Origin of the sequence: Hymenobacter sp. B81, from assembly GCF_044628455.1 — a bacterium.
Taxonomy (GTDB): Bacteria; Bacteroidota; Bacteroidia; order Cytophagales; family Hymenobacteraceae; genus Solirubrum.
The window spans coordinates 1739666-1796088 of record NZ_JBIYZW010000001.1 but is presented as its reverse complement, the minus strand read 5'-3'; the positions used below and the strand labels follow the sequence as shown (position 1 = coordinate 1796088).

The 56423-nt window shown below is 66.0% G+C and carries 46 protein-coding genes and 2 tRNA genes (2 of these 48 running past the window's edge); 17 read left to right on the top strand and 31 right to left on the bottom strand.

The window, feature by feature from the left end:
* From ACE191_RS07925 to ACE191_RS07900, 6 genes are all read right to left on the bottom strand, one after another.
* Positions 1-541, bottom strand: partial view of a LytR/AlgR family response regulator transcription factor gene (locus ACE191_RS07925; RefSeq protein WP_400191654.1) — the 5' portion only. 191 nt of this gene lie to the left of the window's left edge; only the first 541 of its 732 coding nucleotides appear in the window; it begins with the start codon at positions 539-541; its stop codon lies off the left edge, out of view.
* A 67-nt stretch (positions 542-608) separates the two neighbouring features.
* The gene (locus ACE191_RS07920; RefSeq protein ID WP_400191653.1) at positions 609-1700 is read right to left on the bottom strand and encodes a sensor histidine kinase; all 1092 of its coding nucleotides are present in this window, start codon (positions 1698-1700) and stop codon (positions 609-611) included.
* A 29-nt stretch (positions 1701-1729) separates the two neighbouring features.
* Positions 1730-2314 carry a DUF7010 family protein gene (locus ACE191_RS07915; protein ID WP_400191652.1) on the bottom strand — a complete coding sequence of 195 codons (585 nt, stop codon included), beginning with the start codon at positions 2312-2314 and terminating at the stop codon, positions 1730-1732.
* 95 nt (positions 2315-2409) lie between these two features.
* A complete protein-coding gene (locus ACE191_RS07910; RefSeq protein ID WP_400191651.1) occupies positions 2410-3345 on the bottom strand; it encodes an alpha/beta fold hydrolase in 936 nt (311 codons plus the stop codon).
* A gap of 197 nt (positions 3346-3542) precedes the next feature.
* The gene (locus ACE191_RS07905; protein WP_400191650.1) at positions 3543-3872 is read right to left on the bottom strand and encodes an outer membrane protein assembly factor BamE; all 330 of its coding nucleotides are present in this window, start codon (positions 3870-3872) and stop codon (positions 3543-3545) included.
* Between the two features lie 3 nt (positions 3873-3875).
* Entirely contained in the window at positions 3876-4172 is a 297-nt protein-coding gene (locus ACE191_RS07900) for a hypothetical protein (protein ID WP_400191649.1), read from the bottom strand.
* A 224-nt stretch (positions 4173-4396) separates the two neighbouring features.
* Here ACE191_RS07900 and ACE191_RS07895 point away from each other — a divergent pair, with 224 nt between their 5' ends.
* The gene (locus tag ACE191_RS07895; RefSeq protein ID WP_400191648.1) at positions 4397-4840 is read left to right on the top strand and encodes an energy transducer TonB; all 444 of its coding nucleotides are present in this window, start codon (positions 4397-4399) and stop codon (positions 4838-4840) included.
* Positions 4841-4968: 128 nt separating this feature from the next.
* Here ACE191_RS07895 and ACE191_RS07890 read toward each other — a convergent pair whose 3' ends face one another.
* From ACE191_RS07890 to ACE191_RS07865, 6 genes are all read right to left on the bottom strand, one after another.
* Positions 4969-5529 (bottom strand): hypothetical protein, encoded by a 561-nt coding sequence (locus ACE191_RS07890; RefSeq protein WP_400191647.1) that lies wholly within the window; start codon positions 5527-5529, stop codon positions 4969-4971.
* A 466-nt stretch (positions 5530-5995) separates the two neighbouring features.
* Complete coding sequence (locus tag ACE191_RS07885; protein WP_400191646.1) at positions 5996-6256, bottom strand: hypothetical protein; 261 nt, start codon at positions 6254-6256, stop codon at positions 5996-5998.
* Between the two features lie 153 nt (positions 6257-6409).
* Complete coding sequence (locus ACE191_RS07880; protein WP_400191645.1) at positions 6410-7693, bottom strand: dicarboxylate/amino acid:cation symporter; 1284 nt, start codon at positions 7691-7693, stop codon at positions 6410-6412.
* Between the two features lie 54 nt (positions 7694-7747).
* A complete protein-coding gene (locus ACE191_RS07875; RefSeq protein ID WP_400191644.1) occupies positions 7748-8485 on the bottom strand; it encodes a hypothetical protein in 738 nt (245 codons plus the stop codon).
* A gap of 76 nt (positions 8486-8561) precedes the next feature.
* Positions 8562-9299, bottom strand: coding sequence for a hypothetical protein (locus tag ACE191_RS07870; RefSeq protein ID WP_400191643.1), 738 nt, complete (start codon positions 9297-9299; stop codon positions 8562-8564).
* A gap of 225 nt (positions 9300-9524) precedes the next feature.
* Positions 9525-10772, bottom strand: a complete 1248-nt coding sequence (locus ACE191_RS07865; RefSeq protein WP_400191642.1) for a PQQ-dependent sugar dehydrogenase — start codon at positions 10770-10772, stop codon at positions 9525-9527.
* A gap of 138 nt (positions 10773-10910) precedes the next feature.
* Between ACE191_RS07865 and ACE191_RS07860 the strand changes: the two genes are divergently transcribed.
* The 5 genes from ACE191_RS07860 to ACE191_RS07840 all read left to right on the top strand — a co-directional run bounded on the left by ACE191_RS07860 (position 10911) and on the right by ACE191_RS07840 (position 17425).
* A complete protein-coding gene (locus ACE191_RS07860) occupies positions 10911-12635 on the top strand; it encodes a histidine kinase (protein WP_400191641.1) in 1725 nt (574 codons plus the stop codon).
* 12 nt (positions 12636-12647) lie between these two features.
* The gene (locus ACE191_RS07855) at positions 12648-13349 is read left to right on the top strand and encodes a LytR/AlgR family response regulator transcription factor (protein ID WP_400191640.1); all 702 of its coding nucleotides are present in this window, start codon (positions 12648-12650) and stop codon (positions 13347-13349) included.
* A 106-nt stretch (positions 13350-13455) separates the two neighbouring features.
* Positions 13456-14595 carry a pyridoxal phosphate-dependent aminotransferase gene (locus ACE191_RS07850; protein WP_400191639.1) on the top strand — a complete coding sequence of 380 codons (1140 nt, stop codon included), beginning with the start codon at positions 13456-13458 and terminating at the stop codon, positions 14593-14595.
* A gap of 35 nt (positions 14596-14630) precedes the next feature.
* Positions 14631-15083: a nuclear transport factor 2 family protein gene (locus ACE191_RS07845; RefSeq protein WP_400191638.1), complete on the top strand. Its 453-nt coding sequence runs from the start codon at positions 14631-14633 to the stop codon at positions 15081-15083.
* Positions 15084-15265: 182 nt separating this feature from the next.
* The gene (locus tag ACE191_RS07840) at positions 15266-17425 is read left to right on the top strand and encodes a TonB-dependent receptor family protein (protein WP_400191637.1); all 2160 of its coding nucleotides are present in this window, start codon (positions 15266-15268) and stop codon (positions 17423-17425) included.
* Positions 17426-17770: 345 nt separating this feature from the next.
* Here the strand turns inward: ACE191_RS07840 and ACE191_RS07835 are convergent, their stop codons facing one another.
* The 5 genes from ACE191_RS07835 to ACE191_RS07815 form a co-directional block, all read right to left on the bottom strand.
* Positions 17771-18913: a Gfo/Idh/MocA family protein gene (locus tag ACE191_RS07835; protein ID WP_400191636.1), complete on the bottom strand. Its 1143-nt coding sequence runs from the start codon at positions 18911-18913 to the stop codon at positions 17771-17773.
* 197 nt (positions 18914-19110) lie between these two features.
* Positions 19111-19932 (bottom strand): phosphatase PAP2 family protein, encoded by an 822-nt coding sequence (locus tag ACE191_RS07830; protein WP_400191635.1) that lies wholly within the window; start codon positions 19930-19932, stop codon positions 19111-19113.
* A 40-nt stretch (positions 19933-19972) separates the two neighbouring features.
* Entirely contained in the window at positions 19973-20773 is an 801-nt protein-coding gene (locus tag ACE191_RS07825; protein ID WP_400191634.1) for a universal stress protein, read from the bottom strand.
* A gap of 205 nt (positions 20774-20978) precedes the next feature.
* Positions 20979-21248 (bottom strand): hypothetical protein, encoded by a 270-nt coding sequence (locus tag ACE191_RS07820; protein WP_400191633.1) that lies wholly within the window; start codon positions 21246-21248, stop codon positions 20979-20981.
* 31 nt (positions 21249-21279) lie between these two features.
* Positions 21280-21474, bottom strand: a complete 195-nt coding sequence (locus tag ACE191_RS07815; protein WP_400191632.1) for a hypothetical protein — start codon at positions 21472-21474, stop codon at positions 21280-21282.
* Between the two features lie 155 nt (positions 21475-21629).
* Here ACE191_RS07815 and ACE191_RS07810 point away from each other — a divergent pair, with 155 nt between their 5' ends.
* The gene (locus tag ACE191_RS07810) at positions 21630-21917 is read left to right on the top strand and encodes a GNAT family N-acetyltransferase (RefSeq protein WP_400191631.1); all 288 of its coding nucleotides are present in this window, start codon (positions 21630-21632) and stop codon (positions 21915-21917) included.
* Positions 21918-21938: 21 nt separating this feature from the next.
* Here ACE191_RS07810 and ACE191_RS07805 read toward each other — a convergent pair whose 3' ends face one another.
* The 5 genes from ACE191_RS07805 to ACE191_RS07785 all read right to left on the bottom strand — a co-directional run bounded on the left by ACE191_RS07805 (position 21939) and on the right by ACE191_RS07785 (position 30004).
* Positions 21939-25562, bottom strand: a complete 3624-nt coding sequence (locus ACE191_RS07805; RefSeq protein WP_400191630.1) for an alpha-amylase family glycosyl hydrolase — start codon at positions 25560-25562, stop codon at positions 21939-21941.
* 311 nt (positions 25563-25873) lie between these two features.
* Positions 25874-28198, bottom strand: coding sequence for an endonuclease (locus tag ACE191_RS07800; RefSeq protein ID WP_400191629.1), 2325 nt, complete (start codon positions 28196-28198; stop codon positions 25874-25876).
* Between the two features lie 157 nt (positions 28199-28355).
* Positions 28356-28928 (bottom strand): hypothetical protein, encoded by a 573-nt coding sequence (locus tag ACE191_RS07795; protein WP_400191628.1) that lies wholly within the window; start codon positions 28926-28928, stop codon positions 28356-28358.
* A 183-nt stretch (positions 28929-29111) separates the two neighbouring features.
* On the bottom strand, positions 29112-29621 hold the full coding sequence (locus ACE191_RS07790) for a fasciclin domain-containing protein (protein ID WP_400192301.1): 510 nt from the start codon (positions 29619-29621) through the stop codon (positions 29112-29114).
* Positions 29622-29929: 308 nt separating this feature from the next.
* Positions 29930-30004 (bottom strand) — tRNA-Arg (locus ACE191_RS07785).
* A 231-nt stretch (positions 30005-30235) separates the two neighbouring features.
* On the opposite strand from ACE191_RS07785, the gene ACE191_RS07780 reads away from it, so the two are divergent.
* Entirely contained in the window at positions 30236-30709 is a 474-nt protein-coding gene (locus ACE191_RS07780) for an organic hydroperoxide resistance protein (protein ID WP_400191627.1), read from the top strand.
* 50 nt (positions 30710-30759) lie between these two features.
* On the opposite strand, the gene ACE191_RS07775 is transcribed toward ACE191_RS07780, so the two are convergent.
* The 3 genes from ACE191_RS07775 to ACE191_RS07765 all read right to left on the bottom strand — a co-directional run bounded on the left by ACE191_RS07775 (position 30760) and on the right by ACE191_RS07765 (position 34332).
* Entirely contained in the window at positions 30760-31635 is an 876-nt protein-coding gene (locus ACE191_RS07775) for a transglutaminase family protein (protein ID WP_400191626.1), read from the bottom strand.
* 280 nt (positions 31636-31915) lie between these two features.
* Positions 31916-33124 (bottom strand): ADP-forming succinate--CoA ligase subunit beta, encoded by a 1209-nt coding sequence (gene sucC / locus ACE191_RS07770; RefSeq protein WP_400191625.1) that lies wholly within the window; start codon positions 33122-33124, stop codon positions 31916-31918.
* Between the two features lie 128 nt (positions 33125-33252).
* Complete coding sequence (locus ACE191_RS07765) at positions 33253-34332, bottom strand: glycoside hydrolase family 113 (protein WP_400191624.1); 1080 nt, start codon at positions 34330-34332, stop codon at positions 33253-33255.
* Between the two features lie 88 nt (positions 34333-34420).
* On the opposite strand from ACE191_RS07765, the gene ACE191_RS07760 reads away from it, so the two are divergent.
* From ACE191_RS07760 to ACE191_RS07750, 3 genes are all read left to right on the top strand, one after another.
* Positions 34421-35074, top strand: a complete 654-nt coding sequence (locus tag ACE191_RS07760; RefSeq protein ID WP_400191623.1) for an ABC transporter ATP-binding protein — start codon at positions 34421-34423, stop codon at positions 35072-35074.
* Between the two features lie 306 nt (positions 35075-35380).
* Positions 35381-36166 (top strand): hypothetical protein, encoded by a 786-nt coding sequence (locus ACE191_RS07755; RefSeq protein ID WP_400191622.1) that lies wholly within the window; start codon positions 35381-35383, stop codon positions 36164-36166.
* 418 nt (positions 36167-36584) lie between these two features.
* Positions 36585-38510: an ATP-dependent DNA helicase RecQ gene (locus tag ACE191_RS07750; RefSeq protein ID WP_400191621.1), complete on the top strand. Its 1926-nt coding sequence runs from the start codon at positions 36585-36587 to the stop codon at positions 38508-38510.
* Between the two features lie 73 nt (positions 38511-38583).
* Here the strand turns inward: ACE191_RS07750 and ACE191_RS07745 are convergent, their stop codons facing one another.
* The 4 genes from ACE191_RS07745 to ACE191_RS07730 all read right to left on the bottom strand — a co-directional run bounded on the left by ACE191_RS07745 (position 38584) and on the right by ACE191_RS07730 (position 44639).
* Positions 38584-38883: a rhodanese-like domain-containing protein gene (locus ACE191_RS07745; RefSeq protein ID WP_400191620.1), complete on the bottom strand. Its 300-nt coding sequence runs from the start codon at positions 38881-38883 to the stop codon at positions 38584-38586.
* Between the two features lie 87 nt (positions 38884-38970).
* Entirely contained in the window at positions 38971-40824 is a 1854-nt protein-coding gene (locus tag ACE191_RS07740; RefSeq protein ID WP_400191619.1) for a T9SS type A sorting domain-containing protein, read from the bottom strand.
* A gap of 144 nt (positions 40825-40968) precedes the next feature.
* On the bottom strand, positions 40969-41754 hold the full coding sequence (locus ACE191_RS07735) for a PASTA domain-containing protein (RefSeq protein ID WP_400191618.1): 786 nt from the start codon (positions 41752-41754) through the stop codon (positions 40969-40971).
* An 83-nt stretch (positions 41755-41837) separates the two neighbouring features.
* Positions 41838-44639, bottom strand: a complete 2802-nt coding sequence (locus ACE191_RS07730) for a D-alanine--D-alanine ligase (RefSeq protein WP_400191617.1) — start codon at positions 44637-44639, stop codon at positions 41838-41840.
* A gap of 597 nt (positions 44640-45236) precedes the next feature.
* Here ACE191_RS07730 and ACE191_RS07725 point away from each other — a divergent pair.
* Entirely contained in the window at positions 45237-46424 is a 1188-nt protein-coding gene (locus tag ACE191_RS07725) for a phosphoglycerate kinase (protein ID WP_400191616.1), read from the top strand.
* Positions 46425-46526: 102 nt separating this feature from the next.
* Here ACE191_RS07725 and ACE191_RS07720 read toward each other — a convergent pair whose 3' ends face one another.
* Both ACE191_RS07720 and ACE191_RS07715 read right to left on the bottom strand, forming a co-directional pair.
* Positions 46527-47738 carry a site-2 protease family protein gene (locus ACE191_RS07720; protein WP_400191615.1) on the bottom strand — a complete coding sequence of 404 codons (1212 nt, stop codon included), beginning with the start codon at positions 47736-47738 and terminating at the stop codon, positions 46527-46529.
* Entirely contained in the window at positions 47713-48384 is a 672-nt protein-coding gene (locus ACE191_RS07715) for an HAD family hydrolase (protein WP_400191614.1), read from the bottom strand. Before ACE191_RS07715 ends, ACE191_RS07720 begins: the two co-directional genes overlap by 26 nt.
* 89 nt (positions 48385-48473) lie before the next feature.
* Between ACE191_RS07715 and ACE191_RS07710 the strand changes: the two genes are divergently transcribed.
* The 5 genes from ACE191_RS07710 to ACE191_RS07690 form a co-directional block, all read left to right on the top strand.
* Positions 48474-48547, top strand: a tRNA-Ile gene (locus ACE191_RS07710).
* A 345-nt stretch (positions 48548-48892) separates the two neighbouring features.
* Complete coding sequence (locus tag ACE191_RS07705) at positions 48893-52645, top strand: PAS domain-containing protein (RefSeq protein WP_400191613.1); 3753 nt, start codon at positions 48893-48895, stop codon at positions 52643-52645.
* Positions 52646-52749: 104 nt separating this feature from the next.
* Entirely contained in the window at positions 52750-55665 is a 2916-nt protein-coding gene (locus ACE191_RS07700) for a PAS domain-containing protein (RefSeq protein WP_400191612.1), read from the top strand.
* A gap of 30 nt (positions 55666-55695) precedes the next feature.
* Entirely contained in the window at positions 55696-56106 is a 411-nt protein-coding gene (locus ACE191_RS07695) for a response regulator (protein WP_400191611.1), read from the top strand.
* Positions 56107-56201: 95 nt separating this feature from the next.
* Positions 56202-56423, top strand: the beginning of a protein-coding gene (locus ACE191_RS07690) for a TlpA family protein disulfide reductase (protein WP_400191610.1). Its footprint extends 384 nt past the window's final position; only the first 222 of its 606 coding nucleotides appear in the window; the start codon lies at positions 56202-56204; its stop codon lies beyond the right edge, outside the window.

Below are 56423 nucleotides of genomic sequence, written 5' to 3'. Positions count from 1 at the left end.
GTAGGCTGCGGGTGATGAGCGGGCGCACGTCGTGGAAGTGCACGCGGGTGTAGTTGTCGGCTACCTCCAGCAGCTTCACGTCGGCCAGGCGCACAAACCAGCACCGCTCCCCGTCCTTCACAAACACCTGGTCCGTCTCGCGCAGCAGGCTGCGGCCCGCAGGAGGCTCGGCGGGCGCTTCGGCCTCGGCTACCAGCGCGGCGCGGGCTTTGGCCAGGGCGGTAGCCAGGCGCTGCTCGTCCACGGGCTTGAGCAGGTAGTCGAGGGCGTTGACTTCGAAGGCCTGAATGGCGTACTGGTCGAAGGCGGTGGTGAAGATGACGTGCGGCGCTTGGTCGAGGCTGGCCAGCAACTCGAAGCCCGAGCGGCCGGGCATGTGAATGTCGAGCAGCAGCACCTCGGGCTGCAGCTGGACCAGTTGCGCCTGGGCCTCGTCGGCGTGGCGGGCCTCGCCCACCACCTGCACGTCGGGGTGGCGCTGCAGCAGGTGGCGCAGCTCCTGGCGGGCCAGGCGGGAATCGTCAACAATCAGGATTTTCATCGGGCAGCGGGAAGGTAGCCGGCAGACCGCAAAGCTGGCAACGCGAGCGGGCCGCCCAAACTACGGACTAATGGTGGAGCAGGCTTACCGGCTCGACCGGCAGGTGCAGGCGGGCGGTAACCAGGTCGGGAGTGGTTTGCTCGAGCTGCAGGCTGGCCTGCTCGCCGAAGAGCAGGCGCAGCCGCTCGGCGGCGTTGCGCAGGCCCGTGCCGGTGCCGTCGGGCCGCGGGGTGGTGGCCGCGGGCTCCAGGCAGCCGGTGTTGGTTACCGTGAGCTGCAGGCCCGCCCCGGTGCAGGCCGCCTGCACCCGCACCGCGCCGCCGTCGGGGCGCGGGGCAATGCCGTGCTTGATGGCGTTTTCGACCAGCACCTGCACCAGCATGGGCGGCACCGCCACGTTCAGGCAGTCGGCGGGCACCTCGATGGCGTAGTGCAGGCGCTCTTCCAGCTGCAGCGACTCCAGCTGCAGGTAGTCGCGCACCACGGCCAGCTCGCGGTGCAGCGGCACCTGCTCGGTGCGGTTGAGCTGAATGGCGTAGCGCAGCAGCTCCGAGAGGTGGCTGAGCATGGTGCGGGCCCGCGCCGGGTCCTCGCCAATGAGGGCGCGGATGTTGTTGAGGCCGTTGAAGAGAAAGTGCGGGTTGATCTGCGCCTTGAGCGTCTGCATCTCGGCCTCGCGCACGGCGGCGGCCAGCTTCCACTTGTCTACCTCGGCCTGGCGGTAGCGGCGCAGGTACTGCAGCCCGAAGTACACCGCCGCCCACAGCCACAGCACGAAGTTGACGTTGAGGGCGTAGCCCGCAAACTCGCCCCAGCCCTGCGGCTTGCCGTTGGGCTGCAGCAGCGGAATAATCAGCAGCAGAATCACGGCCCATATCACCACCTGGCTGAGCACCGCCAGCAGCAGGTTGGTGAGGAGCAGGCGCCATAGCACCGATAGCAGGGGCCGCTGCACCCAGTCGAAGCGCCGGATGAGGTAGCGCAGCCCGTGCGAGATGCCCACCAGGGTAGCGGCTACGACCAGCTGGATGAGCACGATGCTGAGCGAGAAGCTGCGGCTGAACATGGAGTAGGCCACCACGCCAAATACCCCGTACAGCCCCCAGCCGAGCAGTTGCAGGCGCCAGTACTGGCGCACGCGCCGGGCAGAGTCAGTCATGAGCAAAACGATGGGCTTCGCGTAAAGAGTTAGCTCAGCTCCAGGGCGGCGGGCGAGTAGCTGGCTTTGCTGCGCTGATGAGCAAAGAGCAGTACGCCAATCAGCGCCAGCAACGACACCGCCACGAAAGCCGGAATCAGGTACAGATTATCCACCGATACCCGCAGGCCGATGAACATGCAGCCGAAGGCAATCAGGCCGGCCCACACGGCGTAGGCTTTCTGGTTGTAAAACCAGGCGTAGGGAAAGAAGTGTGCCCCCGTGATGATGCCGTAGCTCATGATGAAGTACTGCGGCGCCTTGATGTAGACGAAAATCAGGAAGGGAAAGTAAAACAGCTGCGCGAAGTTCAGCCACAGGCCCAACGGATCCAGCGGGTTGTTTTTTATGGTCCAGGTGGTCTTGTAAACCTTGGAAAACAGCCAGGCCAGCGGCAGCATGGCCCCACCGATAATGAAGGTGAACAAGGCCTTCTGCGGCACGCTGTAAGGCAGCGTCCAGATGCCGGCAATGGCGGCCCAGAGCAAGGTGGCGGCCGTAATGAAATCGACGCCGTTCTTGGCTTTAACCGACAGCTCCAGGCGGAGCGCGTCGAAATCCTGCTGCGTTACCATAACGGTAGGGAAGAGAGAAGAAGATTTAGCGGCCGGCCAGCTTCAGCCCCGGGCCTCGGAAAAGACTGCGAATAAAGCCGACCGGCAAGGTATTTCTATTTTTTGGCCAGCAGGTTCTGCTGCAGGAAGGCGTCGGTCTGGTCGAAGAACCACTGCGTGTCGTCCCACATCAGGAAGTGCTTGCCGGCCTCCGACATTTCGATGCGGTGCTGGGGCAGCCGGGCGTACTGCTGGGCAAAGATGGCGCGGGTGCTTTCCTTGGTCGAGCCGTACGGTTTATAAGCGGCCCAGGCGCCGAGTACCAGCGCTGGCTGCTGAATGCGGCCCAGCTCGGCGCGCAAATCGGTGGTGTAGAGGTCGTACATGGCCTGGGCCACCGTGGCCGGGTCCGACTGCAAGCCCCAGCGCGTGGCCTGCGTGATGCGGGCCGTGTCGCGCATCATGCCCGCCGACATCTGCCGCTGCTGCTGCACGGTCATGCCGCCGCGGCTTACCTGCTGGCGCATGCCCTCGGCCATGGGTTTGGCGGCCTCGGCAGTCAGGTTGGGGTTCTGCACGGCGGCCAGGAAAGGCAGCGAATCCACAATCACCAGCGGGCCCACGGCCTCGGGCTGGGTGGTGCTCAGCCACAAACCCATAAACCCGCCCAGGCTGTGTCCGATGATGGCCGGGCGCTGGAGCTTCTGGTCTTTGATGTAGCTCAGCAGCTGGTCGCGCACGTTCAGCAGCAATTGCTGGGTAGAGGCCGGGGCCGCCGCGCCGCCGAAGCCCGCCAGCGACACTACGTGGCACTGGTACTGCTTCTGGTAGCGGGCCACGGTTTCGTCCCACACCGCGCCGGGGCAGGTCAGGCCCGGAATCAGCAGCACCGGGCGGCCTTTGCCCACCACCTTTACGGTGAAGTTGGGGTACACTTTGGGCGCAACGGCGGCGGGCTGGGCCGGTTCAGCGGCAATGGCGGCGGCCGGGGCTACGCTCAGCAGCAGGGCGGCCAGTACGGGGCGGAGGAGGGTGGTAGCAGTGCGTTTCATGGGTTGGGAGCGGTGTGGGACGTGGTTGATGCTCCAAAGGTGGGGCAGGCCGCCGCCCAACGGAAGCAAAAGCTGGCCGAACGGTAAGCAGGCGGGACGAGCGGAAAAAACCCGGGGCGAATGGCAGCGGCGCAAACCCGAAAAAAGGCGGCCCCGTTGCCGGAACCGCCTTTTTATGGGAACTGAAGGAGCAGCGCCTAGCTGCCGCTGTCGGGTCGCTGGTCGCCCTGGGCCTGGGGCGCGCACTGCTTGCTGCTCACGCGGCCGTCGGCGCCGAACACGATGCTGATGGGCTGGGTATCGGTGGCGCTGCCGAACAAATACGACCAGGTGCGGCCGCCGTCGGGGGCCTGGTCGTCACCGGTGGGGGCTCCCATCAGGCTGCGCACCTGCTCCTGGCTCATGCCCAGCTCTACTTTGGCGCACTGCTCGGCGTTCTGAAAGCTTTCCTGGGCGGTGCAGGCGTGCAGGGCCAGGCCCAGCAGGGTGAGCAGCACCAGGCCCAATAGTCGTTTGGCGAGCAGCATGGGCTAGAGAAATTTGCTGATGTCGTCGCGCAGCGTGTCAATGCCGCGCTTGATGTCGGTCCACACGCTGCCTTGGGCGTTGGCGTCGGTACCGGCCAGCTGCTGGGCCAGCTTGTGGCGCTTGGCTTCGAGGGCGGCGGCGTGCTCGTGGTAGTGGTGCGGCGAGTGGGCCGTGGTGGCGTTGGCGCGCGCATTGAGGGTTTTGATTTTGGCGTCCAGCTCGTCGAGGGCCAGGCGCAGCTCGGCGGGGCTCAGGTTGCCCGGCGCACGCATGTTTTCGGGGGTGGGCGTATACGACATAAATATGCTCAGAGAAGCTAGCGGGAGAAGCGCCGCGGCGGTCCGGAAGCGGCCGCGTCTTGCGTTGTACTGTGCAAGGCCCCGAAAGGATGCCAAAAAGCCTGCTGCCTACGCAATCGGCCTATGTTACCAACGCAGGCGCAACGCAAGCATAACGCTGGCTTGACTTGGGGCCGCGGGGCCGCGGTTAGCTTTGCCCCCGTGCTTAACCCACCGTCGCTGCTATGTACCGCCTTCTGTTTCTGCTCATTGGCTGGGAGCTGCTTGGCTCCGGCCGCGCCGTGGCCCAGGCCGACCAGGCGCCGACCGTAACCGCCACCGAAGCGGCCGCCGCGGGAGCGCCGCCGCTGGCCCCGGTGTACCACACGGCCGAGGTAATGCCGCAGTTCCCGGGGGGCGCGGGGGCCTTCGGCAAGTTTTTGCAGCAGAAGCTGCAGTACCCGGCCGAGGCGCTGGGCCGGGGCGTGTCGGGCAAGGTGTACGTGCAGTTCGTGGTCGACGAGCGCGGCCACATCATCGACCCGCAGGTGGTAAAGGGTCTGGGCTACGGCCTCGACCAGGAGGCGCTGCGGCTGGTGCGCATCATGCCCTGGTGGACGCCCGGGCTGATAGCCGGCCGGCCGGTGAAGGTATCCTACACCCTGCCCATCATCTTCCGGGCGCTGTAGTCATTGATCAGTTATCAGTGAACATTTATCAGCGGCCGGACTGAAGCAGGGAGCTGACGAGCGGGCAAATGGGGCGCCCGGTTTAGGTCTGAAGCCCTGTACCTCACCGGCTGATAAATGATAAATGTTCACTGAAACACGCCCCACTGCTTGGGCAGGGCCAGGTCGCGGGCCAGGGGCGCGGCGGCGGTAGCGTAGAGGTTGGTGAGCAGCTCGTTGATGGCATCGGCCAGCTCCAGGTGGTAGTCGGCTTCGAGCTTGTCGGCCTGCCGCAGCACGGTGTCGGTGCGGCGCGCCAGGTGGTTGAGCAGCAGCTGGGTGGTGCCGGTGAGGCGGGCCACGGCGGCGGGCTGGGCGCGGAACACGTTGTTGAGCAGGCGCACCGTCAGCTCGACTTCGCCGAAGGCGTCGCCGGTGATTTTGGCGTGGTAGCTGATCTGGTTCTGCAGCTGGCGCACGATCAGCAGCAGGTCGTTGGGGGTGGGGTGGAAGCCGCGCACGGGGTCGTCGAGCCGCTCGCGCAGCTGGGCGCGGCGCTCTTCCAGGGCCTCGGGGCCTTCGAGCAGGCGGAATTGCAGCTGCTCGGTGAGCACCTTGTCCTGGCACACGAGGCGCACCAGCAGCTGGTCTTTTTCCTTCTGCGGCAGGCTGAGAAGGGCTTTGCGAAGGGCGGGAGCAAGTGCAGCCATGCGGGGAATAAGCGGGCCGCGGCTAGGCGGCAGTCAATTTAACGAGATAGAACTACGCGGAAAACGCATTCGGGGCGCGCAAAGTGCCATTTTATTCGGCCGCGGCGCGCGGCGGGGCCGGGCCAGTAGGGTGGGTGAACAGGTGGTTATGGGCCGGGAAAGTCGGTTACGCAGCGGGAAGGTTGGGTATGGGCCGGGGAGCTCGGTTCACCCGAGGGAAGCGCGGTGCACGGGCCGGGAAGTGTTGCGCATGGGCCGGGACGCAGTTTGCACGGCCCGGGAAGCCTCGCGCACGGTCCGGGAAACGCCGGGCATGGGCTGGGAAACGGTTTGCATGGGCCTGGATGCCGTTGCGCGGGTACGCAACGGAGCCGGCGAGCAAAGGGAAGTTGTCATGCTGAGCGCAGCCGAAGCATCTCTACCGCTTCGTTGAGGGCAAATCCGGATCTGCCCAGTAGCCCAGTAATCAGCCTGTAAAGCCCAAGAGTTTATGCGCCAAGTGCCTAATTTGATGGATGTCCAGCTCAAACTCTGGCCCATCGGCCATTAGCATAATGGTCAATATGCTGTCTTCTAAACCGGCCTCCAGCTGGCCTTGATAAGTGAAATGCTTGGTAGACGCCCAACGGGCCAGTCTTTCGACCGAAAAAGCGGGAGCAGCCTCGGCTACATCACGCTCTAACTCTGCCAATAATTCCGCCGCAAAGCGTCGCTTGGTGTAGATCATGATGGGGATTGACGCAGTTTCTGTGTCGCTGCATTTACCGAATAACGAAGCGGTAGAGATGCTTCGCCCGAGGCTCAGCATGACGTCTTTTTTCAGCCTGGGCTTTGCCTGACGACCTGGCTACTTGCGCCAGTGGCGTCCGCGCGGCCCGCATCAGTCGGCGCCAACTTCGCTTTCGGGGTGGACCACGCCCGCCAGGGCCAGCTTGTTCTTCAGCTCGTCGAACTCGTTTTCGCTTTTGGCCACCACCACCGTGGCCACGGCGTTGCCGATGAGGTTGGTAATGGCCCGCGCCTCCGACATAAACCGGTCGACGCCCAGCAGCAGGGCCATGCCCTCCACGGGAATGACCTTGGTGGCGGCCAGCGTGGAGGCCAGCACCACGAAGCCCGAGCCCGTGACGCCCGCCGCGCCCTTGCTGGTGAGCATCAGAATGCCGATGATGGTGAGCTGCTGGCCCAGAGTGAGCGGAATGTTGAAGGCCTGGGCCAGGAAGATGCTGGCCATCGAGAGGTAGATGGTGGTGCCGTCGAGGTTGAAGGAGTAGCCCGTGGGCACCACCAGCCCCACCACCGAGCGGGAGCAGCCGTAGGCCGTGAGCTTGTCCATGATGCGCGGCAGGGCCGACTCGGACGAGGAGGTGCCCAGCACCAGCAGCAGCTCTTCGCGGATAAAGCCCAGCAGCCGCCACAAGCTGAAGCGGTAGTAGCGCGCCACCGCGCCCAGCACCCCAAACACGAACAGCAGCATGGTCAGGTACACCGCGGCCATGAGCTTGGCCAGCGGCAGCAGCGTGCTCAGCCCGTAGGTGCCAATGGTGTAGGCCATGCCGCCGAAGGCGCCCAGCGGGGCCAGCTTCATGATCATGGCCAGCATGCCGAACAGCACGTGGCTCAGGCGCTCGAAGGTGTGCAGCAGCGGCCGCGCTGTGGCCTCACCCAGGTGGGTGAGGGCCAGCCCAAACAGCACGGCCACCAGCAGCACCTGCAGCACCTCGCCCTGGGCAAAGGCACCGACGAGGTTTTCGGGCACGATGTGGGTGAAGAAGGCCACCCAGTCCATGTCCTGGGCCTTCTCGATGTACTTGCCCGTTTCGGCCGCCCGGGCCGCCACGCCGCTGGTATCGACGCCCGCACCGGGCTGCACCAGGTTGGCCGCCGCCACCCCGATGACCAGGGCCAGGGTCGTTATCAGCTCGAAGTACAGCAGCGCCTTGCCGCCCACGCGCCCCACTTTCTTGAGCGAGCCGATGGAGCCGATACCCAGCACCACCGTCAGGAAGATGATGGGCGCGATGAGCATTTTGATGAGGCGGATGAACACCTCGCCCACCGGCTTGAGCGCGCTGCCCACGCCCGGCCACAGCGCCCCCACCAATACGCCCAGGACGATGGCGGTGAGTACCTGAAACGTGAGGTTGCGGGCGAGCTTCGGCATAGCGGGCAAGTTAGGGCCGAAACGTGGGTCGGAAACGCCGCTGCATCTACTTGGCTACAGCCGGGCCGTCCGCAGATGCCGCAATTCCAGCCCGGCCGCGGCCAGCAGCCGCAGCGCGGCCATAACAGCTACGGCCAGCGCCGCAATCAGCAGTGGCGCCTGGCGCGACTCGGCATTGGTCAGCAGCTGGGAGAGTTGCCCGAGTTGGTCGAGCCAGGTGAGTTCCTGATACGGCGGTGTAATTTCTACTATATCCTCGGATGGTAGAGCCCCAGGTAGTAGAACGCGAGGAATCGGCTTGTGGGTGATGAGATAGATGGTGACGGGTTCGCGCCGAAAGTCGATCAACCACTTTCTGAGACCTGCTATTGCAAACTCATCCATTAAGCGAATCAGGCGCTGATAAGTTGTCTTCGGCTGTAGGCGTATTCGTACGCCGGCGTCCTCATCGGGCGCGGCGGCCAGCTGCTGCAGGTAGAAGCTGGTCAGGCGGGCGCTGTAATAGTCCTGCCACGGGTTGCCCGTAAACTCCACCGTCTGCCAGGAGCGAAATGCTTCCAGCCCAGCTGCCGGGCCATAGTATGCCCGCCCGATGCCGAGCCGATCAGCATGATTATCACTGTTAACCCAAGAGGGCGTGTCCTTCGGCCATGGAAATATCGGCACTGCTGTCCGGCGCGTGGACGACAGCCGTTGATTGACCAGCGCACAGCCCAGCACCAGCAGCCACGCCAAGGCCAGCAGCCCGGCGGGGAAGAACAGCTTACGCGAATGGCGGCGCACGACGTACATCAGGCAGAAAGGTCGGTAGTCCCGACGAGTTTAAGCAGAAGGTGTGTTTAGACCAGTGGCTGCTGCTGCGACTTGGCTACAGCCGGGCTGTCCGCAGCTGCCGCAACTCTAAGCCGGCCGCGGCCAGCAGCCGCAGCGCAGCCACGCCAGCTACGGCCAGCGCCGCAATCAGTAGTGGGGTTTGGTGTGACTCCGGATTGACCAGCAGTGCGGAGAGTTGTCCGATTCGGTCGAGCCAGGTGGGCTCGGGGCGCGGAGGCGCAGGTTCCTGAGCCATTACCAAGCATCCGCCAGGGTCTAGAACGAAAGGCTCGGGCTTGCGGGTAATCAGGTAAAGCGTAGCTGGTTCGGAGCGAAAGTCGACGTAATAGGACTTGAAACCAGCTACCGTAAACTCATCCAGAAGCGTAACAAGTTGGCGGTAGGTTGTCTTCGGCTGCAGGCGTATTCGCACACCGGCATCCACATCGGGCGCTGCGGTCAAATGCTGCAGGTAGAAGCTCGTCAGGCGGGCACTGTAATAGTCCTGCCACGGATTGCCCGTAAACTCTACCGTGTGCCAGGAGCGAAGCGTTTCGAGGTGAGCAGACGGGCCATAAAATGCATTCCAAATGACCGCTAGGCCCTTATCGTAGGCATCAAAGGTGTTTTTCATCTTGTTGCCCAGTGGCATGAGCGACAACATGACCGACGTTTGGAGCGGTGCCGGCGGGTTACGGGCTATCAGCGCACAGCCCAGCACCAGTAGCCACGCCAGTGCCAGCAGCCCGGCGGGAAAGAACAGCTTACGCGAATGGCGGCGCACGACGTACATAACGAACTGGCGGGAATCTGGCGTAAGAACGCACTATCCGTCCGCATTGGCATGTCATGATTAATCCAGCTCAAGTGGCTGGGACAACTCGGGCGGAATTACTTGTCTGTCATCCTGAGCCACAGGCGAAGAACCGTGCCCCGTCAGAACCAGTCGTTCATCGGTGGTTAGGTCCTTCGCCTGTGGCTCAGGATGACGGGCACTTGTCATCTTCTACTGCTTTCCCTAGCCCTTCTTCGCTTTCACCTTCGTTTTGCCCGATGGCGCCGGGGCTTTGCCGCCCGCGCCGGTGTAGGCCACCCGGTAAATCACGCCGTTCGAGTCGTCGGTTACCAGCAGGGAGCCGTCGGGGTGCTGCGCGATGCCGCACACGCGGCCGAACTGCTCCTTGTTGCCATTCACCAGCCAGCCCGTCACGAAATCCTCGATGCCGGTGGCGCGGCCCTGCGCGTCGTAGCGCACCCGCACGATGCGGTAGCCCGAGGGCTCGGCGCGGTTCCAGGAGCCGTGCATGGTGGCGAAGGCGTCGTTCTGGTACTCCTGTGGGAACTGCCGGCCGGTGTTGAACACCATGCCCAGCGGGGCGGCGTGGGCGGCGTAGAGCAGCGCGGGCTTCACCGTTTTGGCGGCGTACTGCTCGGGCGTCATGTCGGCGGGCTGGGGGTGGGGCGGAATTTTGCCGTCGGCGTACACATAGGGCCAGCCGTAGTCGGCTCCTTCGCGTAGCTCGTTCAGCTCCTCGCGCTGGTCTTCGTCGCCCAGCCAGTCGATGCCGTGGTCGAAGCCCCACAGCGCCTTGCTGACGGGGTGCCAGCCGAAGCCGATGGTGTTGCGCAGCCCCCGGGCCCACACGCGCCGGCCCGAGCCGTCGGGTTTCACCAGCAGCATGGTGGCCTGCTCCTTGTTGCGCTCGTCGCAGGCGTTGCAGGTACTGCCCACCGAGAGGTAGAGCTGCCCGTCGGGCCCGAAGGCCAGGGTGCGGTTGGGGTGCTGGCCGGCATCGGGCAGGTCGTTGTAGAGCGTCTTCAGCTCGCCCAGCGTGCCGTCGGCCTTGACGTCGGCCACGAACAGCTCGCGAATGGCGCTGAGGTAGAGCTTGCCGTCTTTCAGGGCGAGGCCGTGCAGGTCGGGCCGCTGCACCAGGGTTTTGGTCAGCTCCGCTTTGCCGTCCTGGTTGGCGTCGCGCACCAGCATCACGGTGCCTTTGTCGCGGTCCGACACGTACACGTCGCCGTTGGGGGCCACAGCCAGCATGCGGGGCTTGCCCACGTTTTCGGCAAACTTGCTCACGGTGAAGCCGGCCGGAGCCTTCAGCTGGGCTACGCGGGCGTCGGTGGCCTCCACCTTGCCGGGCTTGAACACGTTTACCGGGAAGCCGTCCTTCACCGTCTTTTCGTAGTCGTTCTGGGCCGCGGCGGGCAGGGTTGTGAGCAGCGCGGCGGCGGCGAGCAGGCAGGCAAGGGGATGGGGCATGAGGTGCGACGAAAGCGTGGAAACGAACTCAGGCGTGTACCGGCCCGGCCGCGTCAGGGTTGCGCGCGGCGGTGGTTTGGGCGGCATTTGCCCGCCGGCTTCCGTATCTTGCTGGTCCCGAATTTCTTCCCGATTCCGATGAGCTGCCCGCGCCGCGTACTGGTTCTGATAGCCTGGCTGCTGGCGGGGCTGCTGGGCGCGCAGGCGGCGCCGGGCGCTCTGCAGGACCTCACGGCCTGGCAGATACGGCCCGGCGACGCAGCCACCTGGGCCACCGCCCCGCTCGACGCGGCCTGGCAGCCCCGCCGCTTCAACAGCCACGCCTGGCCCGGCGTGGCCGTGCCGGCCCCGGTGTACTGGCTGCGCACCACCGCCACCGTGCCGGCTACCGCCCGCGCTACTGGTCCGCAGAGCCTGGTGCTGTGGGGACTGCACTCGGCCGCGGAAGTGTACTGGGACGGGCAGCTGATCGGGCGCAACGGGCGGGTGGGCGCCACGGCCGCGCAGGAGCGGGCCGGCACCTGGAAGTACACGGTGGCGCTGCCCGCCGCGCTGGCCCGGCCCGGCCCGCACACCCTGGCTTTGCGCGTTTCCGACTGGCAGTTTGCAGCCCGGCCCCTGCAGCCCAAAATCACGCTGGGTGGTACCGAACAGCTGACTCGGCAGGACTTCCGGTTCACGGCCGGCACGCTTTGCATCATCGGGGCGCTGGTGACGGCGGTGGTGTTTTGCCTGGTACTGTACTTCGGCTCGGCCCGGCGCATTTCCTACTTGTACCTGGCGCTGTACTGCGCCTCGCACGCCGTGAAGGTGGCTTTCAAACCCCTGTACTTTTTCGGCGACGTGACCTTTGCCCGGCACTACCTCTACAGCGGAGTGGTGCACGGGGCGGTGGTGGCCGGCGGCATTTTCCTGATGCTGTTTCTGCTCTCGGAGTTCAGGGTGCCACGTGCGCGCCTGCTGATGGGGCTGTACGTGGCCTTTGCGGCGGTGGCCTACTGGGCCCTGGCCGAGGGCCGCTTTCTGGTGCCCACCACGGTGGCCGCGCTGGCGGTGGCCCTCTACGCGGTGTGGCGCCGGCAGGAGGGCAGCGCCCTGGCTTTGGCCGGGGTGCTGGGCTTTGCGGGCTTCACCTACCTGGGCTACCAAAACCTGCTGAACCTGGGCTACTTCCTGGGCATCCTGTTTTTCATTGTGTGCACCACGCTCAGCATCGGGCGGCAGCTGGCCCGGCAGCAGCGCCTGCGCCAGGAAGCCCTGTTGCGCTCGGCCCGGCTCGAAAACCAGTTGCTGCGCAAGAACATCCAGCCGCACTTTCTTTTCAACACGCTCACCTCCCTGCAGGAGCTCATCGACCAGCGCCCGGCCCAGGCCTCGCAGCTCATCGACGCCCTGGCCGATGAGTTCCGCATGATTTCCAGCATCGCCGAGGAAAAGCTCATTCCCATCGACGACGAGCTGAAAATCTGCCAGACCCACCTGCGCATCATGGGCTTCCGCCGCGAGGCCGAGTTTGCCCTCGAAACCCGCGGCCTCACCGGGCAGGAGCGCGTGCCGCCCGCCACCTTTCACACCCTCATCGAAAACGGCCTGACCCACGGCTACGGCTGCCGGGGCCGGGGCCGCTTCGTGCTGACCAAGGAAGCCCTGGACGGGGGCGTGCGCTACGAGCTGTTCAACGACGGTGACGTGCCCGCCCCGGCCGGCCCCGTGGTGGAAGGCACCGGCTCGCGCTACGTGAAGGCCCGCCTCGAAGAGTCGTTTCCCGGCTGCTGGCGCATGCACTCGGCCCCCGTGGCCGACGGCTGGCGGGTGGTCATCGACATCTTCGACCGCAAACGCCCGGCCCTGGCCACCCGCTAACCCGACTTGCTCATGCGCATTGTAGTAGTCGAAGACGAAGCCCTGATTGCCGGCCGCATCGTGCGCCTCACGCGCGAGCTGCTGGGCGCCCGCGTGAGCAGCCTGTGCGTGAAGCCCACCCTGGAAAGCGCCACCGCCTACCTGGCCGACAACCCCATCGACCTGCTCATTCTGGACCTGAACCTGAACGGCCGCGACGGGTTTGAGCTGCTGCAGCAGGCCGTGGCGGGGGCCTTTCACACGCTCATCATTTCGGCCAACACCCACCGCGCCATCGAGGCCTTCGAGCACGGTGTGCTGGATTTCGTGCCCAAGCCATTCGACGCGGCCCGCCTGCAAAAAGCCTTCGACCGCTACGAGCGGGCCGACGAGGCCGGCAGCTCGCCGCTCAAGTACCTGGCCGTGCGCCGCAAAAACACCCTGCGCCTGCTCGACGTGGGCGAGGTGCTCTACATCCAGGGCGCGGGTATCTACTCCGAAATTCACCTGCGCAACGGCACCGTGGAGCTGCACGACAAGCCCCTGCACCGCCTGCTCGACATTCTGCCGCCCGCCTTTGTGCGGGTGCACAAGTCCTACCTGGTGAGCATTGCGGAGGTGGAACAGCTGCTGAGCCACGGCTCCAGCAAGTACGAGCTGCGCCTGCGCTCCGGAGCGCTGCTGCCCGTGAGCCGGGAGCGGTACAAGGAGCTGAAGCAGACCTTGGGCCTGTAGGCTGAGCGCAGTTCACAAGCCGGTAGCGCGGTTCAGCAGGTAGTCGTTGGGGCCGGCGGCGGGGCGCGGTACGTTCGGGCATCCTTCACCCGCAACCAGCCTTCCCATGTCCCACGCTATTTCCCGCCGCGCCTGGCTGCGCAGCAGCGGCCTGCTGGCCGCCGGCGCCCTGCTGAGCCCGGCCGCCCAGGCCCTGGCCCCGGCCGCCGCGCTGCTCGGGCGGCCCGCCGCGCCAACCCTCATCAAGCTCAGCGGCAACGAAAACCCCTGGGGGCCGTCGGACAAAGCCCGGCAGGCCATGCGCGCCGCCTTCGACGACTGCAACCGCTACCCCAACGACTACCTGAAAGCCCTGCGCGCCCAGATAGCCGCGGCCGAGGGCCTCACGCCGGAGCACGTGCTGCTGGGGGCCGGCTCCACCGAAATTTTGTCGTTGGCGGGCCTGGCCTACGGGGCCGGCGGCGGGCAGCTAGTGTCGGCCTGGCCGGCGTTTCCGCTGCTGATGCAGTACGGCGCCGAGCACGCCAAGGCCGACTGGGTGAAAGTGCCGCTCGACGCCAACCTGGCCCACGACCTGCCCGCTATGGCCCGGGCCGTGACGCCCGCTACCAGGCTGGTGTACGTGTGCAACCCCAACAACCCCACCGGCACGGTGCTGCCCGCCGCCCCGCTGCGCGACTTCTGCCAGCGCATGGCCCGCCAAACCACGGTGCTGGTGGACGAAGCCTACCTGGAGTACCTCGACGACCCGGCCGCCAACAGCATGGCCGACCTGGTGCGCACCGGCCAGAACGTAATCGTGCTGCGGACCTTCTCCAAGATCTACGGGCTGGCGGGCCTGCGCCTGGGCTACGCGCTGGCGGCCCCGGCCGTGGTGCAGCGCCTGAGCCGCCTGGCCATGGGCTGGGCCTGGGGGCAGGGGGTGCCGGCGCTGGCCGCCGCCCAGGCCAGCCTGGCCGACCAGGAGTTTGTGCGCAGCTCGCGGCGCCACACCCGTGCCGGGCGCGAAGCCCTGCAAAGCTGGCTCACGCAGCACAGTATCCGGCACGCGCCGGCGGCGGCCAACTTCGTGTTCGTGTCGCTGGAACAATTTCCGGCCTCGTTCCCCGACGACCTGCTCCAGCGCAACCTGCAGGTGGGCCGGGTGCAGGAAGTCAACGGCGGCAAGTGGAGCCGCATCAGCATCGGTACGCCCGAGCAAATGAAGCAGCTCACCGCCGCTATGGCCGGGCTGCGCCAGGCCTGACCCTATCAACCTCACTTCTCACCCTGTTTCCTGCCATGAACCTTCTTCGTTCCTGCCTGCTGGCCGGGCTCCTGCTGCTGGCCGGCACTGCCACCGCCCAAACTACTACCGACGCCGAGGCCAAAAAGCGCATCGAGCAAACCCTGCGCTACTACCTCGACGGCGGCACCAACCGCGACCAGGCCCTGGTCACGAAAGCGTTTCAGCCCGAGGCGCAGATGATTTACCTGAAAGACGGCGCGACGTTCAGCATCATGCCCATCCAAACCTACCTAGCCAACATCAAGCCCGGCCCCCGGCTGGAGCGCAGTACCCGCGTGGTGAGCATCGACGTGGCCGGCAAGGCCGCCCAGGCCCGCGTGGAGAGCGAGGGCGCCGATTACCGCATGGTCGATTTTATCAACCTGCTGGAAATCGACGGCGAATGGAAGATTGTCAACAAAATTTTCTACCGGCTTTCCAAAACCCAAACCGCTGCCAGCAAGTAAAATACACCATGCCACAGGCTGATGCGCGTCCCTGCTCCGCAGAAGTTTTGGTGAGTGAAAAGCTTTTCGGTTGCATCTGATTTGGGGCGCGCATCAGCTCGTGGCATGTACCTCCTGAATGCCCCGTCCTAACTTTGGGCGGGGCATTCTCGTTCGGGGAGCACCTCACCAGTCCGCCCCGCATGAACCACCGCTACCGCCTGCTGCCGCTGCTGCTGACCGCTGCCTACCCAGTGGCCGCCCAAACGCCCGTCGCGCCGCCTGATTCGGCCCAGCCGCGGGCCACCGTGGTACTGCGCGAAGCCACCGTGGTAGGCTACGGGCAGGAGTTGCCGTTGCGCCGCACCGCCGCCGCGGTAGGGGTGGTGGGGGCCGGCACCATCGGCCGCTTCAGCGAAGCCTCCCTTACGCAGGCCGTAAACACCCTGCCCGGCGTGCGGCTGGAGGAGCGTGCCACCGCCAGCTACCGCCTGAGCGTGCGCGGCAGCACGCTCCGCTCGCCCTTCGGCGTGCGCAACGTGAAGGTGTACTACCACGACATTCCCTTCACCGAAGCCAGCGGCAGCACCCCACTGAACCTGATTGACCCGGCCACGCTGGGCCGCATCGAGGTGCTGAAAGGCCCGGCCGGCAGCGTGTACGGCGCCGGTACCGGGGGCGTGGCCATTCTGCAAGCCAAGCAGCTGCCCACCGACGGCGCCAGCGTACGGGCCGGGGCCATGGCCGGCAGCTTCGGGCTGCGGCGCTACACCACCGAAGCGCAGCACACCAGCACCTCAAACGGCCGGCGCCAGCAAACCTACGCGCACTACGCCCACCAGCAACTCGACAGCTACCGCCAGCAAAGCGCCCTGCGCCGCAATGTGCTGGCCCTGGGCGGCGAGCTGCAAACTTCCGACAAGCGCACCGTCGCGGCCCACCTGCTCTATTCCGACATCGATTACCAATTGCCCGGCGGCCTCACGCGGGGGCAGTTCGAGCAAAACCCGCGGCAGGCCCGGCCCGGCACGGCCACCGCGCCCGGCACCGTGGCCCAGCGTACGTTCTACGCCTCGCGCACGGCGCTGCTGGGTTTTACCCACGAGTACCGCTTCACGCCGCAGCTGGCCAATAAAACCACGCTCTATACCACCGGCACCGCCATTCGCACGCCGTACCTGGTAGACTACGAGCGCAACACCCAGGTGGGCGGCGGCGGGCGCAGCGTCTGGAACTACCGCACCGCGCTGGCTGGCCGGGTGCTGCGCCTCACCGCCGGCGGCGAGTACCAAACCAGCTTCGAAAACGCCCGCAACTACCAGAACCGCGCCGGTACGCCCGGCCCGCTGCGCTACGACGACGAAATCCGCACGGCCACCGGCTTTGCCTTCGCCCAGGCCGAGTACGAGCTGCCCGCCGAACTGCTGCTCACCGTGGCCGGCAGCTACAACCGCCTGCGCTACCGCATTCAGCGCGTGGCCGATGCCGCCCAGCCCAACGGCTACCAGCTGGCGCGCAACTTCCGGCCCGAGGTGTCGCCGCGGGTGGCGCTGCTGCGCGAGTTTGGCCAGCGGCTGTCGGTGTACGGCAGCGTGAGTACGGGCTTCTCGCCGCCTTCGGAAGAGGAAATCCGGCCTTCCGATGGCAGCCTGAACCGCAGCCTGCAGGCCGAGCGCGGCACCAGCTTCGAGGTAGGAGCGCGCGGGCAGCTGCTGCACGACCGGGTAAGCTTCGACGTGGCGCTGTACGATTTTCGGCTGCGCCAAACCATCGTGACGCGCACCACCGACTTGGGCGCGACGCTGTTTGCCAACGCCGGCAACACCCGGCAGCGCGGCGCCGAAGTGGCCCTGAGCGGCTGGCTGTGGCGGGTATGGCGCCCGTCCGACAACCCCGCGGACGACCCCACCTTCGACCTGCCCATGGTGACCCGCGAAGATGAAGGGCTGCGCCTGTGGGTTAGCTACGCCTACAACGATTACCGCTTCCGCCGCTACGAAACCGGCGGCAACGACTTCAGCGGCAACCGCCTCACCGGCAGCGCGCCGCACACGCTCACGGCGGGCGCCAACGCCGGCCTGCGGGGCTTCTACCTCACGCCCACGCTCAGCCACCAGGCCCGCCTGCCCCTGAACGACGCCAACACCGACTACGCCGCGGGCTACTGGACTTTCGCCACGCGCGCCGGCTGGCGCAGCACCTGGCAGGGGCATTTGACGGCTGACGCGTACGCCGGCATCGAAAACGCCACCGACCGCCGCTACAGCCTCGGCAACGACCTGAATGCCTTCGGGGGCCGCTACTTTCAGCCCGCCCCGGGCCGCAACTACTACGGCGGCGTGGCGCTGGGCTGGCGCTGGTAAGCACGAACCCCGCAGAATTCAGGCAGTAGCAGCGGCCCTTCGCCGATATGGGGTAATGGTACTTTGCCGCTAGGCTCCAAATAGCGTGGGTATAGCCTGCGGATAGGGTGCGTATAGTCTCCGTATAGTCTCGCCGCCCGGCGAGCCGCCGCCGAGTAATGCGTGCGGTTTTGCACTATGTCAGGCCAGAAGGTTTTCCCGGCTAGGGCCGCGCAGCGGCAACGATGCGGGGTCAGGCGAGGAGCAGCAAAAAGCCGGCTGCCCCGGGGTGGGGAAAACCGGCTTTCGTGGTTTTTCGGTTTGGCGGCAGGCCCGCCGTACTCACCGGCTCACCGCTTCAGGACCTCACACTTTCACGGCCTTGCCTTTCCGGGCGGCCTCGTAGATGGCCAGCATGTAGCGCACGTCGCGCAGGCCTTCTTCGCCGGGCGTGCGGGGCGCCTTGTTCTGCATGATGCACTGCGAAAGATGGTCCATTTCGGCGGCGAACTGGTTGCCCTCCTTGAGCTTGGGCTCCTGCTCGCCCTGCTCAGTACCAATTTTCATGGTGTGCTTGTCGTAGTCGGAGAGCGGGTCGAGGTCGAGCCAGCCCTTGTCGCCAAACACGCGCCCGCGCTTCACGCCCTGGTAGCTGTAGGAGGAGGTGCAGGCCGCCAGAATGCCGCTGGGAAAGCGCAGCGTGAAGGCCACGTTGTCCTCCACTTCCTTGAAGCGCGGGTCCTTGGGGTCGGAGTAAATCTGGGCCGTGATTTCCTCGGGCTCCTCGCCGGTGAGGTAGCGGCAGGCGTTGAGCGAGTAAATGCCGATGTCCATGAGTGAGCCGCCGCCCGCGAGCTTTTTCTGCACCCGCCAGGTGTCGGCCTGGTCTTCGGTGGGCTTTACGGGGCGGCCGTGGTCGGCGGTGATGAACTGAATCTTGCCCAGCTCGCCCTTGCGAATCCGCTCGATAGCGTTCAGGTTGAAGGGCTCGTACTGGGCGCGGTAGGCAATCATGAGCTGCTTGCCAGCCTTGTTGCAGGCGGCAATCATCTTCTGGCAGTCTTCCACCGAGGTGGCCATGGGCTTTTCGCACAGCACGTGCTTGCCGGCCTGCGCCGCCCGAATGGTGTACTCGGCATGCAGGGCGTTGGGCAGAATGATGTACACCACGTCCACCGCCGGGTTGTCCCTGATCGAGTCGAAGTTCTGGTAGTCGTAGACACTTTTCTCGTCGATGCCGTACTCGCGGGCCAGCTTGCGGGCCTTGTCGGGCGAGCCGCTCACCAGGGCCACCAGCTGGGAATGCGCGCAGTCATTGAAGTTGGGCATGATCTGCTCGGTGGCAAACTTGCCCAAGCCCACGATGGCCCAGCCGAGCTTTTTCTTGTTGGCGTGTTGCATGGCAGCGGTAAGGGGTTGAGCCAGGGCGGCCGGACCCGTCAGGGCCGCGACGGCCGCGCCCAGGCTGGCCTGGCGCAGAAACTGGCGGCGCGATTCGGTGACGTCCATTGGCACGAAGCGGTAAAACAATGCCTACGCTAACGCCTGCCGCCGCCCCAGGTTACAGCGGGGCCCAATTCCACTTCCTCACCGCCTGATGAGGCAGGGCCAGCTCAGCCGCCGGCTCGCCCACACAAAAGCGGGGCTTCGCAGCGCCGCCACGAAGCCCCGATCAGGGTAGCAAGCACCCGAAGGCCGCCTTGCGCCTAGGGGCGCGGCGGCCGCACGGCAGTGGGCCGCCAGGTCACGCTGAGGCCGGTGCCACCGCCGGGCAGCAGCAGCGGCGTGGCGTGCCAGCCCACCATGCGGGGCTTGCGGCCCCAGCGGTTGCGGTGCGAGAGGTAGCCCAGGTGCGCCGACAAAATGCCCACACCGGCGCCGGCCACCACGTCGCTCTGCCAGTGCCGGTCGTTGAGCATGCGCAGGGCCGCCACGCTGGTGGCAATGGTGTAGGCGCCCACGCCGTACCACTGGCTTTGGTCGCGGAATTCGGTGTGCACGATGCTGGCCGCCAAAAAGGCCTGCGCCGTGTGGCCCGAGGGAAAGGAGTTGCGCGTGGTGCCGTCGGGGCGCAGCACCTTGGTGGTGTTCTTGAGCACCACGGTGGTCAAACCAAAAATCAGCTCCGACTTGGCAATGACCAGCAGGGTGTTGAGCCGGTCGTTGCGGGTTTCCACGCCGGCCAGCGCCACCAAACCCAGCTCGGCGTAGGGCGCCAGAATCAGGGCATCGTCGATGCGGGTGCGGAAGTTGGGGAAGTGCCGCTGAATGTCGCGCCGGGCGTCGAAGCTGCTGTAGAAGCCCCGGTCGTTGATGGTGCTGATGCCGTAGCCGATGAGCAGCGCCGGTACGGCGGTGGCCTTCACCAGCTTGCCCCGGTACCAGGGCTTCTTCTCAGCCGGTGCCTCAGCCGGGGTTTCGTATTTGCGGGTGGTGTCGGGAGCGGCCGGAGCGGGCGACCCGGACTGGGCATACAGGCTGGCCGGCGCAAGCCACAGCCACAGGAACAGGGAGGTAGAGAAACGCATGCGTACCAATCGGGCAGATTAAGCACGCAAAGAACCGAAATTATTCGCTTCGCTCGGGCACAATCAGCACGGGGACAGCGGCCTCACTTAGTACCCGGGCCGTTACGCTCTGGTGAAACAGGCGGCCCAGGAAGCTGCGTTGCCGGGCCGGCAGCACCAGCAGGTCGGCGCCGGCAGCGGCTTCTACAATACCCGTAGCGGGGTCGTCGTGGGCGACGCCCCTGGCCTGGCTCGCGCCGAAGCCGGTCGTCAGCCCTGCGGCCTGGGCGTGTGCGAGGGCCGCGGCGGCCTGCTCGTCGGTGGCGCCCACCACCACCAGCTGCAACGCGGCCCGGTTGAGCAGCGGCGCCAGCTGGCTCATGCCCGCGTAGGAGGGCAGCGGCTGCCCGTCAACGGCCAGCAGCGCCTGCCGGGGCGGCCCGGCGGCTGGGCCCTGCGGCACCACCAGCAGCGGGCAGGGCAGCTGCTCCAGCACGTCGAGGGCGGTGGTGTGGGCCAACTCGGCGGGAATTTCGGCCAGGTCGGGGCGGCCCACCAGCACCAGGGTGGCGTGGTGGCGCCGCGCCGCTGCGCTCAGCTCGGCCGGCACGTCGCCGCTGACCAGCTCGTAGTCCGGGCGCAGGGCCGCGTCGAGGGCCTCGCTGCGCTGGCGCAGCAGGTCGGTGGCCTGGGATTCGCTCAGCTCGGCGGCCGCGCTGGTGAAAGCGCGGGCACTCAGTAGCGAGGGACGCACGTGCAGCAGCAGCAGGCGGGCCTGGGCCGGTGCGGCCAGCGCCGCCGCGTAGCGCAGCGCCTGGTCGGCCGCGGGCGAGAAATCGGTCAGGACAAGAAGCGTGAGCATGAAAGCAGAGAAAGAGGGCCGAGGCCGGGTGAAAGGCAAGTTTACGCCGCGGGCGGCAAACCCGGGCCTGCGCGACGTTACGTTTTTGTGACCACAGCGGTGGTTTTCTGCCGGGCGTTGGAAGCAGTGGACTTGGGGAGCCCCTGAACTGCAAACCGCCCCGCTACGGGGGTAGCGGGGCGGTTGCAGAGCGGGGAAATCCCGGCTATTGACGCAGGCCGTCGATTTCTTCCTGCCGGGCGCCACCCACGCCGTAGCCGTCGTCGGTCATGGCCGAGTTGTCGCGGTCGGGGCCGGCGGTGGGCTGATCGGGAATGCCCGACGAGGCGGCATCGAGCATGGCCGAGGTGTCCAGGGTACCTTCCTCGTCGCGGGGGTAGTCGTAGAGTTCTTCCCGGTGCTTGCGCTGCGCCTCGCTCAGCGGGGGCTGCTGGTCGGCCGATTGATTGGGGTTGGATTCGGGTTGCTTAGCCATGGGGAGCGGAAAAGTCGGAAAAACGGAAAGATTAATCGAGGGGGTAGGGGCTGTGGCTGGCCGGGTCGATGCTGTCCCAGTACACGAAGCGGGGCGAAGGCACCGGGGGGCGGGGCTCCATTTCTTCGAGTTTGCCGGGGGCCAGCGCATTTACCGTGAAGGGGGCGCTGGGATCGGGCAGCAGGGGCGGCGCGGCCGTGGGGGCGGAATTAGGGTTCGGTTTCATGGGGGAAAGGGTAGGAGAACGGAAGAGCGGAAAGGGGTACGGCAGCGCCGGAAACGATTTCTACGTAAGTCCGGGCAAAACGATTGACCTGAGCCGCCTGGCCCCGGCGCCGGCGGCCTGGTTTAATGTCCGGCTTTTTTACCAGACTTCTTACTATGAGCGAAGTACGCATCAACCACGACTCCGAAGAACAGATGTTCAGTGTCATTGGCCAGGACGCCGAACTAACCTACGCCCGGCCCGCCGATGGGGTCGTGGATTTCCAGCACACCTACGTCGACGAGAGCCTGCGCGGGCAGGGCTTGGCCGAGCAGCTGGCCCAGGCGGCCCTGGCCTGGGCCCGGCAGGAAAAGCTGCGCGTGCGTACCAGCTGCCGCTTCATGCAGGCGTACGTAGACCGTAACCGCGCCGAGTACGCCGACCTGCTCGACCAGCTGGCGTAAGGGCTTGGGCTGCCGAACGGGCTACTGCTTGATGAGCTTGAGAATGTGCGGCCGGCCGGCGGCTTCTACCGTGAGCAGATACACGCCCGGGGCCAGCTGGCGCAGGGCCGCGCTCAGCTGCTCGTTGGCAGTTTCCACCGGCGCCGGCAGGGTGCGCAGCAGGCTACGGCCGTGCGCCGAGCGCAGCTGAAGAGCTACCCGGGCCTCGGCCGGCAGGCCCGTGAGCCTAACCGCGACGCTGCTGGGATTGGGAAACACCCCGGGGCCGGCCGTTGCAGCCTCGGCGGCCACAAACAGCGGCTGGCTCAGGCTGAACCGGCCGTCAAAATCAACCTGGCGGAGGCGGTAGTAGGCTGCGGTCGGCGCGTCGGCGTCGGCGAACCGGTACTGCTGGTGCCCGGTCGTGGTGCCGCGGCCCGGTACCTGCCCGATCAGGCCGAAGTCCCGGCCGGTTGCCGACTTAAGCACCTCGAAGCGGGCGTTGCCTTTTTCGGCTGCCGTCGACCAGCGCAGCTCCACCGCAGCCCCGCGGCGCTCGGCGGCGAAGGCAGTCAGCTTCACCGGCAGCGGCACGCTGGGGTTGCCCACGGCCAGCAGGCCGAAGCTGCTCACGCCGGCGGCCGCAAAAGTGAACGGGCCGCTGCCGCTAGCCGCGCCGCTGCCCAGGGGCTGCCAGGTGTCGCCGACCCCGCCGCCGTGGCGGAAAGCCGTAGCGGAGCCGGGCTTGAAGTCGACATTTTCGTCGGCGCCATTCCACTGGAAGGTGAGGTCGGCTACGGCGCCGGGGGCCGCCTGCACCTCCCAGGTGCGGTTCACGAACTGGTGCTGGCGACTGAAGGGGGCGCCGCTAGTGCCGTTTTCCAACACCCCACTAAAGGCGCGCACTCGGAAATCGGCACTGCTGCCGGAGTTGCCAATGAGCAGCGGGGTGTAGCTGGCGGCCGTGCCCACCGGAAAGCTCACGGCCGGGCCACCGCCGGGGACGGGCCGCCGCAGGAATCCGCCGCCGGGCTGGTCCATGGTTACGAGGTAGCGGCTGGCGTCGGCGCCGGTGAGGGTGGCCGCGGCGTCCAGGGTCAGGTTCTGGCCGCCCAGTACGAGGCGACCGGTGCTCAGGTGCAGGTTGCCGGTAACCGTGACGGGGGTCAGCAGCGTCACGTCGGCGGGGTTGGCAACGCGCAGGTTGGCGAAGGTGGTGGCCGCCCCGGCGAGGGTTTGCGGGGTGCTGCCGGCCAGCTCCACGGTGCCCGTGCCCGCGAGGCTGCCCTGGTTGACGAGGTTGCCGCTCAGGCGCAGGGTGCTGCCAGCGGCCAGGTTGAGGGTGGCCCCGGCCTCTATCACGAAGTTGCGGGCCAGCACGGTGCCGCTGCCCAGCGCGGGCATAAACATGCTGCCGGCCGGTACCAGCACGTCGAGGCCGGCGGTGGGCAGCAGGCCGCTTTCCCAGTTGCGGCAGTTGGCGGCATCGGCCGAGTTGGCGTTGCCGGTCCAGATGGCGACTTGGTTGGCGGCCGGCGGCGCGGCCAGGGTGTTGGCACTGGCCGGGGCCGTGTAGCTCACCTTCACAAAGCAGCGCTGGCCAGGGTAAGTGGCGGCGGTGTTGCGCGCCTTGAGGGTGAGCCAGCCGGTAGTGGTGGGCGTATAGGTGTCGAACAGGTTGCCCGGGCCCGTTACCTGGTCGAGGCGGTTGCCGCGCAAATCGTAGAGGGCCAAAGCCAGGGAGCGGGAGTTGTCGGTGGGGAACAGCTCGTAGGTCACCGTTTTGCCGGCTTCCACGAAGATTTTGCCCACTACGCGCTGGTTGGTGGAGTTGTCGGGCAGGCGCCCGCCCTGGCCCAGGCTCTGGCAGTGCGAGTCGCCCAGGTCGTCGGCCATTTCCCACTCCTGGGTGGTGCTGCGGGCCGCCGAGCTGAAATTGGTTCCGATACCCGTCGGCGCCCACACGGCGTAGCCGCGGCGGCCCTGCAGGGCGGTGCCGTTGCAGGGTGGCACGCTGATGTACGCTTTGCCGCTGCCGTCCACCACGCGCAGGTCGTTAAGGCTGCTGGCGCCCGAGTAGTCCTGCAGCTGGGTGCCGGCGGGGAAGCTGGTTTGCACCTGCACGGTCTGCCACGCGTCCCAGCTGTCGTTGACGCCCACCAGGGCTTTGCCGGCGCGCTCGATGATGAACAGATCGGCGGCGCGCCACCGCTCCTGGTAGGCGCCCTCCATAAAGCGCAGGTTCTGGCGGCACCAGAGCAGGTTTTCCAGGTCGGGGCGCACGGGCAGGTCGGCGGCGTTGCCGGGCAGGTGCGAAAAGCGCTTGCCGGTGGTGCCGATGTCAAACAAATCCTCGAAGAAAATCTGCGGAGCGCCGTCCACGGCCAGGGCCACGGCGTAGCAGGCGCTCAGGCGCGGGTCGCGCGGGTCGATGTGCTTGCCCAGCTGGTCGCCCAGGTTCCAGCCCGCGTCGTCGCCCAGCGGGCGGCTGTAGTTGCCGCTGGCGTCGACGATGGGGCGGAAGGTGTCGTGGTTGTTGACGAAGGGCACGGTGCGCAGGCGGTTGCTTTGCTGCTCGTCGTAGAGGCTGCCCAGGTTATAGCCGCCGCCCTCGGCCACCACTCCGCGGAAGCCATCGGTCTGGAAGCCGCGCAGGCCGAAGTCGAAAGTGCCCGAGCGGTTCTGCACGCCCACGCTGGGGTTGGGGTCGTTGCAGAAGCGGTCCAGCTCGCTTTTGCCGCCCACGAACTCGCCCACGGCAAACATGTTGTCGGAACCCGAGGCCCAGCCCGCATTGTGCTGCAGGTTGTAGAGGAAGTCCTCGGTGGCCCAGGCCGGGTAGTGCTTCACCGCATCGAGGCGCACGCCGTCGAAGCCCTGCTGCTTTTTGTACCAGATCAGCCAGCTGCGCGTTTCGTTACGCATGTAGTTGCTGCTCTGGGGCGGGTTGAAGCCGCTCACGTTGGAGCTCTGGCCGAAGGCGCCGCCGTAGTAGCACACGTCGGGCCCGAACATTTCCTGGCACCAGTCGCCCGAGTTGCAGTTGTGGTCGTTGTTGGGGTGAAAGTTCTGCCAGTTTTTGGGCCAGCGGCCGGCGCGGGCAAAGTAGTCGGCCTCGCTCTGGTCGGTGGCCGGCGTGGCGTAGCTCACGTAGCGGAAGTTTTTGTAGCGGTTTTCCCAGGCGGCGGGGTCCTGGCCGCCGGCCCCGGAGTTGGAGCCGGCGCCGATGATGTGGTTGGGCACCACGTCCTGAATCACGTCGATGCCGTTGGCGTGCAGCACGGCCACCATGCGCAGCAGTTCGTCCTTGGTGCCCAGGCGGGTGCTGGCCGGGTGCGGAGCGGTGCTGTTGTCGCGCTGAAACTTGTCGCCGAGGTCGTAGTGGTCGAAGGGCGCGTAGCCGTTGTTGGGCGCATCGTTCTTGATGGAGGGCGGCACCCACACGGCCTGAATGCCCAGGGCCTTGAGGCGCGGAGCCAGGTCGGCCACGTAGTTGGCCCAGCCGAAGGGGTAGTTGGAGTTCCAGTAGTTCCACCAGAACGCCTGGAAAACCACTTGGCGTTGTTGCTGGGCGCGGGCCGCCGGGCCGCTCAGCAGCAACAGCGCGAGCAGCACGCCAGCCAGCCCCGAAGCGCGCAGTCGGAGTAACGAGAAGAAGTGTTTCATAGGTGAGCAGGTAAACCAATTTGGAGCGTGCTGGTTTGGCCGCTCGCTTGCTACGGCGGCCCCGAGCTGCCAACTGTCCGCCCAGTCCGGCAAATATAAAAAACAGGGCAGTCAGATTGTAATATTCCTGTGTATAGTTGCCTTGATTGCGAACGACACGGGGCAAGCTGCTGCCGCTCTGCTTCGTGGCCGGGGCCAGATTGTCCGTTCCTGAGTCAGCCGGCCGCGCTGTTCAGCGGCCCGCGCAACGCAAACGGGCCCCGCTGCAGCGCTGCAGCGGGGCCCGTTCGGGAATTTGAAGGCAAGTAGGCTTAGGGCTGCACCACCACGCGGCTGGTGTAGCGTACCGCACCGGCTTCCACTACCACGTGGTAGAGGCCGGCGCTCAGGCCGCGCAGTTCCAGGGTGGCCACGTCGGCCGCACCCAGGGTTTGCGTCAGCTCGCGGGCCGGGCGGCCCAGGGCATCGAGCAGCACGATGCGCGTGGCAGTGCGGCTGCTGAGACCGGGCACTTGCACCTGTACCTGACCGCTGGCCGGGTTCGGGAACACGCTCACGCCGTTGCGCAGGGTTTGCACGGGGCGGGTGCTGGTTACCACGCAGGCGGTGGAAGTGTGGCTGCCCATGCCGCTGTAGTTGCCCACGCCGATGGCTTCCCAGCCGGCGGCGGCTACCGACCAGCGGGCCTCACCGCGGCCCACGTTGGGGCGGCGCACCAGGGTGTTGTTGACGGTGGAGCCGCCGCCGGGCAGCGTCCAGCTGGCGCCCGGGTCCTGGCCGATGCGGCCAATCACGTCGAGCGTGTCGGCGCCCATGAACAGGGCAATGGCGTCGTTGCCGTTGAAGAAGGTCACGTCCGAGGTGATGTCCGACTCGTCAATCACGCCCTGCTCCGACTGGGCGTTGGCAATGACGTAGGTTTCGCCGGGCGCGATGGTGCCGGTCAGGTTCAGGGTGTACATGGCGGTGGTGCCGCCGTTGGTGAAGGTCAGCACGCGCAGGCCGTCGAGGTTGAAGGGGAAGGCCGCCGGGTTGTAGATTTCCAGGGCCTTGGTGTTGCCCACGGCGCCCTCGATGTACTGCGAGAAGAAAGGGCGGGTGCAGCTCGTGCCGGCGGGCGGCAGGTCGTCGTCGGCAATGGTGAGGGTGTGCTCGGCGGGCGTACCCACCAGGATGGCCGCGTCGCTGGGCGTGCCCAGGCGCAGCACTACCAGCTCGTTACCTTCGGCCAGCACGTCGCCGGCCACGGTTACCGTCACGGTCTGGGTTTGCGGGGCCGGAGCGGCGGCAAAGCTCAGCGAGGTCGTGGTCAGGGTGAAGTCGGAGGCGCTGGCGGTGGTGCCGGCGGCTACTACCGATACCGGTACGGTGAAGGCCGCGGCGGGGGCCGAGCCGGTCAGCGTCACGTCGATGGTGTAGGTGCTGGTGCCGGTGTTGCCCTCCGGGGCCGTGCCGGTAGCGGCGGCAAAGCGCAGGGTGGGGGCCGCGCCGTCGTCGTTGGTGATGGTCAGCTCGTGGGCGGCGGGCGAGCCTACCACGAGGCCGCCGGTGGGGTTCTGCAAAGTCAGGCGCACCAGCTCATCCGATTCGGGCTGGGTGTCGCCGTTCACGGTCAGCGTTACCGTCTGCTGGGTCTGGCCGGCGGCGAAGGTTACCGTCTGGGTCGAGAAGCTGAAGTCGGTGCCGGGAGTAGCGGTGGTGCTGGCCGCGTCGAGGGCTACCTGCACCGAGCCCGCGGCCGTGGGGGCCGGGGTCACGTCGATGGTGAAGGTGTAGGTGCTGGTGCCGGCGTTGCCTTCGGGGATGGTGCCGGTGGCGGCGGTGAAAGTAACGGCCGGGCCGGCCGGCTGGAAGCCCCAGGCGCGGGCCACCAGGGAGGGGTCGATGATGTAGGGGTTGTAGTTGCCCTGGCTGGCGGCTACGCGGCGGTTGCGCTCCAGCTCACGGGCGTCGACCGGGTCGGCCAGGTGCCACTGGTAGAGGGTAGCCGGGTCGGCCAGGGCCGAGAGCTGGCCCTTGCCGGCGTCGAAGTTCTGGCCGGCGTGCACGGTGTAGAAGTAAAACGCGGCGCGGGCCAGGTTGCCCTTGTGGTCTTCGCGGGGCTCAAACTGGTTGTTGGTGTCCTCGCTGTACTCGGCAATGTTGCTCGCGGGAATGCTGCTCTGGCTGCTCAGGCCCCAAATCCACTTGGTGGTCTGGTTGTCGGGAATTTCCGCGAAGGGGTCCGAGCCGCGGTCCGAGTTCCACTGCACCACGGTAGGAAACAGGTGGTGAATGTCAGCCTGCATGCGCACCGCCTCGTCGAACCACGACTGCGGAATGCTGTGCTCGCAGTTGATGTTGGTGATGCTGGTGCTGGTGCTGTTGAAGTTCAGCGGGCGGGGCACCTGGTGACCCGAGTACACGCAGGTGACGGTGTTGTTGAAGTTGTCGACGTAGTTGTACATCTTGGCCCGGGCTGCCGAGTAGCTGAGCACCGTGCGCTTGCCGTCGTACCAGTTTTGCTGCAGCCAGGTACGCAGGTTTTGCCCCTGCAGAGTAGCGGGGGGCGCCGCGGGTACAGCCGGGAAGGTCTGGGCCGATGCCAGCTCCAGGCCCAGAGCAGCCGTGAGCAATGCAGCGAAAAAGTATTTCATAGGGTGTGCGGAGAGGTATGGAAAAAGCAGCGTCAAAGGTCCAAAAAATCATTGGGTTAGCCCGCCCAAAAGCCAAAAAATAACGGCGGCCCGCAGCGTCGATTCGCTGTGGGCCGCCGTCAAGCGTCTGAAAGGCAGGTTTCTGGGGAAACCGGACTTACATCTTGTTGCGCTCTTTTTTCATTTTGACTTTCTCGGCCTTGTCGGGCTTCATGCGGCGACCTACGCGCATGTCGTCGGCCGGGGCCGGGGCGGGCGTCACGGTGGCGTCCGTCGGGGTCGAGCCGCTCATGGTGCCGGTGGCCGGCGTCGTGCCCGCGTTGTTCATGGTGCCCGACGAGTTCATGTCGGTGCCGGTGCTCATGGTGCCGGTGCCCGCGTTATTCATGGTGCCCGACGAGTCGGTGCCGGTGGTGGAGCTGCCGCTGGTGACGCCCGAGCCGCTCATGCTGCCCGAGGCCGGCATCGAGCCCGAGGTGCTGCCGCCCGAGCTTTGCATCTCGGTCGAGGGCATCACCTTCGACTTCATCTTGTCGCCCTCGGCGGTTTTGCCCTTCATTTTCACGTTGCCGTTGTCGTCGTTTTTCACCTTGGATGTGGTGCCGTCGGCGTCCTTGGTCTTGGTTTTCTCGGCGTCCGATTTCGTTTTGGTGGTCTGGGCTTCGGCTACCGAAGCAGCGCTACACAAAGCCAGGGCCAGGGCCAGAGAAGAAAACACGTGCTTAATCATGGTCGGGAAGTTTAGAAGTGAGTAGGGCGAAGTGCCGGCCTGTATACGCGCCGCCCGTGCCGGGGGATATTTCATTTCTGATTTCCGGTATTTTTTTCAACTCAGCTGCCCGCGGCCACCAACGCAACGCGCCGCCCCGATTAGAAACCAGAGCGGCGCGCGGCCTTGCCAAACGCGGCTGGGCTAGCGGGCCGGCATCAGCACCGTGTCGATTACGTGGGTGACGCCGTTGCTGGAAATCACGTTGGGAATGGTAACCGTGGCCATACCACCCTTGGCGTCGCGCAGCATCACGCCGTTGCCTTTCTTCACCACCGTCAGGGTTTCACCCTTCACCGTGGTCAGGGTCTGGCCGTCCTTCAGCTGCATGGCCGTGAGGCGGCCGGGCACCACGTGGTAGGTGAGAATGCCGGTGAGCAGGGCTTTGTTTTCGGGTTTCACCAGGGTTTCCACCGTGCCGGCGGGCAGCTTGCCGAAGGCGCCGTTGGTGGGCGCAAACACGGTGAACGGACCCGGGCCCTGCAGGGTAGCCACCAGGTCGGCAGCCTTCACGGCGGCTACCAGCGTGGTGTGGTCCTGGGAGCCCAGGGCGTTGGCCACGATGTCCTTGTCGGGCGTCATCATGGCTCCGCCCACCATCACCCCGGATGCGGCGCCCATGCTGGCGTTGCTGTTGCCCTGGCCGTTGGCCATGGCTTTGTCCTTGCCCTTCATTTTGGTGGTGCCGTCGGCCTTGGTCTTAACCTTGTCCTGGGCCGAAGCCGAGAAGGTGGTGCCGGCGGTGAGCAGCAGGCCCAGGGCGGCGGCGGTGCAAAGGTGCTTGAACATACAGGTTGTGGGTTGAAGGTGAGAATGCAACTGTCTGCCAAGCCTTACGAGGCTGCTCCCCCTGCCGGATTGCCCCAGGCCCAACCCGGCCGCCCGCCGCCCGGCCACTTGCCCGGGGCAAACAACAAAAAGCCCGCGCAACGGACGGTGCGCGGGCTTTTTGTTGACAAGGATGGTGGCCACGCCAGGAATCGAACCTGGATCAAGAGCTTCGGAGACTCCTATACTATCCGTTGTACTACGTGGCCGGTAGTGGGCGGCAAAAGTAGCGAGAAAATGCGGGGCCGGCAACAGCCCCGGCGTTTTACGCGTGTTGTCAGGCAAGCCGCTGATGATGGCAAATCTTAACTGGCTAGGGCTCAGCGGCCGGGATGGAAAAATTAAGCTGGCATTGTGAGCGGCGGGCGCCGCGGTAACCTAAACCGGGCCAAGCCGGTTTAGCCTAGCACTTTCCACGCAACCCCAAAACACCTACCCACATGAAAACCCTGTACACGGCCGAAGCTACGGCCACCGGCGGCCGCAGCGGCCGCATTCGCTCTTCCGACGGCGTTATCGACCTGAATATGTCGGTGCCGCAGGGCCTGGGCGGCAAGCAAGGCGCCACCAACCCCGAGCAGCTGTTCGCCGCCGGCTACGCTTCCTGCTTTCAGCAGGCCCTCATTGTGGTGGCCCAGCGCAACGGGCAGCGCCTGGATCCGGCCTCGACGGTGCAGTGCAGCGTGTCGCTCACCCAAAGCGACGATGCCTACGGCCTGGCCGTAACGCTGGACGTACACCTGCCCGGCACCGAGGCCGCCGACCAGCTGGTGCAGGAAGCCCACCGCATCTGCCCGTATTCCATTGGCACGCGCGGCAACATCGAGGTGCAACTGCTGGTGGAGGGCCAGCCCGCCCAACTAACCGCCGACCAGCCGAACGCCGCCGGGCCTGAAAACAAAACCGGCGCCTAGCGTTGAGCCAGGCGCCGGTCTTTACCAGTCGGGAGCCGTCGGAGCCGCCACTAGTTGGCCGGGGCCGGCGGCTCCTGCGCCTGGTAGGTTTCGTAGGGGTCGGCGTAGAAGGTGGCCGGCGAGTGGGTGTAGCGCAGGTTGTGCAGGCGGGTGGTGCGCTGAAACACCACCGGCTTCTTGGCACCCACCGGCACCAGCATCAGCCCGGCCGTCGAGGTCTTGGTGCCGAAGCGGTTGTCGAGTGGGGTGTCGAGGTAGTAGAGGTAGTCGCGCAGCCACTTGAAGTAGAACTTCCACTTGGCGTCGGTGGAGGTGAGGCCGCGCAGGCCGGGCGCCTCGGTGGCCAGGGCCTGCTGCAGTTCCACGGCATTCAGCGGCGTGCCGTTCAGCAGCGGAATCACGTCCCACTGCGCGTCGACCAGCACCCACTTCTGCTGCTCCTTCAGCCAGGCTTCGGTGGCGGCGTGGCCCGCGGCCGAGCCCCGGGTTTCCGAGTCAGCCATTTTCAGGTACAGCGGCCGGGCCGGTATGCCTACTGACTGCAGGGCCGCGGCCAGCACAATGCCGAAGCCCACGCACTGCACCTGCTGCTCGAGCTGGGCATCCTGCAGAATGCCCATGGGGTCGGTTTTCTTGGTAGGAATGTGGCCGTTGTGGTCGAGGCGGTTGTGCACCCAGGCACACACCGCCTGGGCCTTGGCCAGGTCGGTCGTTTTATCGGCTACCAGAGTGCCCAGGCCGTACCGGTCGCGCATGGTTTCCAGGTACAGGTCGTCGGGCCGGCCAAACTGGAAGCTGAACGTGGCCGCGTCGGCCGTGGCGGCGTAGGGCAGGGGCTGGCCCGGCTGCGGGGCCGGCTGGGCCTGCGCACCGAGACCCAGCCAGCAGGTCACGGCGACAAGAATGAGGGTAAGCGTTTTATGCATCAGAAAGAGAATTACACCGTTGGCGGAGTCACAAACGGGTAAAAGGATAGCGGGGTTGAGGTGGAAAAGGGCGCAGTTGGGCAATTCGCGGCCAGAGAACCGCAGCAGCCGTTTTTGGGCAGCCGAAGTTTTTTTGCCAGCAGCAAATATAATCAGAACAATAGCAGATATGAATAATAATATGTGTGATTGAATTTGTCCCGGGATTTGTGCATGAAAAAACCCCGCCGGTAAGCCGGCGGGGTTTCTGCTGGGCTGCAAGCAGCCCGGGTACTGAAGCTTACGCCTGACCTTCGGTCATGGCCAGCACTTCCTTTACTTTCTGGGCCGCGTCCTTCAGCAGCACGGCCGAGTACACCTTCAGGCCCGACTCGTCGATGATGCGGGCGCCTTCTTCGGCGTTGGTGCCCTGCAGGCGCACGATAATAGGCACGCGGATGTCACCGATGTTCTTGTAGGCTTCCACCACGCCGTTGGCTACCCGGTCGCAACGCACGATGCCGCCGAAGATGTTGATCAGGATGGCCTTCACGTTCGGGTCCTTCAGAATGATGCGGAAACCGGCTTCCACGGTCTGGGCATTGGCTCCGCCGCCCACGTCGAGGAAGTTGGCCGGCTCACCGCCCGAGAGCTTGATGATGTCCATGGTGGCCATGGCCAGACCGGCGCCGTTTACCATGCAGCCCACGTTGCCATCGAGCTTCACGTAGTTCAGGTTCGAGGCAGAGGCTTCTACTTCCAGGGGATCTTCCTCGTTGGTGTCGCGCAGGGCCACGAAGTCCTTGTGGCGGTACAGGGCGTTTTCGTCGAGGGTTACCTTGGCGTCCACGGCCAGAATCTTGTTGTCCGAGGTTTTCAACACGGGGTTGATTTCGAACATTGACGAGTCGGTGTCGTCGTAGGCCTTGTAGAGGGCCGTCACGAACTTCACCATTTCCTTCTGGGCCTCGCCGCTCAGGCCGAGGTTGTAGGCAATCTTGGCGGCCTGGAAGGGGCGCAGGCCCACGCGCGGGTCGATATGCTCGCGGTGGATTTTCTCGGGGTGCGCCTCGGCTACCTCCTCGATGTCCATGCCACCCTCGGTGGTGTAGATGATGACGTTTTTGCCGGTGCCGCGGTCCAGCAGCACGCTCATGTAGTATTCCTTGGGCTCCGAGTCGCCGGGGTAGTACACGTCCTGGGCTACCAGCACCTTGTGCACCTTGCGGCCTTCGGCGCCGGTTTGCTTGGTTACCAGCTGCATGCCGATGATCTGGCCGGCCAGGTCTTTTACCTGCTCGAGGTTTTTGGCGAGTTTCACCCCACCCCCCTTGCCGCGGCCGCCGGCGTGAATCTGCGCCTTGATCACGTGCCAGCTGGTGCCGGTGTCGGCGGTCAGCTTCTTGGCGGCTTCTACGGCTTCGTCGGCCGTTTCGGCCACGATGCCTTCCTGCACGCGCACGCCGTAGCGCTTCAGAATGTCTTTGCCCTGATATTCGTGAATGTTCATACTGGGGACTGGAGGTGGGTTTCGGGTTCCGGAAATCTGCCCGCGAAAGTAGGTAAAATGCGGGCAGCGCGGAAACCGCCGCCGCAAACGATTGAGGCTAAGCTGGAAACAAAACCCGCTCTGCCCTGCTAGCGGGCGTACCAGCGTCGCATGACCGCTTCGGCCGGCAGGTGCTGGGGCGTGAAGTCGGCGCGGAGGCGCGCCGGGCCGTCGGGCGGCAGCCCCGGGTACCACTTCCACACGAACACGCCCGCCAGCCAGGGCTGCCGCCAGCAGGCCCGAAACAAGGCCTCGTAGCAGGCTGCCTGAGTGGCCGGGTCGAAGGGCTGGGGCTGGCGCGGGTCGGGCCACTGCCAGGGCGCGGCGGCCGCGGTGGGCGTGGCGCGGTAGCCGACTTCGGTGAACAGCACCGGCCGCCCGAAGCGCCGCTGCACCCGGGCCAACTCGCGCAGGTGGGGCTGCCAGGCCCGGCGCAGCGCGGCGGTATCGGGCCGGGGCAGGGAGCTGAGCGGGAAGTAGGCCTGCACCCCAATGAAGTCGAGCGCGTCCCAGAAGCCGATGCGGGAGTATTCCTCGTGCCAGTTGGCGGCGTAGGTGAGCCGGCCGCGGTACACCTGCCGCACTTGCTTAATGAGTTGCCGCCACTGCGCTTCGTGGTCCACGGCGGCGTGCCTGAGCTCGGTGCCGATGCACAGCGCCTCCATACCGTGGGCCTCGGCGAGCCGGGCGTAGTGCAGGATAAAGGCCGAGTAGCTGGCAAACCAAGCCTGCCAGTCGGCCTCGCTGCGCATGCGAATCTGCCCGGGCCACTGCCCGCGGGCCTGCAGCCACACGTGGGGCTTGAGCAGGGTGCGGATGCCTTGGCGGCGCGCCAGCCGGGCGGTGTGCACCAAGCCGCTGTCGGTTTCGCCCCAGTATACCCGCCCGCGGTCGGTGCGCAGCTGCACCACGGGTGCGGCCGAGTCGGCCTGCCAGCCAAAGGGCGTCTGGGCCAGCCAGGTCACGTGCTGGCGGCGCAAGGCGGCCAAGTCGGCAGCGGTAACCGAGTCGCCGGCCACCCAGCTCACCCCGCGCAGGCGCCCGGCTGGCGGGAATGACCCGGCCGGGAGCTGGTTGGGGGGCGCCGCGCAGCGGCTGCCCCACCAGGGCAGCAGGGCCAGCAGTAGGCCGCCGGCGCCCAGCTTCCGTATAAGCCGCGAGCTGTGCATAAAGCCAAGGTAAGCCGCCAGCGGCATCGGTGCTTTCTGCTTAGCTTTGCCCGCTTTCTTTTTCTGTATTCTAAAACGCTCAGTCAGTTTGCTGCAAGCCGTTAACATCCGCAAACGCTACGGTTCGCTGGAAGTGCTCAAGGGCATCGACCTGACCATCGAGAAATCCGAAATCGTGTCCATCGTCGGCTCCTCGGGCGCGGGCAAAAGCACGCTGCTCCATATTCTGGGCACCCTCGACACGCCCGACGCGGGCGAGGTGCTCTACGACGGGGAAAGCATTACCTCGCTCAAGCGCGCCGACATGGCCCGGTTCCGCAACCGGCACATCGGCTTCATCTTTCAGTTTCACAACCTGCTGCCCGAGTTTACGGCGCTGGAAAACGTGTGTTTGCCGGCCTACCTGGCGGGGCGCTCGGAAAAGGAAACCCGGGTGCGGGCCCGCGAGTTGCTGGGCATGCTCAACCTCGAGCGCCGCGCCGACCACAAGCCCAGCGAAATGTCGGGTGGGGAGCAGCAGCGCACGGCCGTGGCCCGCGCCCTGATCAACTCGCCGGAAATCATCTTCGCCGACGAGCCCTCAGGCAACCTCGACTCGCAGAACGCCCAGGACTTGCACCAGATTTTCTTTCTGCTGCGCAAGGAGCTGGGCCAAACCTTCGTCATCGTGACCCACAACGATCAGCTGGCCGAAATGGCCGACCGCAAAGTGGTGATGAAGGACGGCAACATTCTCGAGTAGCCCGAGGCCGTCTGAGCAGCTGAGTCCTAACGAAACGCCGCCGCGTCAGTTCGACGCGGCGGCGTTTTTTGCGTATAGCCCAGAGCCCGGTTCGGCAACCGAAACGGCAGTTTGGCGCGCCGCCGAATACTAAAATCCGGTTCTGCTAACCGGTTTAGTATTCAACTTTTGGTTATTTGTTTATAAAGGATTGATTTTCAGCGGTAAAATTTGCTAAAAAACGGGCTCATTTTTGCACCATTAAAGTGGTCGACGCGTTATCTTCACGTAACACAGAACGTACTACAGGGACAAAAAAACAAAGCCATGACTGAGGCACAGAAAGACAACACCAAAGCACCGATTCGCAAGCTGAAAGCCGAGAGCTACGACATCTCGCGTTCGGACGAGACGCTGTCCTTGGCTAAGGATCTGGCGAACTTCATCAAGGAAAACAAGCTCACCACCGCCGTGCAGGGCAAGGAGTTTGTGAACGTGGAAGGCTGGCAGTACGCCGGTTCGCGCCTGGGCATTGTGCCCATCGTCGACCACGTCATCAACATGAGCACCGAAACCGAAATCAAGTACCAGGCCAAGGTGACGCTGTTTGATTTGCGCAGCCAGCAGACCGTGGGCGCCGGCTTTGCCATCTGCTCGAACAAGGAGCAGGGCAAGAAATTCTACCAGGAGTTTGCCATTGCCTCCATGGCCCAAACGCGCGCCATCGGCAAGGCTTACCGCAACATCCTGGCCTGGATTATCCGCGCCGCCGGCTATGAGCCCACCCCGGCCGAGGAAATGGAGTACGGCGGCAACACGCCCGAGGTGAAGGCCGCACCTGCACCGGCCCCCGAAGCCGCGCCCATGAAGGCCGTGCCCGCCGAGCAGCCCCTGCCGGTAGTAGCCGAGCCGCTGGCCCCGGCCGCTGCTTACGCCACCGCGCCGCAGAAGGAAGAAATCATCCGCCTGCTGAACCACCCGGTGATTACGCGCCAGGAAAAAACCAAGATGCTGCTCAATATTAACAAGCTTGATCAGGAGCGCGCCAACTCGGCCATTGCCAACCTGAAAAAGACCATCGAAGGCCGCGAAGGCGACCAGGCTGCGGCCTAAGCCCCGCGCTTCGATTTCAAAAGCCCGGCTCCGTTTGGAGCCGGGCTTTTTGTTTATCAGTAGCATTGCTTCCACGTATCAGGCAATTTTCTGGTACTTCGATGCAGGCTCCCCTGTTGAGTAACTATTATGAAATCCGCGGCGGCGCTGTTCTTCGTGTGTTTGCTTACCCTCGTTGTGATAGGTGTCGGAAACCACGGCCGTTGGGTATTGCGGCCTCACCGCACGGAGGATTGGGTTTTGTGGGGTATCGTCGTGGTTTCGGGGTTAGGCACCATAGCGAGTACAATGGCGGCAGCGTGGCGCAGGCTCCAGCGCTGAATAAATGGCTTCGGCTATGAGTAACAGCCGGTACTTTAAGCACAAGCCGAGGCTTCGATTTGGTGCTTAACTTCGTAATCCGATAATCTATTCCAACGTGCCTGCCCCAACCGACGACATTCTTTCCGTACTGCGCCAGCATTGGGGCCACGGCGCGTTCCGGCCGGGGCAGGAGGCCATCATCCGGGCCGTGCTGGCCGGCCACGACGCGCTGGCTCTGCTGCCCACTGGCGGCGGCAAAAGCGTGTGCTTTCAGGTACCGGCCCTCAGCCGCGACGGGCTGTGCCTGGTCGTCTCGCCGCTGATTGCGCTAATGAAGGACCAGGTGGAAAACCTGCGCAAGCGCGGCATCAAGGCCGAGGCCGTATACGCGGGCATGAGCCACCGCGACATCGACCAGACGCTCGATAACTGCGTGTACGGGCCGGTGAAGTTTCTGTACGTGAGCCCCGAGCGCCTGCTCACCGATATGTTCCGGGCCCGCGTGGGGCGCATGAAGGTGCAACTCATTGCCGTCGACGAAGCGCACTGCCTCTCGCAGTGGGGCTACGACTTCCGCCCGCCCTACCTGCAGCTGGGTGCCCTGCGCGAGCTGCTGCCCGGCGTGCCGGTGCTGGCCCTCACGGCCACCGCCACCGAGGAAGTGCGTCGCGACATTCGCGAGAAGCTACGTTTCGGGCCCGCCGGCCAAACGTTTCAGCAGAGCTTTCTGCGGCCCAATCTCTCGTACTCGGTACAGGCTACCGAAGACAAGCTGCGCCGCCTGCTGGAAGTGCTGCGCGGGGTGGGGCCCGATAAAACCGCCGTGGTGTACGCCCGCACCCGCAAGCAGACCGAGGAGGCCGCCGGCTGGCTGCAGCAGCACGGGCTGAGCGCGGCCGCCTACCACGCCGGCCTGCCGCCCGAGCAGCGCAGCCGGGTGCAGCAGGACTGGACGCAAAACAAAACCCGCATCGTGGTGGCCACCAATGCCTTTGGCATGGGCATCGACAAGCCCGATGTGCGCTGCGTGGTGCACCTCGACGCGCCCGACTCGCTGGAAGCCTACTACCAGGAAGCCGGCCGGGCGGGCCGCGACGAGCAGTACGCCTTTGCCGTGCTGCTGTGGGCGCCCAACGACGCCGACGAGATGCGCCGCCGCACCCTGCAGGCCCACCCGCCCCTCGACGTGGTGAAGCGCGTGTACCAGGCTCTGGCCAACTACTCGGGCACGGCCACGGGCGGCGGCGAAATGGTGGCCTTCGATTTTGATCTGCAGCAATTTGCTCAGACCTACCGCCTCAAGCCCCTGGACGTGCACAACGCCATGCGCACGCTGGAGCGCGAGGGGCTGGTGCAGCTCAACGAGGCCGTGTTCAATCCCGCCAAGGTTTTCATTCCCATCGACGCCCGCGACCTGTACCGCTTTCAGGTCGACAACCCGCGCCACGACCAGCTCATCAAAGCGATATTGCGGCTGTACGGGGGCGAGGTATTCAGCGCATTTCAGAGCATTTCGGAGGGCGCCCTGGCCCAGCACCTGCGCTGGAGCACCACCGACGTGCGCAAAACCCTCGACTTTCTGCACCGCTCGGGCATCGTGCAGTTTCAACCCCGGCACGAGTCGCCGCAGGCCCTGTTCACCACCCCGCGCAAGGATGCCGAGCGCCTGCCGCTGAACGTGCCCGCGCTGGAAGCTGCCCGGGAGCGGGCCGTGCAGAAAACCGAGGCCGTGGTGCGCTACGCCCACGGGGCACGCTGTCGGCAGCAACAGCTGCTGGAGTACTTCGGCGAGCTGGACAGTCCGCCCTGCCGCATCTGCGACCATTGCCTGGCCGAGAAGCGCCGGCAGCGCCCGGCCGAGCCAGTAGCCGATCTACAGACCCAGGTGCTGGCGGCCCTGCGCATTTCACCGCGCACGCCGCGCGAGTTGCTCGCCGGTTTTGCTCCCGCCCAGGCCGAGGCCCTCACCGCCCTGGTGCGCGAGCTGGTTGATACGGGCCGGCTGCGCTACAACACTACCGGGCAGCTGGCCGTGGCGTAGCGGTCCAGCCGAAAATGGCAACGCCCGACCTGAGTAAGCCGGGCGTTGCCGTTCGGTAAAATTCCGGGTTGATTTACTGGGCGTTGTAGGCCGTAATGCCGCCGAGCAGGTTGCGCACCTTGTTGAAGCCGTGCTGCTGGAGCAGGGCCTTAGCGGTGGCCGAGCGCCCGCCGCCCTTGCAGTGCACCACCACTTCGGTGTGCTTAAGGTCTTCCAGCTCGTCGAGCTTAGTGGGCAGTTCGCCCAAGGGAATGTTGCGGCTGCCTTCGATGCGGGTTTCTTCGTACTCCCAAGGCTCCCGCACGTCGATGATGATGGGGGCCTGCTGCTGCTGCTGACGGTCTTTGAGCTCGGAGGGGGTGATGTCGTTCATAAAAGGAAAGCGTGGTGGGTGTAGCGAATGAAAATCCTGGCGGTCGGCGAAGAAAGCGAATTGCCGCCACCTGCGCCGCCTAAAGCGTTATTTCTCCAGCACCAGCCGGTGGGTGCTCACCGCGCCATCGGGCAGGCTGAGCTGCAGCAGGTACAGGCCGGCAGGCAGAAGCTGCAGGTCGAGCGTGGCCTGGTTGGTCTGGGCGGCGGGCTGCTGCCAGACTAGGCGGCCGAGGGCGTCGAGCACGCGAGCTTGCTGGTAGCGGCCCTGCACCTGCACCAAGCCTGGGCTGGGGTTGGGGAACACCTGCGGGGCATCGGCTGCGGCGGCGCGGCGGGTCGAGGTGACCAGGCCGGTCATCACGGCGCGCATCATGGGGGCACCCCGCACTTGGTTGAAGGGCTGCCACACCCCGCTGATGAGCCGCCAGAACTGCCCCCGCGGCACCTGAGAGTTCAGATCGAGGCCGAAGCGGATGAACTGGGAGGTGGTGTTGTGGCCGTAGCCGAAGTAGCACACCCCGCTCACCGGCACCGGCTGGTCAAACTGCACGTCGAGCCAGGACTGGCCGGGCGGAATGGTGGCCGGAATCTGGAAGGCTTTGGTAGCCTTGGGCTGGGCCGTGGGCTGGCCGCCCTGCTCGTCCCACACCGCGGCCGTGAGGCTGAAGCCGGGCACCAGCGGCTGGGTCAGGTAAATGCGCAGTGACTTGATCTGGTCGGCGCGGTTAAGCACGAGGCGATAGGCGCGGAACGCGGGCGGCCCGGTAGGCTCGGCAATGCCGTCCTGCGCCTCGGGCGTGCCGTCGTCGAAAGCGAAATAATCGGCTAGCTCGGCCACCCGCGTTACCGTGTCGTTGGGTAGGGTGCGGGCGGGCGGCGGCGGCCCGTCGGTGGTCAGGAAAATCTGGTAGCGCACGCGCTTCGGGTCGGCCGTAACCGGCAGCGGCGTGCTGCGCGCCGACTCGCCCAGGGGTTGCCCGAAGCTGAGCGGCGCAATGGGGCCCAGGCCGCTGAAGAAGGGCGCCACCGGACCGGTCGGCAACACTTGGGTGGTGCCGCGCCACACCACGGGCGTGGGGGCGGGGCCGGCGTCGAGGTTGTTGAGGGTGGTGCGCACGCTGTCGTTGAGCTCCAGCGTGGGGTTGGCCGCGGCGTTGTACTGCCACACGGGCAACGAGGCGTAACGCTTGAACAGCGAGTTCAGCGGCCGGCTGAGCGTCACGTCGCGGTAGGCGGTGTTGGTGGTGTCGCGGCCGGTGTCGAGCAGCACGTAGTCCACGCTCCACGAGTCCTGGGTGGTAGCCTTGCGGCCCGAACTGCGGAAGCGGAAGCGAAAGTTGGCGTGGAAGTAGCGCACGTCGTCGACGGCAATGAAGCGCTGCCGAAAGTCGGTGCGCTGGCCCGGGCTGAGCGTGCGCCACACCCGCACCCACTGGCCGGTGCGGTCGAGAAACTCCAGCTCCAGGAACACCGGAAAGCGGCTGCTGAAAGTGGTGGGAGCCCCCAGGATGTTGCCGGTCTGCCAGAAAAAGCTCAGGAAGGTGCGGCTGCCCACCTGCAGGGCGCTCAAATCCAACGGCTGCGACACCAGCGAGTCGGTGGTGCCGAAGGTGGTAGCCGCGCCGTAGGGGTTGCCCTGGGCGTCGAGGCCGTCGAGGGTGGCCACGCCGCGCGAGGGCGGGTTCACGGCAAAGCGGTTGTTGATCAGCGCCCCGCCCACGGGCTCCCAGCGGTCGGCCGAGGGGTTGCCTTCGGACTGGCCGGCAAAATCGTCGAAGAAGGGCAGGGCCAGCGCCGTAGCGCGCCGCGCCGCGGCCGGGCTGGTGGGCCGGGCCCGGTCGGAAGCCGAATGCAGCGGGGCCGGATCGAGGGACTGCGCGCGGAGCGAAGTCAGGAAGCCGAGCAGCAGAAGCGTGGAGAGCAGTAGCCGAGACGTCATTGGCGGAAAGTTACGTAGCCCAAACGAGCCCGGCAGCCAAAAGATTTTCCGCGGCCGGCTAAATCGGCAGCGGCCGGCGCCGGAAAAAGCAAAGCCGCCCGGGGCAGACCGGGCGGCTTTCAGTACCACAGGGGCCAGACAGGCCTAGTCCACGGCTTTCACCGGCGCCTGGCCGGCCACCCACAGGTCGACCAGCTGGCCGGTGCGGATGGTGGCGCCGGGCACGGCCTCGGGGCGCTGCTTCACCACCGAGCCATCGGTCTGGCCTTCCTCGGCGGGCTGGTAGAAGATTTCGCCCACCTGCAGGCCCTGGCCGGCCAGCAGCGTGGTGGCCTCGTCGGCGGGCATGCCCACAATGCTGGGTACCGGGAATTCCTGGTTGCCCTGCCCGTCGCCCACCACCAGGTCCACGCGGGTACCCTTGGCAATAGGAGCACCAGGTGCTATTTCCTTGCCGCCGACCAGCTGCTTGAGCACCGCGTTCTGGGCCAGGTCGGGCACCAGGGTAATGGAGCCCACCACCAGGTCGTAGCTTTTCAGAATCATCTGGGCGTTTTTCACCGAGCCGTCGGTGAGCTTGGGCATCTTGATGACCGGCGGATTTTTCATGGCCACCGAGATGTAGATCTTGCGGCCCTCCTTCACCTTCTCGCCTGGCTTGGGGTCCTGGGTGAGCACGGTGCCGGGCCGAATGCCCGCGTTGTAGCTGCTGTCGTCCACGAAGTACGCCAGGTCGCGCTGGTCGAGGTAGTCTTCCAGGTCGCTCATCTGCATGCCCGTCACCTTCGGCACCGGAATGGTTTCGCCGTGGTTGGTGGTCAAAGGCAGGTACACGAAGAAGAAGCCAAACAGCAGCAGCAGCGACACCACGCCAATCACCACCAGGTGCTTGAGCAGGTCGAGCCAGGTATCGGATTTCAGAAAAGCCATTTATGGGAAGGAGCTAGAAACTAGGAGTCAGGAGCTAGAATGGGAGGGGCAACGCTGGGGCAGAAACGCAAAGCTACTAGCTCCTAGCTTCTGGCTTCTAGCTCCTCTTTTCTGCCCTTGCCGTACTCCAGAATGCGGTCAATGAAGTCGTAGGGGGTGTAGCCGGCCAGGGCGGTCTGGTGGAAGATACAGGTGGCGGGCGTCATTCCGGGCAGAGAGTTCACCTCGATGATGATGACCTCGACGGCACCGCCCTCGCGCACCCGCACAAAGGCGTCGATGCGGGCGTAGCCTTCGATGCCCAGCACCTCGGCCACGCGCTGCAGCTCCTTTTTCACCTCGTCGGAGATGCGCTGCCGTTCCTGGGCGTCCGGGGCGTAGCGGGCCGGGGTAATGTTCTGGCCTTCGCCGGCCAGGAACTTCTCTTCCAGACTCAGCACCTCGCCGCTGGCCAGGGCTTCGGAAGCCTCGAATACTTCGATGTCCCGACCACCATCGGCTCGCCGGTGCGTGAGCAGGCCGCCGGTGATTTCCAGGAAGTGCCGGGCGCCGTCGCGGCTGATGAGCGTTTCCACCAGGAACACTTCCTTGCGGGGAAACTCCTCCTTAAAGCCCAAACTCAGCGTGCGGGCCGCATCCTCCATGAGGTCTTCCTGGTCGCGGAAGATCAAGCGGCTGAAGGCCTCCAGCTCGGCGCGGTTTTTCAGCTTCTTCACGGCCGACGAGCAGCCGTCGTCGGCCGGCTTGGCAATGAAGGGGTAGGGGAACTGCGCCTCCAGGCTCTGGTAGAACTGCTCGGCGTTGGCTTCCCACTCCAGGCGGGACGCCAGGCGGTGCTCGGCCACGCGCAGGCCGGCGGCGCGCAGGCGCTTGTTGGTTTCGAACTTGTTGATGGTGATGCTGCTCGACTCGGCGCCCGAGCCGTTGTAGGGCAAACCCACGCGCTCGAGCTGCTGCTGCAGGGCGCCATCCTCGCCGGGGCGGCCGTGCAGGGCAATAAACACCGCGTCCACGCGCTCGGCCAGCTGCTCGAAGGTCAGCGCCTCGGGCACGGTTACCGACTCGGCGGCGTAGGTGCCGGTAATCTGGTGGGCTTCGTGGCGGATGCGCGCCAGGATGGGGTGCTGGGCGTGGCCGGCCTCGTAATGCTGGATTTTGTCGCGGATGTCGTCGGCGTTGTCCTTCAGCATCACGTTCACCGGCAGCACGTGCAGGCGGTAGTTTTCCGACGAGCCCGAGAGGAATACCGGCACCGGCTGGTACTTGGCCGAGGAAGAAAGCTTCTCGTAGATGTTGCGGCCGCTTTCTACCGAGATGTGGCGCTCGGAGGAGTAGCCGCCCATAATCACGGCCACCTTGGTGCGGGGCTGCTGCTCGTGCTGGCGCCCGGCCACCGCTTCGTCCAACCGTTTCAGCTGGCGGCCCAGCTTCACGGGCTGCAGGCCAGCGCGGCGGCGGGCATTCAGGGAAGTGCGAATCAGGTAGGTGAGGAACTGCGAGGGGTTCAGCCCGATTTCGGCGGCCTGGTGGAAGAAGAACGAGGCCGGCAGCATGCCCGAGGTGGTGTTCGGGTCGTTCAGGAAAATCTGGGCCTGAGTAACAAGTGATGAGGTGACAGGTGACACGTCTTCGTGCTGACCTGTTACCTGTTCCCTGTCACCTGTCACCGCCGCAGGCACAAAGAAGCCGTCGAGGCGGGCGTACACCTGGAAGCCGAAGGTGCGGAACAGCTGCTCGCACTGCTCCCGGATGCGCTGAATATCGGCCTCGGGCAGGTCGATGGGCGTGATTTTGCGCGCCATGCCCGGCAGGTACTTCGAGCGGTAGTCAAACAGCTCGTCGCCCTTCACAATCTCGGTGGGCGGCAGGGCCAAGGGGCGGCCGTCCACGTCTTCCACCACGATGCACGAAAACTCGCGGCCGGCCACGAAGGCTTCCACCAGCACCTGCTGCTCGCCCTGGGTGTTGGTCAGGCGCACCGCGTCCTGCAGCGTAAGCTTTTCATCGAGGGCCCGCAGCAGCTCGTCGGGGTGATAGATGATCTGCTCCGCAGAATTATTAATTAATAATTCATAATTATCAATTACCACCGGCAGGCCGATGCCTTCGCGGATGTCGGTCAGGTGCTGGGCCCAGGCCACGCGGTCCTGGGGCCCCAGGCGCTGCCACTCGTCCTTGGTGAGGGTGCGGCGGAACAAGCTGCGCTCCACGGCGGCCACGAATTTCTCCACATTGGCCTCGCGCAGAATGCTCACGCCGATGCTGGAGCCCTGGCGGGGGGCCTTAAACACCAGCGGCAAGCCCAGCTCTTTCTGCAGGTACGCCAGCAGCGCGGCCGGGTCGGCGGCGTCGAACTCCTGGGCCGTGAGCACGCGGAAGGCCGGCGAAGGCAGGTTCAGCGCGTGCAGCAAGGTTTTCTGGGCAATCTTGTCGATGCCGAAGGCCGAGGGCAGAATGCCGGAGCCCGAGTACGGAATGCCGTACCACTCCAGCAGGCCCTGAATGGCGCCGTCTTCGCCCGCGGGGCCGTGCAACGCCAGGAAGGCGAAGTCCATCAGCTCGGGCAGCTCGTCGGCGCGCAGGCGGCGGCCCACTTCCCCAATGATGCGGTCCTGCTCGGCGCGGCTCAGCTCGCCCAGGCTTTCCAGGTACACCTGCAGCGGGTGCTCGGAGGGCGGCAGGGCCGATACGGGCGGGTAGAAGTCCCGGATGGTGCCCTTGTAGAGGTACTGCCAGTCGAGCAGAATGAAGTTGCCGTGGCTGTCGACAAAGACCGGAACGGCCTGAAACAGCGACTTGTCGAGGTTATCGTAAACCGTGCGGCCGCCAGCAAAGGATATTTCCCGCTCACGCGACGGTCCGCCGAAGAAAATGCCAATTCTCATAGGTACGGCAAAGGTACGGGGCTTCCGGCTATGGAGCGAACCGGGGGCGTCGCCGGTAAACGCGCTACTGATTCAGCACTCATTCTAACGCATCGCGAAGGACTTTTCCCGTCGGGCAGTATGGTAACAACGACTCGGGCGAGCCGGACAAGGTCCTTCGCAGGCTCCGGATGACAGGGTAAGCTGGTTCGCAGCCCGGTTTTCACTCATTGAAACAAGCTTGCAAAGCTTCGCAAACCAGTTTCCGCATGCCGAAACGGGTTTGCGAAGCTCCGCAAATGCGTTTCCACCTGCCGAAACCGGTTTGCGAAGCTCCACAAATGCCTTTTTACTTGCCGAAACCGGTTTGTGGAACTCCACAAATGACTTTCCGCACGTCAAAACAGGTTTGCGGAGTTCCGCAAACGGGAAAAACGACGTCAGGAGAGGTTTGGGAGTCTCCCAACCGACAGATTGCGCGTCAGAAGTCATTTGGGAGGCTCACAGGCCGGGAATTGCCGGCGAAAAAGCAGTTGGGAGTGCCGCCGCGGCCGGTCGGGGCACAACCAAGGGCGTGTGCTACCTTCGCGCCACAGCGTTTCACCCATTCCCCACCACATGCAAACCCTCGATCAGTACGCCTTCGCCGGCAAGAAAGCCCTGGTGCGCGTCGACTTCAACGTGCCCCTCGACAAGGAATTCCGCATTACCGACGACACGCGCATCCGCGCCGCCACGCCCACCATCCAGAAGATTCTCTCCGACGGCGGCTCGGTCATTCTGATGTCGCACCTGGGCCGGCCCAAGGGCGGCCCCGAGGACAAGTACTCGCTGCGCCACCTCGTGGCGCGCCTCAGCCAGGAGTACGGCACCGAGGTGCAGTTTGCCGCCGACGCCGTGGGCGACGAGGCTCGCCAGAAAGCCCAGCAGCTGCAGCCCGGCCAGGTACTGCTGCTCGAAAACCTGCGCTTTCACCCCGAAGAAGAGAAGGGCGACGCCGGTTTTGCCCAGCAGCTGGCCGCCCTCGGCGACGTGTACGTGAACGATGCCTTCGGCACGGCCCACCGCCGCCACGCCTCCACGGCCGTGGTGGCCGAGTCGTTTGCCCACGACCGCGTGGCCGGCTACGTGCTGCAGGGCGAAATCGACAACGCCCGCAAGGTGCTGGAAGAGGCCGAGCGGCCCTTCACCGCCATCATGGGCGGGGCCAAGATTTCCGACAAGATTCTCATCATCGAGCAGCTGCTCGACAAGGTCGACAACCTGCTCATCGGCGGCGGCATGGCCTACACCTTTGCCAAAGCCCAGGGCGGCCACATCGGCTCGTCATTGCTGGAGGCCGATAAGGTAGACCTGGCCCTGCGCCTGATTCAAATGGCCAAGGACAAGGGCGTGAACCTGGTGCTGCCCACCGACAGCGTGGTGGCCGACAAGTTTGCCAACGACGCCCAGACCCAGGTAGCCGGCAACGACCAGATTCCCGACGGCTGGATGGGCCTCGACATCGGCCCCGCCGCCCGCCAGCAGTTCGCCGACATCATCCGCCAAAGCAAAACCATTCTGTGGAACGGCCCCATGGGCGTGTTTGAGATGAGCAGCTTCGCGGCCGGCACCGAAGACGTGGCCCACGCCATTGCCGATGCCACCGCCCAGGGCGCATTCAGCCTCATCGGCGGCGGCGACTCGGCCGCGGCCGTCAACCAGCTCGGCTTCGCCGACCGCGTGTCGTACATCTCCACCGGCGGCGGCGCCCTGCTCGAGTACATGGAAGGCAAAACCCTGCCTGGCGTAGCCGCCCTGGGGTAAGCCTCGGGTCCGCTCGCCGGCCGAGTCCAAAATCAGTAAAACGAAACTGCCGCCGGCCCGCAAGGCCGGCGGCAGTTTCGTTTCAGGACCAGTGGCAGGGCCTTATTCCAAGCCGAAGGGCAGGGGCGAGAAGCAGAGAATAAACACCAGCACCATCAGCCAGCCCAGTACCTTGCGCCCCAGGGTGAGGGGCCGCTCGTCGGTGGCGGGCGGGTGGTAGATGCCCGTGACGCGGCCCAGCAGCAGCCCAAACACCAGCCAGCCGGGGTTGCCCGTCACGCCGGGCAAAGCCAGCGTCACGGCCAGCTGCGCCGACACGATGCCGGCCATCAGGTACAGGGTGCGCCGCCGCCCGGGCAGCACGCGGCCCAGCACCGCGTAGAGGTAGAGCAGGTAGGCCGGGCCACCGTACAGCCAGGTGTCGCGCGAGGAGTCGAGGCTGAACAAGCCCAGCCCGGCGTAGAAGATGAAGGCCAGAAACAGCAGCGCCGACAGCTGGTTGAAGCGCCGGAAGCCCAGCAGGCCGTAGAGGATGTGGCCGCCGTCGAGCTGCCCGATGGGCAGCAGGTTGAGGGCCGTGAAAAACAACGACAGCGAGCCGGCCAGCAGCAGCGGGTAGTGCATCAGCTCGCGGGGGTGGGGCAGGCGCGCGGGGTCGGCCAGCCAGTTTTCCAGCAGCTGGTACAGCAGCGGCCGGCTCAGCGTGGCCGCCAGCTGGCCGTCGGGGTACACGTAGCGGGCGTAGTCGGCCCCGTAGAGGCGGAACTCGGGGTGAATCTGGAAGACGTACTCGGCGGGCGGCAGCGTCAGAAAGCCGTAGGCGAGCAGGGGCACGGCCACCACAAAGCCCGCCAGCGGCCCGGCAATGCCCACGTCGAAGAACTCGCGCCGCGAAAAGATTTTCTCCCGGATGCGAATCACCGCCCCGAAGGTGCCGATGGTGTTGAACAGCCCGGTGAAAAACGGCAGGTAATAAGGCAGCGTCACCCGAATGCGGTGGTAGCGCGCCACAAAATAGTGGCCGAACTCGTGCACCGTGAGCACGCCCAGAAACGGCAGCGAAAACCACAGCCCCGCCAGGATTTCGGTCCGGGTAAGCGCCGGCCCCGCAAACGTCAGCTTGCCCGTCATCCACTCGGCCCCGGCCAGGGTGGTGGTGAGCAAAGTGAGCAGGAACAGGCCGGCGTGCAGCAGCAGCCGGGCCCAACGGGGCCACTCGGGCCGCTCGTAGCGCTGCCAGCGGGCCAGCGGCCGCAGGCGGGCGCGCAGCAGGCGGGGCGGCGAATAATCAGGAGGAAGCGGGGGAGTGGGCAAAGGCACGGAGGGCGTCGGGCAGGGCGGCGGTGAGGGTGAGCGGCGGGGCCAGAAACAGCGTGTGCAAACCCAGGCGCCGGGCAGTTTCAATGTGCTGAAAACTGTCCTCGATGAAAAGGGTTTCCTCGGCCCGCCAGTTCATTTCGCGCAGGGCGTGGCGGAAAATGTCTTCGCCGGGCTTGCGCAGGCCCACTTCCTGGGAGTAGAACACGCGGTCGAGCACGTCGGCAATGCCTTGCTCCAGGCCGTACTGCGTCTTCAGTCGGGCGTTGATGGTGCCGATATGCAGGGCGTTGGTGTTGGAGAGCAAAGCCGTCTGGTGGCCCTGGCGGCGCAGCTCCCGAATCAGCTCCAGGCGCTCCAGGGGCACGTCGAGCAGCATGGCGCTCCAGGCCTCGTCGAGCTGCTCGTCGCTGGCCTGGCGCAGGTCGTAGTGCCGACGCAGCCCATGGCGGAAGTCCGCGGCCGAGAGGCGCCCGGTTTCCAGGTCGTCGAACAATTGAGACTGCGCGGCCTGGGTAAACTCGATAGTGGAGCCGGCCGGGCTCAGCGCCCGCATGGCCTCCAGGGTGCGCTGGTAGTCGATGTTGATGATGACCCCGCCGAAATCAAACAGCAGGTTGGGCAGGCGGTGCGCGGCACTCATAGGCGGAAAGGCTTGGAATTGCAGCCGCGAAAATCGAAGTTTGCAGGGCCGAAACCAACCGCGCCGCCGGCGGGGCGGAATTTCAGGCCGGGCCTATAGCTCAATCGGTTAGAGCAACTGACTCATAATCAGTAGGTCGCTGGTTCGATTCCAGCTGGGCCCACCCGTTGCCGGTGGAAAGCTTTCTACCCGGAAGCTTTCCACCGGCAATTTCTTTAGTGGGCTGCCCTGCTGGTAGCCAACTGCCCCACGCCCCGGCGTTCGGGAGCGGCACAGGTTACGCGGCTCCGGCAGCCGCGCCGGGGAGCCGCACAAGCCGACCTCCTGCCCGGCGTATCCGGGAATGAGCGGCTGGGCCATCGTCTCTGAAGGAACATGGGAGGGGTTTCGGTGGCCTGAGCGGTTGTGCGGAGCGCCATTGCTGTAGCTGTCCGCAGCTCCGGCTTCCGGCTGGTTGGGCCGCGGCGGCAAATGGCTTACCTTGTCGGGATTAACGGCTGTTTCCCGCGTGCTTTCATCTGCTTCGTTGCTTTCCGTTGTGCAGGCCCTGCCCGACGCCACCCTGCTGCTGTCGGCGGAGCTGCGCATAGAAGCGGCCAGCGACACCTACCTGGCCGCCACGCTTACCCGCCGGGAGCAGCTGCTGGGCCGAACGATGTTTGAGGCCTTCCCCGACAACCCGGCGACGCCGGAAGCCAACAGCGGGCAGAACCTGCGCGCCTCGCTGCAGCGCGTGCTGGAAACCGGGCAAGTGCACCAGATGGCCCGGCAGCGCTACGACGTGCCCGACCCCGAGCGCCCGGGTCAGTTCGTGGTGCGCTACTGGCTGCCGCGCAACGCGCCGGTATTCGATGAGGACGGCCGGGTGAGCCACATTCTGCACGTGGCCACCGACGTCACCCCGATGGTGCTGGGCCAGCAGCAGCTACAAGTCAGTCAGCACGCCCAGCAACAGTCGCTGGCCGAGGCGGAAGCCCAGCGGGTCCGCCTGCACGCGCTCATCACGCAGGCGCCGGCCCTCATTGCCAGCTTGGTGGGGCCCCAGCACGTGGTGGAGCTGGTCAACGAGAGCTTTCACGAGATGTTCGGCCGGCGCGAGCTGGTAGGCAAGTCCTACCGCGCGGCCGTGCCGGAGCTGGAAGACCAGCCGTTTTTCGACCTGCTCGACAACGTGTACCGCACGGGCGAGACGTACTACGGCAACGAGCAGCTGGCTTACATCGACCGCACCAACTCGGGCCGGCGCGAGGCGCTCTACTTCAACTTCATTTACCAGGCCACCCGCGACGCGGTGGGCCGGGTGGCAGGCGTGCTGGTGTTTGCCTACGAGGTAACCGAGCAGGTGCTGGCCCGGCGCCGGGTGCAGGACCTGAACCACGAGCTAGCGGCTACCAACGAGGAAGGTCGACGCCGCAATGCCCGCCTGCTCGACGCCCAGCTGCAGCTGCAGCAGCTCAACCAGGTGCTGGAAGCCCGCGTGCTGGAACGCACCCGGAGCCAGGAGCAGGCCCAGCAGGAAGCCGACCGCCAGCGCCAGCGCCTGGAACGGCTGTTTATGCAGGCACCGGCGGCCATTTGCATGCTGAGCGGCCCCGAGCTGATATTCGAGCTGGCGAATCCGGCCTTCCAGCAGCTGTTTCCCGGCCGGCAGCTGCTCGGCAAGGCCCTGTTGACGGCCCTACCCGAACTCGCCCACCAGCCCGTGGGACACTGGGCCCAGCAGGTGTACCAAAGCGGCGAAACGCACCAGGAACTGGGCAGCCTCGTGACGCTAGCTCCGCACGAGGACGCGCCCGAGCGTGAGTACTACTTCAACTACATCCAGCAGGCGCGCTACGACGAACAGGGCCGCATCGACGGAGTGGTGGTGTTTGCCTTCGACGTGAGCCGGCAGATGCGTGCCCAACAGGCCAGCGCCACCAGTGCCCGGCAGCTGCGCCTGATAACCGATGCGCTGCCGGTCCTCATCGGCTACCTCGACCGCGAGGAACGCTACCGCTTTGCCAACCAGGCCTACCAGGCTTGGTTTAACCAGGAGCCGGCAGCCCTGCTGGGCCAGCGCGTGCGCGAGGTGGTGGGCGAGCAGGCCTACGCCGGCGTGCAGTCCTACATCCGGCGGGCCCTGGCCGGCGAGCGGCTGGGCTTCACGGCCCGCATGCCCTACCGCGAAGACTTCGTTCGGCACATCCACACCGATTACGTACCCGACGTGCGCGACGGGGAGGTGGTGGGCTTCTACACTCTGGTAACCGACGTGACCGAGCAGGTGCTGGCCCGCGAGCAGGAGCAGCTACTAAACCAGGAGCTGGCCGCCATCAACGAAGAGCTGGAAGCTTCCAACGAGGAGCTGCGTACCCACCACGCCGAACTGGTGCGCACCCAGCAGGCCCTGGTGGAAGCCGCCCAGCGCCGGGCCCAGGAGCGCGAGACGTTTTACCAGGTATTTGAGCAGACGCCGGCCCTGATTGCGTTGCTGAGCGGCCCCGAGCACCGCTACGAGTACGTAAACCAGGCCTACCAGGCGCTGTTTCCCGGCCGCCAGCTGGTGGGCTTGCTCCTGGCCGAGGCCCTGCCCGAAACCGTGGCGCACGGCTACGCCGACCTGATGGACAACGTGTACCAGACCGGCGAAACGTACTACGGCAACGAGCGGCTCCTGACCGTGACCCAGCCCGCGGGCCAGCCGCCGCGCGACCTGTATTTCACCTTCACCTACCAGGCCTACCGCGAAAACGGCCGGATTGCCGGCGTTTCCATCTTTGCCTTCGAGGTAACCGAGCAGGTACTGGCCCGGCAGGCCCGCGAGCAGGAGCGCCGCCAGCTGCTAGGGTTGTTTACGCAGGCGCCGGCCGGCATCTGCATTCTGGCCGGCCCCGAGCTGCTCATCGAGTTCGTCAACCCGGGCTACCAGCGGCTGCTGCCGGGGCGGGAGCTGCTGGGGCGGGGCATTTTCGAGGCCCTGCCCGAAATCGTGCAAACTCCCGTGGACGCGATGTTGCGCCGGGTGTACGCCACCGGCCAGACCCACCAGGAAGAAAGCCTGCTGATACCCCTGGCCCGGCCCGCCGACGGGGAGCTGGAAAACCGCTACTTCAACTTCGTGTACCAGGCCCGCCGCGACGAGCACGGCGCCATCGATGGCATTTTGGTGTTCGTGTTTGAAGTCACGGCCCAGCAGCAGGCCATTGCCGCCGTGCGCGAGAGCGAGGCGCGCTTCCGCATCATGGCCGATGCGGCCCCCAACCAGGTGTGGGCCGTGAACCCCGATACGACCATCCGCTACGCCAACCAGGCTTTTCTGGACTTTGTGGGCGTGAGCCTGGCCGAATACGTGGCCACGGGCTGGTCGGCCTACCTGCCCCCGGAAGAGCTGGCGCTGGCGCAGGGCACGCTGGAGGAGGCCATTCGCACCCGCTCGCTGTACCGGCTGGAGCACCGCATGCGCCGCCACGACGGCGAGTACCGCTGGCTGCTGGCGCAGGGTGCCCCGAGCTTCTACCCCAACGGCGAACTGTACGGCTACGTGGGCTCGGCCATCGACATCACCGAGCTCAAGCAGGCCAACGAGCAGCTCACCCGCACCAACCAGGACCTGGACAACTTCGTGTACGCCGCCTCGCACGACCTCAAGCAGCCGGTCAACAACCTGGCCGGCCTGTTTGCCGAGCTGCGCCGCAGCAGCGCCTTCGCCGACGCGGCCGAGGAGCAGCTGCTCGTGCCCATGGTGGAGGAAGCCCTGCTGCAGCTGCGCGTCACCATCGACGACCTGGCCGCCCTGGGGCAGGCCCAGCAGCTGAGCCGGGCCCCGGCCGAGCTGGTGCCGCTGGCCGAGCTCACCGAGGAAGTGATAAACACCCTGGAGCCGCAGGTGCGCGCCGCCCAGGCGCGCATCACCACCGACTTTGCGGCGCGGCCGGCCCTGTCGTTTGCCCGCGCCAACCTGCGCACCATCCTGCTCAACCTGCTGGGCAACTCGCTCAAGTACGCCGACCCCGCGCGGCCGGCCCGCATCCACGTCTCGGTGTGGGTGGAGCGGGGCCAGCCCGTGCTGGTGGTCGACGACAACGGCCTGGGCTTCGACGCCGCCCGGCACGGCGCGGAGGTGTTTCAGCTGTTCCGCCGCCTGCACAAGCACACCGCCGGCACCGGGGTGGGCCTCTACCTGGTCAAGCGCATCGTGGATGCCAACGGCGGCAGCATCGAGGTCGACAGCCAGCCCGGCGAAGGGGCTTCGTTCCGCATCCGGTTCGGGGCAGCCTGAGGGGCCGCGCCGGGAAATAGCTGCCGACCCAACGCCAACGTACTACGGACGACTCCCTGACCACGGCTTCGTTCACGCATCTACCGGTTTTCTTCTTTTACGCCATGCCCGCCACTCCGGTACCTGTTCCGCTCCGCGCCCTGCCGGCCGATGCCCTGCTGGCCGATTTGCTGGCCGTGTCGATGACCGGCATTATCTACTACACGCCCCTGTACGACCCGCTGGGCTCGGGCGAAATCGTGGACTTTCGCTTCGAGTACCTCAACCCCACGGCCCAGCGCATGATGCGCATGCCCGAAGTGCCCACGCTCACCCACAACGAGCAGTGGCCCCACAGCAAAGCCCACGGTACCTTCGATTTTCACGTTGACGCCTACCTGAGCGGGGAGCCGCGCGAGTACAACATCAACTACCAGGCCGACGGCTACGACAACTACTACCGCCTGGCCGCCCGCCGCTCCGGCGACGGGCTGTGGGTGAGCTTCACCGACACGGCCGACCAGCCCCGCTCGCCGGTGGAAATTGCCCTGCGCGAAAGTCAGGCCCGCGAGCAGGCCGCCCGGGCCGAGGCCGAAGCCCAGCGCCAGCGCCTGCACCAGGTGCTCATGAACCTGCCCGCGCAGGTAGCCACCTACCACGGCCCTGACCACGTGTACACGCTCGTAAACCAGCGGTACCAGGACTATTTTCCCCGGCACACCCTGCTGGGCCGCGCCGTGCGCGAGGCCGTGCCCGAGGTGGCGGGGCAGGGCTTTTTCGACCGCCTCGACCAGGTGTACGCCAGCGGCGAGCCGGCCTACGGCCTGGAAGTGCCCGTGCACCTCGACTTCGCCGGCAGCGGCCAGCCCCAGCTCATTTACATCAATGCCTTTTACCTGCCCCTGCGCAATGCCGAGGGCCAGGTCGACGGCGTACTCGACTTTTCCTACAACGTGACCGAGCAGGTGCTGGCCCGCCAGCAGCTGCAGCAGCTCAACCAGGAGCTGGAAACCCGCGTGCAGGCCCGTACCCAGGAGGCCGAACGCGCCCGGGCCGAGGTCGAGGAGCAGCGCAACCGCCTCGAGCGCCTCTTCAGCCAGGCGCCGGCTCTGATCAACATCTTCACCGGCCCCGAGCACGTGCTCACCCTGGTGCACCCCGGCACCCAGCAGCTGTTGCCCCACCGCCCGCTGCAGGGGCTGCCGCGGCGGCAGGCCCTGCCCGAGCTGCCCGAAGAGCAGCACGCGCCCCTCGACCGGGTGTACCGCACCGGCGAGGCGCTGCACGAATACGAGCGCCTCACCCTGCTCGATCGGTTCGGCACCGGCGAGCTGCTCGAGCTGTACTTCGACATAGCGTACCAGCCGCTGTTCGACGCCACGGGGCGGATTGAAGGGGTGATGAGCTTTGCCGTGGATGTGACCGAGCGGGTACAGGCCCGCCGGCAAAACGAAGCCCTGCAGGCCCAGGTGCTGGCCGCGGCCCAGCGGCAGGCGCAGGAGCGTGAGGCCCTGTTCCACATCCTGGCCGACACCCCGGCCGCCGTGGCGTTGCTGCGCGGCCCCGAGCACCGCTTCGAGTACGTCAACGCCGCCTACCAGCAGCTGTTTCCGGAGCGGCGGCTCACCGGCCGGCCCGTGGCCGAAGTGCTGCCCGAAGTGGAGGCGGCCGGCTTCCTGCGCGCCCTCGACAACGTGTTCCAGACCGGGGAAACCTTCTTCGGCACCGAGCTGCCCATGCGCCTGGAGTCGGCCGGGGGCGGCGCGGCGCAGGAGGTGTACTATACCTTCACCTACCAGGCCTACCGCGAAAACGGCCAGATTGCCGGCATCTCCATCTTCGCCTTCGACGTGACCGAGCAGGTACGGGCGCGCCGGCAGCGCGAGGCCGAGCGCCAGCAGCTGTACAAGCTGTTTATGGAGGCCCCCGCGCCCATCGTCATCCTCGACGGGGCCGCGCTGGTGTTTCAGCTCGTCAACCCGGCCTACCAGCGCATCTTTCCCGGCCGCGCGCTGCTGGGCAAGCCCGTGCTGGAGGCATTGCCCGAAATTGAGGGCAGCCCCATTCACGAGCAGCTGCGGCGCGTGTACGACACCGGCAACACCCTGGTGGCCCGGGAAATGTCCCTGCAGCTGGCCCGCCGCGACGCCGGCCCCCTGGAAGAGCTGTTTTTCACCTTTACCTACCAGGCCCGCCGCAACGCCCAGGGCGCCGTCGACGGGGTGCTGGTGTTTGCCCACGAAGTAACCGACCAGGTGCAGGCCCGGCGCGTGGTGGAAGAAGGCGGCCAGCAGGCCCACGCCCTGGCCCAGGAGCTGAGCGCCGCCAACGAGCAGCTGGTGCGCACCAACGTGGACCTGGACAACTTCATCTATACCGCCTCCCACGACCTGAAAGCGCCCATCTCCAACATCGAGGGGCTGCTGTACCTGCTGCAGGATGAGCTGCCCGGCGGCGAGCAAAGCCCGTACGTGGCGCCGACGCTGACGCGGATGCTGGACTCCGTGGAGCGCTTCAAGCGCACGATTGACCACCTCACCGAGGTATCCAAGCTGCAGAAGGAGCACGACGCGCCGGCCACCGCCATCGACCTGGCCTCCGTAGTGGAGAACGTGCGCCAGGACTTGCTGCCCCTGATCCGGGCCACCGGCGCCCGCCTGGAAATCGACGTGGCCGCCCGCCCGCCGGTACAGTTTTCGGAAAAGAACCTGCGCTCGGTGGTGTACAACCTGCTCAGCAACGCCCTCAAGTATCACTCGCCCGACCGGGCGCCCCGCGTGGCGCTGCGCGCCCACGTCGAGCCGGGCTACACCGTGCTGGAGGTGCGCGACAACGGCCTGGGCATCGAAGCGGCGTACCAGCCGCGGCTGTTCAGCATGTTTCAGCGCTTTCACACCCACGTCGAGGGCTCGGGCATTGGCCTGTACATGGTCAAGCGCATGGTCGACAACGTGGGCGGCCGCATTGAGGTGCACAGCCAGCCCGGCGCCGGCACCACCTTTTTCGTACACCTGCCCCAGGTGGCGGGCCCCGCGGCCTGACGCCTTCCTTTCCCGGTTTTTCCCTGCTGCATGGCTGCCATTTCCTGCACCCTGCTCGTCGACGACGACGAGACGACCAACTACCTCAACCAGACGCTGCTGCGGCGCATGGCCGTGACCGACGCGGTGCTGGTGGCCACCAACGGCCAGGAAGCCCTGGATTTGCTGCACACCCACTGCGTGCCGGTGGCCACGCCCAGCTGCCCGGCCCTGATCCTGCTCGACATGAAGATGCCGCGCATGAACGGGGCCGAGTTTCTGCAGGCCTACGCCCAACGCCCGCCGGGCGAAAACCCGGCGGTGGTCATCATCATGCTCACCACTTCGCTGAACCCGCTGGACGTGGCCCGTATGCAGGATTTGCCCATTGCCGGCTACCTGACCAAGCCCCTGACCCGCGAAAAGGTGAACCGCATCCTGCACGAGCACTTCGCCCGCTAGCCCGCGCCGCGCGCCGGGCGGCCTTAGGGGGCCGGTGCCCGGGAACGAAATGGGCGGGCGGGGACTTTCCCGGTATTGTGCCCAACTTTCCGGCCATGAACCGCAAAACCCTGCTGCAATGGCTGCCCCTGGCGGCCCTGGCTCTGATCATGTTTACCGACCTGCGCCCCCTGGTGCTGGGCGGCCTGCAGCGCGGCCTGCTGGCCACCGGCCTGTGGAAAGCGCAGGTACCGGCGCTGCCGGCCGCGGCTGCCGAGCCGGCGCCCATCGTAGCGGCCGGCGAGCGGGCCTACCCGCATCAGCTGCCGCTGCGCAGC

Excerpts from the sequence above, each read along its gene's own strand:
- ACE191_RS07920 (WP_400191653.1), bottom strand. The coding sequence starts at position 1,700 with ATGACTGACTCTGCCCGGCGCGTGCGCCAGTACTGGCGCCTGCAACTG.
- ACE191_RS07915 (WP_400191652.1), bottom strand. The coding sequence starts at position 2,314 with ATGGTAACGCAGCAGGATTTCGACGCGCTCCGCCTGGAGCTGTCGGTT.
- ACE191_RS07910 (WP_400191651.1), bottom strand. The coding sequence starts at position 3,345 with ATGAAACGCACTGCTACCACCCTCCTCCGCCCCGTACTGGCCGCCCTG.
- ACE191_RS07905 (WP_400191650.1), bottom strand. The coding sequence starts at position 3,872 with ATGCTGCTCGCCAAACGACTATTGGGCCTGGTGCTGCTCACCCTGCTG.
- ACE191_RS07900 (WP_400191649.1), bottom strand. The coding sequence starts at position 4,172 with ATGTCGTATACGCCCACCCCCGAAAACATGCGTGCGCCGGGCAACCTG.
- ACE191_RS07895 (WP_400191648.1), top strand. The coding sequence starts at position 4,397 with ATGTACCGCCTTCTGTTTCTGCTCATTGGCTGGGAGCTGCTTGGCTCC.
- ACE191_RS07890 (WP_400191647.1), bottom strand. The coding sequence starts at position 5,529 with ATGGCTGCACTTGCTCCCGCCCTTCGCAAAGCCCTTCTCAGCCTGCCG.
- ACE191_RS07885 (WP_400191646.1), bottom strand. The coding sequence starts at position 6,256 with ATGATCTACACCAAGCGACGCTTTGCGGCGGAATTATTGGCAGAGTTA.
- ACE191_RS07880 (WP_400191645.1), bottom strand. The coding sequence starts at position 7,693 with ATGCCGAAGCTCGCCCGCAACCTCACGTTTCAGGTACTCACCGCCATC.
- ACE191_RS07875 (WP_400191644.1), bottom strand. The coding sequence starts at position 8,485 with ATGTACGTCGTGCGCCGCCATTCGCGTAAGCTGTTCTTCCCCGCCGGG.
- ACE191_RS07870 (WP_400191643.1), bottom strand. The coding sequence starts at position 9,299 with ATGTACGTCGTGCGCCGCCATTCGCGTAAGCTGTTCTTTCCCGCCGGG.
- ACE191_RS07865 (WP_400191642.1), bottom strand. The coding sequence starts at position 10,772 with ATGCCCCATCCCCTTGCCTGCCTGCTCGCCGCCGCCGCGCTGCTCACA.
- ACE191_RS07860 (WP_400191641.1), top strand. The coding sequence starts at position 10,911 with ATGAGCTGCCCGCGCCGCGTACTGGTTCTGATAGCCTGGCTGCTGGCG.
- ACE191_RS07855 (WP_400191640.1), top strand. The coding sequence starts at position 12,648 with ATGCGCATTGTAGTAGTCGAAGACGAAGCCCTGATTGCCGGCCGCATC.
- ACE191_RS07850 (WP_400191639.1), top strand. The coding sequence starts at position 13,456 with ATGTCCCACGCTATTTCCCGCCGCGCCTGGCTGCGCAGCAGCGGCCTG.
- ACE191_RS07845 (WP_400191638.1), top strand. The coding sequence starts at position 14,631 with ATGAACCTTCTTCGTTCCTGCCTGCTGGCCGGGCTCCTGCTGCTGGCC.
- ACE191_RS07840 (WP_400191637.1), top strand. The coding sequence starts at position 15,266 with ATGAACCACCGCTACCGCCTGCTGCCGCTGCTGCTGACCGCTGCCTAC.
- ACE191_RS07835 (WP_400191636.1), bottom strand. The coding sequence starts at position 18,913 with ATGGACGTCACCGAATCGCGCCGCCAGTTTCTGCGCCAGGCCAGCCTG.
- ACE191_RS07830 (WP_400191635.1), bottom strand. The coding sequence starts at position 19,932 with ATGCGTTTCTCTACCTCCCTGTTCCTGTGGCTGTGGCTTGCGCCGGCC.
- ACE191_RS07825 (WP_400191634.1), bottom strand. The coding sequence starts at position 20,773 with ATGCTCACGCTTCTTGTCCTGACCGATTTCTCGCCCGCGGCCGACCAG.
- ACE191_RS07820 (WP_400191633.1), bottom strand. The coding sequence starts at position 21,248 with ATGGCTAAGCAACCCGAATCCAACCCCAATCAATCGGCCGACCAGCAG.
- ACE191_RS07815 (WP_400191632.1), bottom strand. The coding sequence starts at position 21,474 with ATGAAACCGAACCCTAATTCCGCCCCCACGGCCGCGCCGCCCCTGCTG.
- ACE191_RS07810 (WP_400191631.1), top strand. The coding sequence starts at position 21,630 with ATGAGCGAAGTACGCATCAACCACGACTCCGAAGAACAGATGTTCAGT.
- ACE191_RS07805 (WP_400191630.1), bottom strand. The coding sequence starts at position 25,562 with ATGAAACACTTCTTCTCGTTACTCCGACTGCGCGCTTCGGGGCTGGCT.
- ACE191_RS07800 (WP_400191629.1), bottom strand. The coding sequence starts at position 28,198 with ATGAAATACTTTTTCGCTGCATTGCTCACGGCTGCTCTGGGCCTGGAG.
- ACE191_RS07795 (WP_400191628.1), bottom strand. The coding sequence starts at position 28,928 with ATGATTAAGCACGTGTTTTCTTCTCTGGCCCTGGCCCTGGCTTTGTGT.
- ACE191_RS07790 (WP_400192301.1), bottom strand. The coding sequence starts at position 29,621 with ATGGCCAACGGCCAGGGCAACAGCAACGCCAGCATGGGCGCCGCATCC.
- ACE191_RS07780 (WP_400191627.1), top strand. The coding sequence starts at position 30,236 with ATGAAAACCCTGTACACGGCCGAAGCTACGGCCACCGGCGGCCGCAGC.
- ACE191_RS07775 (WP_400191626.1), bottom strand. The coding sequence starts at position 31,635 with ATGCATAAAACGCTTACCCTCATTCTTGTCGCCGTGACCTGCTGGCTG.
- sucC (WP_400191625.1), bottom strand. The coding sequence starts at position 33,124 with ATGAACATTCACGAATATCAGGGCAAAGACATTCTGAAGCGCTACGGC.
- ACE191_RS07765 (WP_400191624.1), bottom strand. The coding sequence starts at position 34,332 with ATGCACAGCTCGCGGCTTATACGGAAGCTGGGCGCCGGCGGCCTACTG.
- ACE191_RS07755 (WP_400191622.1), top strand. The coding sequence starts at position 35,381 with ATGACTGAGGCACAGAAAGACAACACCAAAGCACCGATTCGCAAGCTG.
- ACE191_RS07745 (WP_400191620.1), bottom strand. The coding sequence starts at position 38,883 with ATGAACGACATCACCCCCTCCGAGCTCAAAGACCGTCAGCAGCAGCAG.
- ACE191_RS07740 (WP_400191619.1), bottom strand. The coding sequence starts at position 40,824 with ATGACGTCTCGGCTACTGCTCTCCACGCTTCTGCTGCTCGGCTTCCTG.
- ACE191_RS07735 (WP_400191618.1), bottom strand. The coding sequence starts at position 41,754 with ATGGCTTTTCTGAAATCCGATACCTGGCTCGACCTGCTCAAGCACCTG.
- ACE191_RS07730 (WP_400191617.1), bottom strand. The coding sequence starts at position 44,639 with ATGAGAATTGGCATTTTCTTCGGCGGACCGTCGCGTGAGCGGGAAATA.
- ACE191_RS07725 (WP_400191616.1), top strand. The coding sequence starts at position 45,237 with ATGCAAACCCTCGATCAGTACGCCTTCGCCGGCAAGAAAGCCCTGGTG.
- ACE191_RS07715 (WP_400191614.1), bottom strand. The coding sequence starts at position 48,384 with ATGAGTGCCGCGCACCGCCTGCCCAACCTGCTGTTTGATTTCGGCGGG.
- ACE191_RS07700 (WP_400191612.1), top strand. The coding sequence starts at position 52,750 with ATGCCCGCCACTCCGGTACCTGTTCCGCTCCGCGCCCTGCCGGCCGAT.
- ACE191_RS07695 (WP_400191611.1), top strand. The coding sequence starts at position 55,696 with ATGGCTGCCATTTCCTGCACCCTGCTCGTCGACGACGACGAGACGACC.